51 protein-coding genes (2 of these 51 running past the window's edge) are annotated in these 56,460 nt (G+C 71.9%); 35 read left to right on the top strand and 16 right to left on the bottom strand.

Features of this window, described 5'->3' with window-relative positions; translation table 11 throughout:
* The 3 genes from ACZ7J0_RS18380 to ACZ7J0_RS18390 form a co-directional block, all read left to right on the top strand.
* Positions 1–581: the 3' portion of a PAC2 family protein gene (locus ACZ7J0_RS18380; RefSeq protein ID WP_470888529.1), read on the top strand. 358 nt of this gene lie to the left of the window's left edge; 581 of the gene's 939 nt are visible here — the last part of the coding sequence; its start codon lies off the left edge, out of view; it ends in the stop codon at positions 579–581.
* A 24-nt stretch (positions 582–605) separates the two neighbouring features.
* Positions 606–1,211 carry a dephospho-CoA kinase gene (gene coaE, locus ACZ7J0_RS18385; RefSeq protein ID WP_470888531.1) on the top strand — a complete coding sequence of 202 codons (606 nt, stop codon included), beginning with the start codon at positions 606–608 and terminating at the stop codon, positions 1,209–1,211.
* Between the two features lie 134 nt (positions 1,212–1,345).
* Positions 1,346–1,708: a tetratricopeptide repeat protein gene (locus tag ACZ7J0_RS18390; RefSeq protein ID WP_470888533.1), complete on the top strand. Its 363-nt coding sequence runs from the start codon at positions 1,346–1,348 to the stop codon at positions 1,706–1,708.
* Between the two features lie 13 nt (positions 1,709–1,721).
* On the opposite strand, the gene ACZ7J0_RS18395 is transcribed toward ACZ7J0_RS18390, so the two are convergent.
* Complete coding sequence (locus tag ACZ7J0_RS18395) at positions 1,722–1,991, bottom strand: DUF6343 family protein (protein ID WP_470888535.1); 270 nt, start codon at positions 1,989–1,991, stop codon at positions 1,722–1,724.
* 138 nt (positions 1,992–2,129) lie between these two features.
* Between ACZ7J0_RS18395 and ACZ7J0_RS18400 the strand changes: the two genes are divergently transcribed.
* A complete protein-coding gene (locus ACZ7J0_RS18400; protein WP_470888537.1) occupies positions 2,130–2,555 on the top strand; it encodes a DoxX family protein in 426 nt (141 codons plus the stop codon).
* A gap of 110 nt (positions 2,556–2,665) precedes the next feature.
* Here the strand turns inward: ACZ7J0_RS18400 and ACZ7J0_RS18405 are convergent, their stop codons facing one another.
* Entirely contained in the window at positions 2,666–3,028 is a 363-nt protein-coding gene (locus ACZ7J0_RS18405; RefSeq protein ID WP_470888539.1) for a hypothetical protein, read from the bottom strand.
* A 254-nt stretch (positions 3,029–3,282) separates the two neighbouring features.
* On the opposite strand from ACZ7J0_RS18405, the gene ACZ7J0_RS18410 reads away from it, so the two are divergent.
* From ACZ7J0_RS18410 to ACZ7J0_RS18420, 3 genes are all read left to right on the top strand, one after another.
* Positions 3,283–6,141 carry a DEAD/DEAH box helicase gene (locus tag ACZ7J0_RS18410; protein WP_470888541.1) on the top strand — a complete coding sequence of 953 codons (2,859 nt, stop codon included), beginning with the start codon at positions 3,283–3,285 and terminating at the stop codon, positions 6,139–6,141.
* Positions 6,138–7,457 (top strand): SWIM zinc finger family protein, encoded by a 1,320-nt coding sequence (locus ACZ7J0_RS18415; protein ID WP_470888543.1) that lies wholly within the window; start codon positions 6,138–6,140, stop codon positions 7,455–7,457. The genes ACZ7J0_RS18410 and ACZ7J0_RS18415 overlap by 4 nt, the downstream gene beginning before the upstream one ends.
* Positions 7,458–7,627: 170 nt before the next feature.
* Positions 7,628–8,386 (top strand): chaplin, encoded by a 759-nt coding sequence (locus ACZ7J0_RS18420; RefSeq protein WP_470888545.1) that lies wholly within the window; start codon positions 7,628–7,630, stop codon positions 8,384–8,386.
* A gap of 37 nt (positions 8,387–8,423) precedes the next feature.
* Here the strand turns inward: ACZ7J0_RS18420 and ACZ7J0_RS18425 are convergent, their stop codons facing one another.
* On the bottom strand, positions 8,424–9,080 hold the full coding sequence (locus ACZ7J0_RS18425; RefSeq protein WP_470888546.1) for a DUF2293 domain-containing protein: 657 nt from the start codon (positions 9,078–9,080) through the stop codon (positions 8,424–8,426).
* Position 9,081: 1 nt separating this feature from the next.
* Positions 9,082–9,543: a hypothetical protein gene (locus tag ACZ7J0_RS18430; RefSeq protein WP_470888548.1), complete on the bottom strand. Its 462-nt coding sequence runs from the start codon at positions 9,541–9,543 to the stop codon at positions 9,082–9,084.
* A gap of 169 nt (positions 9,544–9,712) precedes the next feature.
* Here ACZ7J0_RS18430 and ACZ7J0_RS18435 point away from each other — a divergent pair, with 169 nt between their 5' ends.
* Positions 9,713–10,180, top strand: coding sequence for a cupin domain-containing protein (locus ACZ7J0_RS18435; protein WP_470888550.1), 468 nt, complete (start codon positions 9,713–9,715; stop codon positions 10,178–10,180).
* Positions 10,181–10,253: 73 nt separating this feature from the next.
* Positions 10,254–10,898 (top strand): nucleoside/nucleotide kinase family protein, encoded by a 645-nt coding sequence (locus tag ACZ7J0_RS18440; protein WP_470888552.1) that lies wholly within the window; start codon positions 10,254–10,256, stop codon positions 10,896–10,898.
* 139 nt (positions 10,899–11,037) lie between these two features.
* Here the strand turns inward: ACZ7J0_RS18440 and ACZ7J0_RS18445 are convergent, their stop codons facing one another.
* From ACZ7J0_RS18445 to ACZ7J0_RS18460, 4 genes are all read right to left on the bottom strand, one after another.
* On the bottom strand, positions 11,038–11,928 hold the full coding sequence (locus tag ACZ7J0_RS18445; protein WP_470888857.1) for a carbohydrate kinase family protein: 891 nt from the start codon (positions 11,926–11,928) through the stop codon (positions 11,038–11,040).
* Between the two features lie 164 nt (positions 11,929–12,092).
* On the bottom strand, positions 12,093–13,001 hold the full coding sequence (locus tag ACZ7J0_RS18450; RefSeq protein WP_470888554.1) for a pseudouridine-5'-phosphate glycosidase: 909 nt from the start codon (positions 12,999–13,001) through the stop codon (positions 12,093–12,095).
* 79 nt (positions 13,002–13,080) lie between these two features.
* A complete protein-coding gene (locus ACZ7J0_RS18455) occupies positions 13,081–14,346 on the bottom strand; it encodes a TolB-like translocation protein (protein ID WP_470888556.1) in 1,266 nt (421 codons plus the stop codon).
* 46 nt (positions 14,347–14,392) lie between these two features.
* A complete protein-coding gene (locus ACZ7J0_RS18460; protein ID WP_470888558.1) occupies positions 14,393–15,256 on the bottom strand; it encodes a hypothetical protein in 864 nt (287 codons plus the stop codon).
* Positions 15,257–15,584: 328 nt separating this feature from the next.
* On the opposite strand from ACZ7J0_RS18460, the gene ACZ7J0_RS18465 reads away from it, so the two are divergent.
* From ACZ7J0_RS18465 to ACZ7J0_RS18480, 4 genes are all read left to right on the top strand, one after another.
* A complete protein-coding gene (locus tag ACZ7J0_RS18465) occupies positions 15,585–15,941 on the top strand; it encodes a cupin domain-containing protein (RefSeq protein WP_470888560.1) in 357 nt (118 codons plus the stop codon).
* Positions 15,942–16,202: 261 nt separating this feature from the next.
* A complete protein-coding gene (locus ACZ7J0_RS18470) occupies positions 16,203–17,537 on the top strand; it encodes a discoidin domain-containing protein (protein WP_470888562.1) in 1,335 nt (444 codons plus the stop codon).
* Positions 17,537–18,994, top strand: a complete 1,458-nt coding sequence (locus tag ACZ7J0_RS18475; RefSeq protein ID WP_470888564.1) for an MFS transporter — start codon at positions 17,537–17,539, stop codon at positions 18,992–18,994. The genes ACZ7J0_RS18470 and ACZ7J0_RS18475 overlap by 1 nt, the downstream gene beginning before the upstream one ends.
* Positions 18,991–19,980 carry a hypothetical protein gene (locus ACZ7J0_RS18480; RefSeq protein WP_470888566.1) on the top strand — a complete coding sequence of 330 codons (990 nt, stop codon included), beginning with the start codon at positions 18,991–18,993 and terminating at the stop codon, positions 19,978–19,980. The genes ACZ7J0_RS18475 and ACZ7J0_RS18480 overlap by 4 nt, the downstream gene beginning before the upstream one ends.
* Positions 19,981–20,136: 156 nt before the next feature.
* On the opposite strand, the gene ACZ7J0_RS18485 is transcribed toward ACZ7J0_RS18480, so the two are convergent.
* The 3 genes from ACZ7J0_RS18485 to ACZ7J0_RS18495 all read right to left on the bottom strand — a co-directional run bounded on the left by ACZ7J0_RS18485 (position 20,137) and on the right by ACZ7J0_RS18495 (position 23,210).
* The gene (locus tag ACZ7J0_RS18485; protein ID WP_470888568.1) at positions 20,137–21,468 is read right to left on the bottom strand and encodes an MFS transporter; all 1,332 of its coding nucleotides are present in this window, start codon (positions 21,466–21,468) and stop codon (positions 20,137–20,139) included.
* A 232-nt stretch (positions 21,469–21,700) separates the two neighbouring features.
* Positions 21,701–22,231 (bottom strand): methylated-DNA--[protein]-cysteine S-methyltransferase, encoded by a 531-nt coding sequence (locus ACZ7J0_RS18490; RefSeq protein WP_470888570.1) that lies wholly within the window; start codon positions 22,229–22,231, stop codon positions 21,701–21,703.
* A 58-nt stretch (positions 22,232–22,289) separates the two neighbouring features.
* Positions 22,290–23,210, bottom strand: a complete 921-nt coding sequence (locus ACZ7J0_RS18495) for a glycerophosphodiester phosphodiesterase (RefSeq protein WP_470888859.1) — start codon at positions 23,208–23,210, stop codon at positions 22,290–22,292.
* Positions 23,211–23,502: 292 nt separating this feature from the next.
* Here ACZ7J0_RS18495 and ACZ7J0_RS18500 point away from each other — a divergent pair, with 292 nt between their 5' ends.
* The 5 genes from ACZ7J0_RS18500 (at position 23,503) to ACZ7J0_RS18520 (ending at position 30,614) form a co-directional block, all read left to right on the top strand.
* A complete protein-coding gene (locus ACZ7J0_RS18500) occupies positions 23,503–24,405 on the top strand; it encodes an MHYT domain-containing protein (RefSeq protein ID WP_470888571.1) in 903 nt (300 codons plus the stop codon).
* A gap of 91 nt (positions 24,406–24,496) precedes the next feature.
* A complete protein-coding gene (gene uvrB, locus ACZ7J0_RS18505) occupies positions 24,497–26,626 on the top strand; it encodes an excinuclease ABC subunit UvrB (protein ID WP_470888573.1) in 2,130 nt (709 codons plus the stop codon).
* 140 nt (positions 26,627–26,766) lie between these two features.
* Complete coding sequence (locus ACZ7J0_RS18510) at positions 26,767–27,345, top strand: TerD family protein (protein WP_468711160.1); 579 nt, start codon at positions 26,767–26,769, stop codon at positions 27,343–27,345.
* A gap of 89 nt (positions 27,346–27,434) precedes the next feature.
* Positions 27,435–29,408 carry a TerD family protein gene (locus ACZ7J0_RS18515; protein ID WP_470888575.1) on the top strand — a complete coding sequence of 658 codons (1,974 nt, stop codon included), beginning with the start codon at positions 27,435–27,437 and terminating at the stop codon, positions 29,406–29,408.
* A gap of 216 nt (positions 29,409–29,624) precedes the next feature.
* Entirely contained in the window at positions 29,625–30,614 is a 990-nt protein-coding gene (locus ACZ7J0_RS18520; RefSeq protein WP_470888861.1) for a TerC/Alx family metal homeostasis membrane protein, read from the top strand.
* An 82-nt stretch (positions 30,615–30,696) separates the two neighbouring features.
* Here the strand turns inward: ACZ7J0_RS18520 and ACZ7J0_RS18525 are convergent, their stop codons facing one another.
* From ACZ7J0_RS18525 to ACZ7J0_RS18535, 3 genes are all read right to left on the bottom strand, one after another.
* Complete coding sequence (locus ACZ7J0_RS18525; protein WP_470888576.1) at positions 30,697–31,980, bottom strand: MFS transporter; 1,284 nt, start codon at positions 31,978–31,980, stop codon at positions 30,697–30,699.
* Positions 31,981–32,118: 138 nt separating this feature from the next.
* Positions 32,119–32,775, bottom strand: coding sequence for an MBL fold metallo-hydrolase (locus ACZ7J0_RS18530; RefSeq protein WP_470888578.1), 657 nt, complete (start codon positions 32,773–32,775; stop codon positions 32,119–32,121).
* A gap of 21 nt (positions 32,776–32,796) precedes the next feature.
* Positions 32,797–33,486: a maleylpyruvate isomerase family mycothiol-dependent enzyme gene (locus tag ACZ7J0_RS18535; RefSeq protein WP_470888863.1), complete on the bottom strand. Its 690-nt coding sequence runs from the start codon at positions 33,484–33,486 to the stop codon at positions 32,797–32,799.
* A gap of 219 nt (positions 33,487–33,705) precedes the next feature.
* Here ACZ7J0_RS18535 and uvrA point away from each other — a divergent pair, with 219 nt between their 5' ends.
* Positions 33,706–36,714, top strand: a complete 3,009-nt coding sequence (gene uvrA, locus ACZ7J0_RS18540) for an excinuclease ABC subunit UvrA (RefSeq protein ID WP_470888580.1) — start codon at positions 33,706–33,708, stop codon at positions 36,712–36,714.
* Between the two features lie 172 nt (positions 36,715–36,886).
* On the opposite strand, the gene ACZ7J0_RS18545 is transcribed toward uvrA, so the two are convergent.
* Positions 36,887–37,780: a carbohydrate kinase family protein gene (locus ACZ7J0_RS18545; protein ID WP_470888582.1), complete on the bottom strand. Its 894-nt coding sequence runs from the start codon at positions 37,778–37,780 to the stop codon at positions 36,887–36,889.
* A gap of 150 nt (positions 37,781–37,930) precedes the next feature.
* On the opposite strand from ACZ7J0_RS18545, the gene ACZ7J0_RS18550 reads away from it, so the two are divergent.
* Positions 37,931–38,359, top strand: coding sequence for a Rieske (2Fe-2S) protein (locus tag ACZ7J0_RS18550; RefSeq protein WP_470888584.1), 429 nt, complete (start codon positions 37,931–37,933; stop codon positions 38,357–38,359).
* 140 nt (positions 38,360–38,499) lie between these two features.
* On the opposite strand, the gene ACZ7J0_RS18555 is transcribed toward ACZ7J0_RS18550, so the two are convergent.
* The gene (locus ACZ7J0_RS18555; protein ID WP_470888586.1) at positions 38,500–39,426 is read right to left on the bottom strand and encodes a hypothetical protein; all 927 of its coding nucleotides are present in this window, start codon (positions 39,424–39,426) and stop codon (positions 38,500–38,502) included.
* A 227-nt stretch (positions 39,427–39,653) separates the two neighbouring features.
* Between ACZ7J0_RS18555 and ACZ7J0_RS18560 the strand changes: the two genes are divergently transcribed.
* From ACZ7J0_RS18560 to ACZ7J0_RS18630, 15 genes are all read left to right on the top strand, one after another.
* Positions 39,654–40,319: a papain-like cysteine protease family protein gene (locus ACZ7J0_RS18560; RefSeq protein ID WP_470888588.1), complete on the top strand. Its 666-nt coding sequence runs from the start codon at positions 39,654–39,656 to the stop codon at positions 40,317–40,319.
* 5 nt (positions 40,320–40,324) lie between these two features.
* Positions 40,325–41,077 carry a hypothetical protein gene (locus ACZ7J0_RS18565; protein WP_470888590.1) on the top strand — a complete coding sequence of 251 codons (753 nt, stop codon included), beginning with the start codon at positions 40,325–40,327 and terminating at the stop codon, positions 41,075–41,077.
* A gap of 224 nt (positions 41,078–41,301) precedes the next feature.
* Positions 41,302–43,344 carry an excinuclease ABC subunit UvrC gene (uvrC, locus tag ACZ7J0_RS18570; protein WP_470888592.1) on the top strand — a complete coding sequence of 681 codons (2,043 nt, stop codon included), beginning with the start codon at positions 41,302–41,304 and terminating at the stop codon, positions 43,342–43,344.
* Positions 43,341–44,279 carry an RNase adapter RapZ gene (gene rapZ, locus ACZ7J0_RS18575; protein WP_468711179.1) on the top strand — a complete coding sequence of 313 codons (939 nt, stop codon included), beginning with the start codon at positions 43,341–43,343 and terminating at the stop codon, positions 44,277–44,279. Before uvrC ends, rapZ begins: the two co-directional genes overlap by 4 nt.
* Positions 44,276–45,298: a gluconeogenesis factor YvcK family protein gene (locus ACZ7J0_RS18580; RefSeq protein WP_470888594.1), complete on the top strand. Its 1,023-nt coding sequence runs from the start codon at positions 44,276–44,278 to the stop codon at positions 45,296–45,298. Before rapZ ends, ACZ7J0_RS18580 begins: the two co-directional genes overlap by 4 nt.
* Complete coding sequence (whiA, locus tag ACZ7J0_RS18585; protein ID WP_468711181.1) at positions 45,289–46,278, top strand: DNA-binding protein WhiA; 990 nt, start codon at positions 45,289–45,291, stop codon at positions 46,276–46,278. The genes ACZ7J0_RS18580 and whiA overlap by 10 nt, the downstream gene beginning before the upstream one ends.
* 232 nt (positions 46,279–46,510) lie before the next feature.
* Positions 46,511–49,462 (top strand): M14 family metallopeptidase, encoded by a 2,952-nt coding sequence (locus ACZ7J0_RS18590; protein WP_470888596.1) that lies wholly within the window; start codon positions 46,511–46,513, stop codon positions 49,460–49,462.
* A gap of 198 nt (positions 49,463–49,660) precedes the next feature.
* A complete protein-coding gene (gap, locus tag ACZ7J0_RS18595) occupies positions 49,661–50,668 on the top strand; it encodes a type I glyceraldehyde-3-phosphate dehydrogenase (protein ID WP_469117982.1) in 1,008 nt (335 codons plus the stop codon).
* 112 nt (positions 50,669–50,780) lie between these two features.
* A complete protein-coding gene (locus ACZ7J0_RS18600) occupies positions 50,781–51,992 on the top strand; it encodes a phosphoglycerate kinase (protein WP_470888599.1) in 1,212 nt (403 codons plus the stop codon).
* 39 nt (positions 51,993–52,031) lie between these two features.
* Positions 52,032–52,787 carry a triose-phosphate isomerase gene (tpiA, locus tag ACZ7J0_RS18605; protein ID WP_470888865.1) on the top strand — a complete coding sequence of 252 codons (756 nt, stop codon included), beginning with the start codon at positions 52,032–52,034 and terminating at the stop codon, positions 52,785–52,787.
* A 145-nt stretch (positions 52,788–52,932) separates the two neighbouring features.
* Positions 52,933–53,163, top strand: coding sequence for a preprotein translocase subunit SecG (secG, locus tag ACZ7J0_RS18610; protein ID WP_468711331.1), 231 nt, complete (start codon positions 52,933–52,935; stop codon positions 53,161–53,163).
* Positions 53,164–53,273: 110 nt separating this feature from the next.
* Positions 53,274–53,609, top strand: a complete 336-nt coding sequence (locus tag ACZ7J0_RS18615) for an RNA polymerase-binding protein RbpA (protein ID WP_003976875.1) — start codon at positions 53,274–53,276, stop codon at positions 53,607–53,609.
* Between the two features lie 164 nt (positions 53,610–53,773).
* Positions 53,774–55,435, top strand: coding sequence for a glucose-6-phosphate isomerase (gene pgi, locus ACZ7J0_RS18620; protein WP_470888601.1), 1,662 nt, complete (start codon positions 53,774–53,776; stop codon positions 55,433–55,435).
* Positions 55,436–55,439: 4 nt separating this feature from the next.
* Positions 55,440–55,940, top strand: coding sequence for a PH domain-containing protein (locus ACZ7J0_RS18625; protein ID WP_470888603.1), 501 nt, complete (start codon positions 55,440–55,442; stop codon positions 55,938–55,940).
* Positions 55,937–56,460, top strand: partial view of a PH domain-containing protein gene (locus ACZ7J0_RS18630; protein WP_470888605.1) — the start only. 1,057 nt of this gene lie beyond the right edge of the window; the window shows 524 of its 1,581 coding nt (coding positions 1–524); its start codon is at positions 55,937–55,939; its stop codon lies off the right edge, out of view. Before ACZ7J0_RS18625 ends, ACZ7J0_RS18630 begins: the two co-directional genes overlap by 4 nt.

Genomic DNA, 56,460 nt, shown 5'->3' on the forward strand with positions numbered 1-56,460 from the left:
AGCGGTTCGCCGCCGCCGTCCGCCAGATCGTCGAGCGGCTCGGTGTGCGTCTCTCGGTGAACTTCCACGGCATTCCGATGGGCGTCCCGCACACCCGCCCTGTCGGCATCACCCCGCACGGCAACCGCACCGACCTGATGCCCGGTCACCGCAGCCCCTTCGACGAGGCCCAAGTACCCGGCAGCGCCGAGCAGTTGGTCGAGTACCGGCTGATGGAGTCGGGCCACGACGTCCTGGGCGTCGCCGCGCACGTGCCGCACTACGTCGCCCGCTCCTCCTACCCCGACGCCGCCCTGACCGCCCTGGAGGCGATCACCGCGGCAACCGGCCTGGTCCTGCCCGGCGTCGCGCACTCCCTGCGGACCGAGGCCCAGCGCACCCAGACCGAGATCGAGCGCCAGATCGGAGAGGGCGACGAGGAACTGGTGTCGCTGGTCCAGGGCCTTGAGCACCAGTACGACGCGATGGCCGGCGTGGAGACCCGGGGCAGCCTGGTCGCGGAGCCGGTGGACCTGCCGTCGGCGGACGAGATCGGCCGCGAATTCGAACGCTTCCTCGCGGAGCGCGAGGGCGAGGGGTGAGCGGCCTGGCGTAGGCTGCCGCGCATGCTGAAGGTGGGCCTGACCGGCGGTATCGGCGCCGGTAAGAGTGAAGTGTCACGGCTGCTCGTCTCGTACGGGGCCGTGCTGATCGACGCGGACCGGATCGCCCGCGAGGTCGTCGAGCCCGGGACTCCCGGGCTCGCGGCCGTCGTGGAGGCGTTCGGGCCAGGGATCCTGGCGGCGGACGGCACGCTGGACCGGCCGAAGCTCGGCTCGATCGTCTTCGCCGACTCGGAGCGCCTCGCCACGCTGAACGCCCTCGTCCACCCCCTCGTCGGGGCCCGCTCGGCCGAGCTGGAGAGCGCGGCGGGGCCGGACGACGTGGTGATCCATGACGTACCGCTCCTGACCGAGAACGGCCTGGCGCCGCTGTACGACCTTGTCGTGGTCGTGGACGCGTCGCCCGAGACCCAGCTCGACCGGCTCGTGAGGCTGCGGGGCATGACCGAGGCCGAGGCCCGGTCGCGCATGGAGGCCCAGGCGACACGTGAGCAGCGGCGCGCGATCGCCGATCTGCTCATCGACAACGACGGCCCGCTGGAGGCCCTGGAACCGCAGGTCGCCAAGGTCTGGTCGGAGCTGGTCGAACGGGCCGCGGCGGCCGGCTAGGACGAGTGGGGCCAGGACGCGTGCCCGGACCGCGGCCCCGGCCCGCGACGTCGGGGGAGGGGGCAGGCGCCGGGGGTAGGAATAGTGCCGGTGCGCCCGCTGTTGAACCGCCGGAGCCAGGGAAGGATGGAACCGTGTCCGAAAGGAATCCGGAGACCCACGTCATCGACTTCCGCGCGGCCGAGCATCTGCTCGCCGCCCGGGATCCGCGCGGAGCGGTCAAGCTGCTCGACTCGGTGATCGCCGCCCACCCCGAGAACACGGCAGCCCGCCTGCTGCGGGCCCGTGCCTTCTTCGCCGCCGCCCAACTACGGCCCGCGGAGCTCGAGTTCGAGCTGGTCCTGGAGCGCGAGCCGGACAACGCCTTCGCTCATTTCGCCCTGGCCCGCACCTTCCAGCGCTCCGGCCGCCCGGAGCAGGCCGTGCGTCACTTCCGTCTCGCGGCGGCTCTGGACCCGAAGCCGGAGTATCTGGAAGCGGCCCGCTTCGAGGGCTGACGGCAGGGGGCGGTCACCGGCCGTGGCCGCCCCGATCCGGCTCGTAGGGCGGGATGTCTGGGCCTGGCTGATAGTGCGGCCCCTGATGGATGTGGCGCACCACCACCGTCAGATCGATCAGCGTGACGAGGAGCAGAGCCCCGCAGGCCGCCGCCCATCCCGGCCGCCCGACGACCGCGAAGACGGCCGTGCCGAAGGCGGCCCACATCAGCCCCCACACACTCAGCCAGAACCGGAACCGCAGGGGACTGCGTGCGGTCGCGGGTTCACTGCCAGTACGCATGGCGCTCGCCTCTCCTCCTCCAGGGTGTACCCGAACCCCGTGAGGAAAGTTGCTCTCCGGGCGATGAGTTCCGAGCCTGCCACCCGTCTACCTCTTCGACAGCGCACGCGACATGAACGCCCAGCCGAGGAGAGCACGATGACCGTCCCCGCCACCCCCGCCGTCTCGCCCGCGGCCCTGTCCCGGCGCGCCGATCTGACCGTACGGACCCTGCAGATCGTCCTCGCCCTCTTCTTCGCGATCCCGAGCGCTTCGCCGAAGCTGGTCGGGCACTCCTCCGCGGCCGAGTCCTTCGACGCGATCGGGTTCGGCGACTGGTTCATGTACGCGGTCGGAGGTCTCGAACTGGCCGGCGCGATCGCGCTGGTGATCCCGGTGCTGGCGGGGGTCTCCGCGACGGCGCTCATCGGCCTGATGATCGGCGCGTTCATCACCCAGGTGACGGTGTTCGACGGGCAGTACGCCGTCACGCCCCTGGTCCTGATGATTCCGCTCGGTGTGATCGCCTGGACGCGGCGTCACCGCACGGCGGAGCTGATCGCCCGGGTACGCGAACGGGCGTGACCCGGACCCGACCCCCGTACCGGCCGACCGGCTGTTCTCAGCCGGTCGGCCGCAGCCGACCGGGGTCCGAGCGAAGGGCCGGGAAGAGGCGGCCGGTGACGCGTCCGGGATCAGTGGACGACGTTGTAGCTGAGCCAGGGCTTGGACCCCCGTACGATCGTGTCCATCGAGTTGGTCGGCACATACGCCGAGGACTTGCCGGTGCAGTCCGGGGTCCCGTACATCCGCATGTCGACGAGCGTCCGGTTCTCCACCTTGACGGCGCCGGACGGGCCGAGCCGATGGCAGCCCTTGACCGGAGGGCTGGTCACCGTGACCTCGCGCTCCTTCTCCGTCTCGTAGGTGATCGTGCCCACGGCGGACCGGCCGAGGCCGGAGCAGCCCGCGGCGGCGAGGGAGAGGAGCGCGGCCGCGGCGGCGATGCCGAGACGCCCTTGACCTCTGTGGCTGCTGTGGCTCCTGCGGTCGGACATGGCGAGTCCTCGTCTGTACGGAACGGAGAGGGCAAGGAGAAGCCCCTGGCCTGCCTCAGGCCACCATGCCGTGCGCGCGGTGAGGTGTCACCAGGGGATGGGCCGGGCGGAGTACGCAGCGGCCCGGCGGCGTGCCGGACGGCTGAGGGCGGTCGTGGGGCCCGTTGTCACACCCCACCCGTAAGGTCGTAGGTCCAGTCGGGATCACGTCCGGATCCCCGCACACGGCCCGAGCGTGGGGAGGTGACACGGCCATGGCGCGGACCGCGCCGCACATGTGTGCCGCCGTCTTCCTGCCCGCCTCCGTGCCGCGCGAGGGCCGGGTCGCCTTCTGGTCGCCCGACGGCGGCCCTCCGCCGGCCCTGTCCGAGCCGGCGGCTGCCGAGCGCGCCGGGCAGCCCGGCACTGCGGACGGGGATCCGGGTACCACCACCCTCACCGTCGTGCGCCGCCATGGCGCGGGGGCCCGCAGTCGTACGGTCCCCGCCCTGGTCCTTCCCCTCGCCGACGCCCTGCCCCTCCTCGTGGACGCCCGGCACCGGGCCGACGCGCACCCGGCGGCCGCCTGCTGGGGCGCGGCCGCTCTGCACGCCCTGCATCTGGCAGCGCGCGGCCGGCTGCTGCCGGGCCTGACCGCCGACGACGTCGACGCCTGGCGGGCGGGTCCCCTGGACGCCGACGACATCGCCCATATGAGGGCCGTCGCCGCCGCCATGCCCGTCGAGGCCCACGCCGCGCCCCTGCCCGGCCCGGGTCCGCTCCGGCTGCCGGAGCCGGAAGCGCTGGTGCGGGCTTTTCTCGACGCCGTCGCCGACACCCTGCCCCGCACGCCGGCCGCCGCGTACGCCGCCGGGGAACCGTTCGCCGCCCGCGAGCCGCAGCACCTGCCCCACGCGCGCGCCTGGGCGGCCGAAGCGGCGGCCGGGATGGACGCCGGGGTCCGGGTCTCGCTGCGCCTGGACCTGTCCGGGTACGAGCTCTTCGACACCAGCCACGAGGGCGGGGAGGAGCGGCAGGCGGCCGCGGCGCTCCTGCAGGTGCACAGCCTCGCCGATCCGACCCTCGTCATCGACGCGGCCGCGCTCTGGGCGGGCGGCGGCGACGAGCTGTTCGGGCCGCGCGCCCGGATCGACGCCGTCCTGGCCCTGCGCAGGGCGGCCCGCGTCTGGGCGCCGCTCGGCGGACTCCTCGAGCGGGACGTCCCCGATGTGCTGCCGCTGAGCGAGGACGAGCTCTACGAACTCCTCGGCCCGGCCGCGACCCGGCTCGCCGCCGCCGGAGTCACCGTCCACTGGCCCAGGGACCTGGTGCGCTCGCTCGGCGCCACCGCCGTCGTGCGCCCGGCGCCCGGGTCCGCCACCGACGGCACCGCCTTCTTCGACAGCGCCGAGCTGCTGCGCTTCAACTGGCAGCTGGCCCTCGACGGCGACCCCCTCACCGAGCGGGAGATGGACTCCCTCGCCGAGGCGCACCGGCCGATCGTGCGGCTGCGGGACCAGTGGGTGGTCGTCGACCCCGGACTCGTAAGGAAGGCACGCAAGCGCGAGCTGGGCCTCCTGGAGCCCGTGGACGCGCTGGCCGTGGCCCTCAGCGGCACGGCCGACGTGGACGGCGAGACCGTGCGGGCCGTACCGGTCGGAGCCCTCGCGACGCTCCGCGACCGGCTCACCGCCGGCCCCGGGACCGTGCCCCCGCCTCCCGGTCTGCACGCCACGCTCCGCGACTACCAGCTGCGCGGGCTCGCCTGGCTGGACCTGATGACCTCGCTCGGTCTCGGTGGCTGCCTCGCCGACGACATGGGCCTCGGCAAGACCGTCACGCTGATCGCCCTGCATCTGCGGCGGGCGCACACCGCGCCGACCCTTGTTGTGTGCCCCGCGTCGCTGCTCGGGAACTGGCAGCGGGAGATCACCCGCTTCGCGCCCGGCGTCCCGGTGCGGCGTTTCCACGGCACGGACCGGTCCTTGGACGGCGCCGACGGCGGCTTCGTCCTGACCACCTACGGCACGATGCGTACGAGCGCCGACCAACTGGCCTCGCAGCGGTGGGGGATGGTCGTCGCCGACGAGGCACAGCACGTCAAGAACCCGTTCTCCGCCACGGCCAAGGCGCTGCGCACGATCCCCTCTCCGGCGCGGGTCGCCCTCACCGGCACACCCGTCGAGAACAACCTCTCCGAGCTGTGGGCGCTCCTCGACTGGACCACGCCGGGACTCCTCGGCCCGCTCAAGACCTTCCGCGCCCGCCATGCCCGCGCCGCCGAGAACGGCGAGGACGAAGAGGCCCTGGAGCGGCTGTCACGGCTGGTCCGCCCGTTCCTGCTGCGGCGCAGGAAGTCCGACCCCGGCATCGTCCCCGAGCTGCCGCCCAAGACGGAGTCCGACCACCCCGTCCCGCTCACCCGCGAACAGGCCTCGCTCTACGAAGCGGTGGTGCGCGAGGCGATGGCGCACATCGAGAGCTCGGAGGGCATGGCGCGGCGCGGTCTCATCATGAAGCTGCTGACGTCGCTGAAGCAGATCTGCAACCACCCGGCACAGTTCCTGAAGGAGCCCGCCACGGGCGGGGTTCCCCGGCTCGCCGGACGCTCCGGGAAGCTGGCGCTTCTCGACGAGCTCCTCGACACCATCCTCACCGAGGACGGCTCCGTCCTGGTCTTCACCCAGTACGTCACGATGGCCCGGCTGCTCGCCGACCACCTCGCCGCCCGGGCGGTCCCGTCCCAACTCCTGCACGGAGGCACGCCGGTGCCCGAGCGGGAGCGGATGGTCGATCGCTTCCAGTCCGGCGAGGTCCCCGTCTTCATCCTCTCCCTGAAGGCCGCCGGCACCGGCCTCAACCTCACCCGCGCCGGGCACGTCGTGCACTTCGACCGCTGGTGGAACCCGGCCGTCGAGGACCAGGCGACGGACCGGGCCTACCGCATCGGCCAGACCCAGCCCGTCCAGGTCCACCGGCTGATCGCGGAAGGCACCGTCGAGGACCGCATCGCGGAGATGCTGCTGGCCAAGAAGGCGCTGGCGGACGCGGTGCTGGGCTCCGGCGAGGCCGCCCTGACCGAACTCACCGACAGGGAACTGGCGGACCTGGTGTCGCTGAGGAGGCCCTCATGACCCGCCCCGGACCCGGCCGTCCCGGGTTCTCGCCGTCCGGTCCCTCCCGGTCCGGGGCGTCCCGCTCCGGACCGTCGCGGCCCGACCCGCGCCACGACGACCTGCGCCGCACGTTCCCGCCGTTCGAGCCCAGGCAGTCCGCCGACGGCCGGTTCGCCTCCACCTGGTGGGGCAACGCGTGGGTGGAGGCCCTTGAGGACACCGCGCTCGACCCCGCGCGCCTCGCCCGAGGCCGGGCCTACGCGAGCCGGGGGCACGTCGACGCGATCACGGTGACACCGGGCCGGGTCGTCGCCTACGTCCACGGCAGCCGGCCCCGCCCTTACCGTACGGAGATCCGGCTCCGCACCCTCGGCGACGACCACTGGGAACGGTTCCTGGACGCGGCCGCCGCCCGGCCCGACCACATCGCCGCCCTCCTCGACAAGGACGTCCCGCACGCGCTGGCGGCCGTGGCGGACCTGCTGCCCACGGCGGGCGACCTGATCCCCGACTGCTCCTGCCCGGACGACGGCTATCCCTGCAAGCACGCCGCCGCCCTGTGCTACCAGTCGGCGCGGCTCCTGGACGAGGACCCGTTCGTCCTGTTCCTGATGCGGGGCCGCGGAGAGCAGGAGATCCTCGCCGACCTCACCCGCCGCAACGCCGCCCGCTCCGCCGCCGAAGCGTCGTCCGCGACCCCCCTGATCCCCACCGTCCCGGCCCGGGCCGCCCTGGCCGACCGCACCCTGCCTCCGCTGCCGCCCCCGCTCCCGGCCCCGGCCCATCCGGGCCGCCCGCCCGCGTACCCGCCGGGCCCTGGCGCCCCCGACCCGCTGTCCCTCGACCTCCTCGCCAGCGAGGCGGCGGCCCGCGCCCACACGTTCCTGACCACCGGCCAGGACATGGTCGCCACCCTCACGCCCTGGCAGGACGCCGTCCGTCTCGCGGCCGCGCACCCCGGCTCGGGCCTCACCGCGTCGACCCGTGCCCTCTACCGGGACCTCGCCACCGCCGTGGACCGTACGCCCACCGACCTGGCCCGCGCCGTCGCCGCCTGGCGCCAGGGAGGCCTGGCGGGCCTCGCCGCCCTCGAAGACATCTGGGACCCGCCCGCCGGGCCCTTCGACCGCGCCCGCCCCGCTCTCCTCGCCGCCGACCAGCCCTCGTTCCGTCCCTGGCACAACCGCCTCTCCACCCGTTCCCTGCAGCTCCGTTACGGTCGTGACGGACTCTGGTACGGCTACGAATCCGACCTCGACCGCGAGGACTGGTGGCCCCGCGGAACCCCGGACGCCGACCCGGTGGGCGCGCTCACCGCCCTCCTCGGAGGCTGAGAGGATCACTCCAGGCCAGAGGCGTATCGCCCACGCGGGAGTGGAACAGCTCGTTCGACGACGAGCGCCCGAACGGGTGAAAGGCGCGGGGGTCATAACCACGGTCCTCCCGGGGCGTTATTTCCGGTACGGGCGGATGCCCGTGGAAAAACTCCGGAAGGCAGGAAGCCATGAGGCAGATTCGCCGAAGTGGTCTGGCCACTCTGATGGTCACGGGCGGCGCACTCGCCCTGTCCGCGGGATATGCGACCGCCGACTCCCACGCGACGGGCGGAACGGTCGATTCGGGGGGCGTGGGCTCCGGCAACGCCGTGCAGCTGCCGGTGCACTCCCCGGTCAATGTCTGCGGGAACACGGTGAACGTCGTCGGGCTGCTCAACCCGGCCATCGGCAACCGATGTGAGAACGGCGGCGGCCACTCCCACAAGGACAAGCCCGGTACGCCGCACGGCGGCTACGGCGACAACAGCGGCCCCGGCAAGGGTTCCGGCAACGGCCCGGGCAAGGGCAACGGCAGCAGCAACCAGGGCGGCGGCTCGCACGCCGAAGCCGTGACGACGAACTCGTCCGGCATCCTGTCCGGGAACGGAATCCAGCTGCCGGTGGACTCCCCGGTCAACGTCAGCGGCAACTCGGTCAATATCGGCGGCGTGCTCAACCCGGTCATCGGCAACAGCTCGTCCAACGGGCCGGGTGAGTCCGTGACCCCGCCCAAGCCCGGCAAGCCCGCCCAGCCCGTCAAGCCGGGCAAGCCCGCGCCCGGCCAGGCCGTGAAGCCCGCCGCGCCGGCTCCCGGCCCGCAGAGCAGTTCGGCGTCCCTCGCCGAGACCGGTGCCGGCGTCGCCGGTATCGCCGTACCCGCGGGTGCCGCGATGCTCCTCGGTGGTGTGCTCCTCTACCGCCGCCGGGCGACCAGCGACCAGGGCTGACCGGAAGCCGACCGGCACGTGACCCTCGGGTCCGACCTCAGCGGGACCAGGCCCGGAGCACCGCCTCGATGACGGGCGCGACCCTCGTCCGGGCCTGGTGACGGGGGACACCACGCATCAACAGCGCGTCGTACTCGGTGTCCACGTGCCGCACGGACGCCCGCACCGCCGCCCTCACGGCCCCCGCGTCCAGTGCCCGGCCCGCCGCCGTACGGCCGACCCGGCCGCTGCCCCGCAGGGAGGCGTGCGCCGCGATCTCCCCGGCCCGGTCTGGCGGGCACCCGGGAAAACGCCGCAGGATCTCCGCGGTGAGCGCGGCCGTGAACCGTACGTCGTCCGCGGCCCGCAGGGCCGCATCGCGCTCCCGCCGCCGGGCCCGGGCCTCGGCATCGGCCAGACAGGCCGCCTCCGCCCGGGCCAGCGCCTCCTCCTGGACGAGCAGGCCCTGGCGTTCGTAGCGCGTACGGCGCCGGTTGTGACGCAGCACCACCGCCCACAGCGAACTGCCCTCGCGCGCCCGGCGGGTGAGGGCGGCTTCGCCCCGCGGCAGATAGACCAGATGCCCGAGATCGGCGCAGTCCAGGCAGTACGGGTGGTTGAACTCCAGCACGAGCATGGCCAGCGGCCCCGTGCGGCACTCGGCGCAGCTGCGGCGCTTGAGCGGCTGGATCACCACCAGCGGGTCGGCGGCCATCTCAGTGCACGCCCGGAGCCGCCGCCTCGATGAACTGGGCCAGAGCTTTCTTGGCCTGTTCCGAGCGGTACGCGCGGTCCGGCTCGCCGGAGGCGTCATGTATGCAGTTCGTCATCTCGAAGGCGTCGGCGGCCAGTTGGCGCGTCGTGCGGTCGTCGCAGACGAGCTGGACCTGGAGGAGCGCCTGCCGGGCCGCGGTGCGCTGCCGGTACGACTCGTGGCGGGACTCCTCGGCCGCCGGCGAGCCCGGCCCCTGCCGAAGTGCCCGGAACCAGCGGTCGTTCTGGCTGTGCCGGTAGTCGATGAGGGCCCCGGCGAAGGCGCTGTACGTGGAGATGCGCTCCTGTCGCAGCTGCTCCTCACGGGCCAGGGCCGCGGCGCGCTCGGCCGTACGGCTCTGAAAGAAATGGGTGAGGGCCGCACCGAGCAGGGTGCCGAGCACGGCTATCAGGGCCGCATCCATCGTGCGCTCTCCTCAAGGGCGTTGGCCGGTGACGACATGATCACTCCCTTCGATTCTGCCAGTGGACCCCGAGGTGTTTTGCTCTTCCGGAGCGCCGGAGTCGGGGCAGCGAGTAGCGTGTGGCCGTTTTTAGCCACCGTTCGAGCGGACACAGGGGATGGGGTACGCCATGGGGACACGTATCGGCATACGCAAGGCAATGGTCGTGGCGGGGTGCGTGGCGGCGGTCGGGATGGTCCCGTCGGCAGCGCTCGCCACGCCCGGCAGCGGGGTCACCGGAACCGTGCTGGCCAAGGGCACCTCGGACGGTCGCCTGAAGATCAAGGAACCCAAGGGCGACACCGATGTCGTCGTCCGGACCATCACCATCGCGCCGGGCGGCTCCACCGGCTGGCACCACCACCCCGGACAGCTCGTCGCCGTCGTCCAGTCGGGCACGCTCACCCGGACCCTGGACGACTGCTCGGTCGAGACGACGAACGCCGGTGAGGCCGTCATCGAACAGTCCGGACGCAGGCACCGGCACATCGGGCGCAACCTGGGCACCGAGCCCGTGGTGCTGTACGTGACCTACCTGCTCCCCAAGGGCGCGCCGTTGTCGGTGGACGAGGAAGCCCCGGAGTGCGCCAAGGGCTAGCCCCGCACCCGCTCCCCGCGCCGAGGCCAGGCGCCGGCCGACAGCGTGCGGTCTCGGATGGCAAGGTCTGATCATGCGATTCGAAGCGATCACCTGGGACCGGATGGCGGCCGGCGTCGCCGCCCACCTCGACGCGACGGCCCCCGCCGACGGCAGTGACTGGATCAAGGTCGGCTTCGACGGGGCGCCCGCCGCGCGGACGGGGGACGTGGCCGGGCGGGTCGCCGAGGAGCTGCGGCTGCGCGGCCGGGCCGTGCTGGTGGTCGGGACCGAGGGGTTTCTGCGGCCGGCGTCGCTGCGGTACGAGTACGGGAAGGAGGACCCCGACACGTACTACAGCGGCTGGTTCGACACCGGAGCGCTGTGGCGGGAGGTCTTCGGGCCGCTGGAGACGGGTGGCAGCGGACGTGTGCTGCCCGACCTGTGGGACCCGGTCTCCGACCGGGCCACCCGCAGCCCGTACGTCGAACTCCCGCCGGGTGGCGTGCTGTTGGTGCACGGCCCGTTTCTGCAGGGACACTGGTTCCCCTTCGACCTGACCGTGCATCTGCGGCTGTCACCGGGCGCCCTGGCGCGCCGTACCGAACACGCCTGGACGCTGCCCGCCTTCGAGAGGTACGAGAGCGAGGCCGCGCCGAGCGAGTCCGCCGACGTCGTCGTGCGCGCCGACGACCCGCTGCACCCGGCCTGGACGGGGATCGGGGCGAGTGGGGGGTGAGCGCGGGCGCGGTCGCGGGGAAGGGGCGGAGCCGGGCCGGGTGGGGCCGGCGGAGGTCGTCGCCCGGTCGAGGCCGTGGTCGATGGAGTCGCTGGGAACGGTCCGGTCGAGGTCGAGTCGAGGTCGTGGGCCGGTGGGGCTAGTGCGGGTCCGGAGGCCGGGGCGGGCGGCCTCCCGGTCGTGTCACCGCCTCGGCCCCCGCCCCGCAACCCTGGGAGGCGGCGGAGGGACCGTCCGCGCCGGCCAGCCGGGCGGCCAGGAACGCGCCCGTGAAGGCGTCCCCCGCCCCCGTCGTGTCCACGGCGCGCACGGCGGGCGCCGGGACCCGGGCGAGGATCTCGCCCTGCGCGGCGAGCAGCGCTCCCCGCGCTCCCAGGGTCACCGCCACCAGCGGGAACTGGCGGCTCAACTTGACCGCCGCGTCCACCGGTTCGTCCAGACCCGTCAGCAGGCACGCCTCGTCGGCGTTGGGGAACAGCACCTCCGCGCCCTGGGCCGCTGCCAGGAAGCGGTCCACGCCGAGGTCCGCCAGGAACCCGGTCGAGGCCGGATCGACGCTCACCGGGATCCCGGCCGCGCGGGCGTCCCGCAGCGCGAGCCGGGCCGTCTCCCGGCTCGTCGCCGCGAAGAAGAGATAGCCGGACAGATGCAGATGGGCCACCCCGTCCAGGAGGTCGGGGGCCCAGTCGGCGGGGGAGAGGCGGAGCGCTGCCCCGCTGTCGGTGAGGAAGGTGCGCTCGGCGGCCGCGTCGACCAGTGCGATCACGGTCGCCGTCGGGGCGTCGGGGTCGGTCACGAGCAGCGGCCGCACCCCTGCGGCGCGCAGCGCCCTGTCGTGCCAGGCGGCCGAGTCGCTGCCCGCTCGGGCGAGCAGCCGGACGTCCCCGTACCCCGAACGCACCGCCCAGCAGGCGGCGTTGGCGCCCGCGCCGCCCGGCAGCGTACGGATCTCGGCCGCCGTGTCCGTCGCCGGGGCGAGCGGGGCGCGGTGCCGGGCCACCACATCGGTGACGACGTCCCCGACTACCAGGAGAGCGCCCGGAGCCCCACCGGGAGCCCCCGTGGCCGCGCGCCGGTCCGTGTCCGCGCCCGTGCCCGCGTCCGAGCCCCGGTCCGTGCCCGTGCCCGCGCCCCGGTCCGTGTCCGATTCCGTACGTCCGTCGCGCCCGGTGCCCGCGCCTCGGCCGCCCTGGTTCACAGCGCCGCCGCGATCCGGGCCGCCAGCCGCACATTCCCCCGCACAGCAGCCAGATTGGCCTCCAGCGACGCCCCTTCGGTCTGCCGCATCATCTGGTCCAGCAGGAACGGCGTCACCGCCTGGCCGGTGATCCCCCGCTCATGACACTCGTCCAGCGCCCGCGCCAGCACCCGGTCGTGCAGCTCGGGGTCCAGCTGGTCCTCCACGGACACCGGATTGGCGACGATCAGCGCGGAGTACGGCTCACCGAGAGAGTCCTGGGCCCGCACGACCGCCGCCACCTCCTCCGGCGTGCGCAGCGTCCAGTCCACCCGCTCGCCCGACGAGGTCAGATAGAAGCCCGGGAAGTACTCCGTGCCGTACCCGACGACCGCCACGCCCAGGGTCTCCAGCCGCTGGAGCGTGGCCGGGACGTCGAGGATCGACTTGACCCCCGCGCAGACCACGGTGATGCCGACCTGGGCGAGCAGCCGCAGATCCGCCGACTCGTCCTGCGCCTCCGTCCAGCCCCGGTGCACCCCGCCGAGTCCGCCGGTCGCGAAGACCCGGATGCCGGCGGAGTCGGCGAGGAAGGCGGTGGCGGAGACGGTCGTGGCCCCGCTGGCGCCGGTCGCGACCGCGAGGGCGAGGTCCCGGTGCCCCAGCTTCCGCAGCCCGGGGTCCCCGGCGACCCGCTCCAACTGCTTCTTGTCCAGGCCGACATGGGCTTTTCCGTCGAGTACGGCGATGGTGGCCGGGACGGCGCCGCCGGATCGTACAAGACCTTCCAGCTCCTCCGCCACGGCCAGATTGCGCGGCCGGGGGAGGCCGTGAGCGATGATCGTCGACTCCAGCGCGACGACGGGCCGGCCGTCGTCGAGCGCCTCCCGTACCTCTTCGGACAGCACCACTGTGGTCTCAGGCATGTCCCATCCTTGGCGCGGCGGCGCCCCGCGCAAACATCGCTTCCGGCCGCGCGCCCCCGACCCGGTCCCGGCCGCGCTCTCAGTGGCAACCGGGCAGCTCCGGAAGCCGGTCCACGCGCGCGACGCGGATCACCGTGCGGGAGCTCGCCGCCTTGGCGTTCCCCTCGCTGTACGCGACGGCCAGTGTGCCGTCCCTGGCCTCGGCGTAGCCGTACCGAGGAGTGATCCGGGTGTACGACGCCGAACGGAGGTCGAGGGCGTACGAGGTCTCCGGAGTGCGCCAGGTGATCAGCCGGCCGCTGATCCGCAGCTGGTCGATGCCGTCGACGGCCGGGGACGCGGAGACGGCCGCGACCGGGCCGCCCTGCCCGGCCCGCCACACCATCAGACGGGGGCGTTCCTCGCCCGCGACCCACGCCCAGGTCGTCCCGTCGGAGACGACGGAACGGATGTCGCGCAGTGCGGCGATCGGGGCGGGGAGCAGCGGGCCGGGCAGAGGGGAGGCAGGGCCGGTGGGAGGCTGTCCGCTGGGCGGCGTGAGGTGCGGCGCGGGGAGCTCGACGGCCGTGAGCCGCGTCCCGGTGCCGGCCGACTCCCGCCAGACGAGCAGCCGTCCGGCCGCGAACGGCGTGTCCATCACGCCGGTGTGGACGGCGCGCGGGGTGCCGCCCGCCGCCGGGACCGCGAAGACCGTCGCCCTGCCGCTGCCCACCCCCTGCGCCCAGAAGACCGTCCCGCCGCGCAGTACCGGCTGCGGAAGCGGTCCGGGCAGGTCCGCACGGGCGATGCGGCGGGCCCGGCCGGTCGCCGCGTCCCAGACGTACAGGCTCCAGGGGCTGGTGAGGGTCCGCCCCTCCAGCACGGCGAACGCGGCGTGACGGCCGTCGAAGTCCGCACCGAGGAGTTGGTGTTCGGCGGGATCGATGAAGGTGAGCAGGGTGCGGAGGGTGGGGCCGTCGAGCGCCCGGCCGGGCACGCCGCCCGCGCGGGACGCGGGAGTCGCCCTGTCGGTCGGGCTCGCTCCGCCCGCCCCGTCGGTCAGGGCTTCGCTGACGAGGACCGCCCGCCGCTGACCGCCGGCGGTGAGCTGCACGGCGGTCCAACCGGGACCGGCATCCGCGAGCACGGCCCGCGCACCGCCCGGCGGCCGGAGTTCGCCGGCGCCGAGCGCGGCCCGCCATGTGCCGGGCAGCGGCACCTCACAGGCGCCCGACGGCGCGCCCGCCGGGGCCCCGGGCGAATGCGGAGCCGGAGCGTGCGTGGGGGCGGGCGGCGACGAGCACCCGGTCAGTACGACCCAGATGCTCGCCAGCACGCAGAGCCCCTGCACGCGGATCCCTTGCACGCGCAGTCCCTGCACGCGCACCCCCGGCGCGCGGGGCGTGAGGCGGCTACCAGACGTAGCCACGGCCGCCCATGATGGTGGTGAGCGTGTCCGACGAGATGTGCGCCGACCTGGGAACCGAGCCTGCCCAGGAGATGACGCTGGTGCTCACCCCGCCCACCGGATCCAGATAGTTGACCTGAGCGGCCGCCGTGTCGGTGTTGTAGCCGTCGATCGAGACCCAGTGGAAGATCTCGATGTTGGGGTGCCCGACCAGATGGGGCCCGCCCGGCACCTCCCACGCGTTGCCCGCGATGGCGTAGTCGTTGTCGGTGTTGTGCGTGATGTGCTGCTTGAAAGTGGCCTTGTCAGTGGCGGTGGGCGTGTAGGGCAGTGCCTTGGGTACGTAACCGGCGCCCGGAAGCCGGTAGTTGAGCGCGTCGGCCACCGGGTATCCCGTCGGGTTGGGGACGTTGATGTTGATCCCGTACCAGGCCGTGCCGTTGCCGGTGGTCTTGAGGAGCGTCGCGGCGTCCTGCTGCGAGCGTCCCGCGACCTCGTCATGGGCGGACTGGGTGATCACCAGGGTCGCCGGGCCGCACCAGTAGGAGGTCTTCTGCGACTGGTGCAGGCCGCCGGAGAGCTTGTACCCGGCGAGCGCGCCTCTGCCGCGCAGCCCGTCGTACGATCTCGCCGCCTCGGCCTGCTTGAGCGTGGCGGTTCTGCGCTGGTCCGGGGTGAGGCGCTGGGGGCCGAGGGTGTCGTGGGCCGCCTTGTAGCCGGCGCCCGGCGCGGTGTCCGAGGCGGGCGCCGTCGTGGCTGCCGTGCCGGCGGCCGTTGCCGGAAACGCGGGAGCGGCGGCGGTGGCGGTGGCGGTGGCGGTCAACAGTCCGGCGGCGATAAGGGCCGCACGGGGTAACAGGGCTGACATCGCACTCTCCTGTCCGGGACGAGGGTGACGGTGAGGGGTGACGGTGGGGGGGGAGGAGCGGAGGCGCTCAGCGCGAGTTTGACGGGTTCACGCCATTGATGTCAGGGGGCTCGCAGCAATCCCCCGGAGCACCATTGGGTGGACCAAAGACGCCGCCCCCGACCTGCGGCAACGCCGAATGGCGGGCCGTGCGCGTGCTCCGGTTTTCAGCGGCGGCCACGCGCCCCGGGCCCGTACGGGTGTGGTCCGTCCAGCCACGGCGTGGCGTGGTGTCCGGCAGCCGGTACTGGTCGCCGGGCGCCGCGCGGCCCCCGCTACAGTCCCGGCCATGACGACACATGATCAGCCCTCGTTCGCCGTTCACATCCCCGACGCCACTCTCGAGCCGGAGCCGCTGAACCCCGGGCAGATCATCTCGGGCGATCCCGTCGTGACCGGCAAGGTGCTGTGGGAGTCCGCAGACGGCAAGCAGGTCCGGGGCATCTGGCAGATCACTCCCGGCGTGGTGACCGACACCGAGGCGAACGAGCTCTTCGTGGTCGTCAGCGGGCGCGCCACGGTGGAGGTCGAGGGCGGGGACACGCTGGAGATCGGCCCCGGCGACGCGTGCGTCCTGCGCGAGGGCGACCGGACGACCTGGACCGTGCACGAGACGCTCCGCAAGGCGTACCACATCTCGCTCTAGCGCCGGCCCTTGCTCCCGACCCCTTTTCGGAGTCGGCGAGTTGGAGATCTGGTAGGAAACTTTCCTGTCCGCTAGCATCCGGGCGGCGGCTTGGCGCGGCGCCCGCCCCCCGTGGTCCATGAACGGGCGTGACGCGCTCAGCGAGAGCTCTGACCCGGCCGCCGAGCACTGTGGCCTGCCCTCTGTCCCCCCGGAGGGCGGGCACGGCGCCCTCCGCACGGAGTCCAGCTCTCGCCGTCCTCATGGCCAAGGAGCCCAGGTATGCGCCTGAACGCCTCCGCCCCACCCCGCCCCATGCGCACCACCACCCTCGCCCTCACCACCCTTCTCGTCCTCGTCGCCGGCCTGTTGCTGGCCGATCCCGACCGCGCCGACGCCGCCGACCCGCTCATCTCCCGCTCCAAGCCCGCCACCGCTTCCTCCGTCGAGGGCTCCGCCTTCGGCGCCGAGAAGGCCTTCGACGGCGACCCGACCACCCGTTGGGCGAGCGCCGAGGGCAAGGACCCGCAGTGGATCCGCGTCGACTTCGGCGCCGCCGCCACCGTCAGCCGGGTGCGCCTCTCCTGGGAGGCCGCCTACGCCAAGGCGTACCGGATCGAGGTGTCCGCCGACGGCGTCACCTGGACCAGGATCGTGGGAGAGACCGCGGGCAACGGCGGCGGCGACGACTGGACCGGGCTCAGCGGCAAGGGCCGCTACCTCCGCGTGTACGGGACCGCGCGCGGCACCTCGTACGGCTACTCGCTCCACGAGGTGGAGGTGTACGGCAGCCTCGACGACACCCCGCCACCCACCGGCGCGTTCACCGTCGTGGCCGCCGGGGACATCGCCGCCCAGTGCACCGCCTCCGACAGCTCCTGCGCCCACCCGAAGACCGCCGCGCAGGCGCAGCGGATCAACCCGAAGTTCTATCTGACGATGGGCGACAACCAGTACGACGACGCCCGCCTGTCCGACTACCGCGCGTACTACGACAAGACCTGGGGCGCGTTCAAGTCCAAGACGCGCCCGGTGCCCGGCAATCACGAGACCTACGACCCGGCGGGGCCCCTGGCCGGCTACAAGTCCTACTTCGGCGCCGTCGCCTATCCGCAGGGCAAGCCGTACTACAGCTACGACGAGGGCAACTGGCACTTCATCGCCCTCGACTCCAACGCCTTCGACCAGTCCGCGCAGATCCAGTGGCTGAAGGACGACCTCGCGCGCACCACCAAGGGCTGCGTCGCGGCCTACTTCCACCACCCGCTCTACTCCTCCGGCGGTCACGGCAACGACCCCGTGTCGAAGCCGGTGTGGAAGATCCTCTACGGCGCCGGGGCCGACCTGGTCCTGAACGGCCATGACCACCACTACGAACGGTTCGCACCCCAGGACCCGGACGGGCGGGCCACCGCCGACGGCATCGTCGAGATCGTCGGAGGTATGGGCGGAGCCGAGCCGTATCCCATCGAGCAGATCCAGCCCCACAGCCAGAAGCGGATCAGCGGTCCGTACGGAGTGCTGAAGCTCGACCTCACGGACACGACGTACACCTGGCAGTACGTCGGCACGGACGGCCAGGCCAAGGACGCCGGCCCGACCTACCGCTGCCACTGATGTATCTGGCGGCCACCGGTCGCCCGGAGGTGCCGCCCGCCCCCTCGGGGGTGCGGCGGCGCGTCTCCGGCACCGTTCTCGCACTCGGCGCGGTCAGCCTCGTCACCGACGTCTCCTCCGAGATGGTCACCGCGGTCCTGCCGCTCTACTTCGTCGTCGGGCTCGGCCTCTCTCCGCTGCAATTCGGCTTCCTCGACGGCCTCTTCAACGGCGCCACCGCCGTCGTGCGGCTCCTCGGCGGTCACCTCGCCGACCGCGGCGGCCGGCACAGGACCGTCGCGGGTCTCGGCTACCTCCTGTCGGCCTGCTCGCGGCTGGGACTGCTGGCCGCGGGGGGCGCCCCGGCCGGGATCGCGACGGCACTCGCGGTGGACCGCGTCGGCAAGGGCATCAGAACGGCTCCGCGCGACGCGCTCATCACCCTGAACAGCCCGCCGGACGGCCTGGGCCGGGCCTTCGGAGTGCACCGCGCCATGGACACGACGGGCGCGCTGCTCGGCCCGCTGGCGGCGTTCGCGCTGCTCTGGGCGACGGCGGACGCGTATGACGCGGTGTTCGTGGTGAGCTTCTGTACGGGGCTGCTTGGGGTTCTGTTGCTGTTCGTGCTCGTACCGGGGACACCCGGGGTACGGGCTCCGGGCGGGACGGACGTGTTGAGCGACGGCGCTGCGGGGGCGCCCGTGGCGGGTGCTTCGAGCTCGGCGGACGTATCGAGCGACGGCGGTGGGGAGGCGTCCGTGGTGCGGGGAGCTTCGAGCCAGGCGGACGTGTTGAGCGGCACCCGCCCGGCGGACGTGCCAGGGGGCGCCCGCCCGCCCGGCCGCCTCCTCGCGCCCCTCCGCTCCCGCGCCTTCCGCCGCGTCCTGTTCGCCACGGCGCTCCTCGGCACGGCCACCGTCTCGGACGCCTTCGTCTATCTGCTGCTCCAGCGGGAACTCGACCTGGACGCCGCCTGGTTCCCGCTCCTCCCGCTCGGCGCCGCCGCCGGGTACCTGGTGCTGGCGGTGCCGGCCGGCCGGCTCGCGGACCGGGTCGGCCGCAGAGTGCCGTTCCTGTACGGGCACGGGGCCCTGATCGCCGCGTACGCCCTGCTGCTGGCCCCCGTCGGCGGCGGCGCCCTGCTGGTCCTGGTCCTGGGGCTGCTGGGCGTCTTCTACGCGGCCACCGACGGGGTTCTGATGGCGCTGGCGGGACCACTCCTGCCGAAGGACCGTCGCGCGAGCGGTCTCGCGCTGCTCCAGACGGCGCAGGCCGTGTCCCGCCTGGTCGCGGCGACGGCCTTCGGCGCCGCGTGGACGGCCTGGGGTCCGGGGACGGCCCTGGCGTCCGCCTCGGCGGCCCTCACCGTCGGCCTCGCCGGCGCCTGGTGGCTGCTACCCGGCACAGCTCTCGCCCCCAAAACCGCCCTCGCCCCCGACGATCCCGCACACACCTCCTCGGAAAGGCCTTCGGCATGACAGCCCGGAACCTCACCCTGCGGGCCCGCGCGGGAGTCCTCGCCGTCGCCGTCGCCCTCCTCGCAGCTGGTGCCGTCGCCTACACCCTGCGGGCCGCCGACCGCGCCGGCGCCGGTGGGCGCGCGGCCGTGGCGGCCGACCCGGCGTTCATGATCGTCGGCCCCCGGCTGTACGTCCGCGACGGGCCGAGCGGCCGCCTCGCCCACCAGGGCCTGACCGAGCGGGGGGCGCGCCGCGCGCCCGGCGGCCCCCGCTGCGACCGCTTCTACGCGGCCGGCCCGACCGCGCTGTGCCTCCAGCGCCGGCCCGGCGTCCCGCCGCGCTCGTACGCCCTCGTCCTCGACCGGAAGCTGCGCGAGACCCGCCGGACCGCGGTGCCGGGGATCCCCAACCGCGCCCGGGTCTCGGCCTCCGGGCGGATGCTCTCCTGGACCACCTTCGCCACGGGCGACTCGTACGCCACGTCCGCCTTTTCCACCCGTACGTCAATCTTGGACCTGCGCACCGGATATCTGGTCAAGAACATGGAACAGATCCCGCTCACCCTCGACGGCCGTCGTCACTTCGCACCGGACATCAACTACTGGGGCGTCACCTTCGCCCGTGACGACAACCGCTTCTACGCGACCGTGTCGACCGCCGGCCGTACGTACCTCGTCGAGGGCGACATGAGGAAGTGGTCGGCGCGCGCCCTGCGCCAAAACGTCGAATGTCCCTCCCTCTCACCCGACAACACCCGTATCGCGTTCAAGAAGAAGGTCTCGGACGATCCGGCCGCTCCCTGGCGGCTGTACGTACTGGACCTGCGCACCATGAAGGAGCACCCGCTCGCCGAATCCCGCAGCGTCGACGATCAGGCCGCCTGGCTCGACGACCGCACGCTCGCGTACGGGGTCGACGGGGGAGTGTGGAGCGTCCCGGCGGACGGCTCCGGCACCCCGGGGCTCCGCGCGGCCGACGCCTCCTCACCGGCTCCGGTCGATTGACCGCGACGGGCGGAGCGTTCGCCGGCGGGCCGGGTCTTCGATGTGGACGGCGCCCGGCGGGTGGGCCGCGAGCTCCGATGTGGACGGCGCCCGGCGGGTGGGCCGCGAGCCCCGATGTGGACGGCGCCACGCGTCCGGGTCGCGCTCGCTCCCGGGCTATTGGCCGGGCGTTCCGGGGCCCGTCGCACCCCGGCGCAGCACCGCGCGCAGCGCGAGGGCCGACAGCGGCAGCAGGAGCGCCGCCGCGACCACGTTCAGCCAGCCGTAGCTCGCGCGGGCGACGATCAGCCCGGCCGCCGCGCCGCCGAGGCCCGCCGCCGTGTTGCTGATGAGGTCGGAGAGGCCTTGTACGGCGGCCCGGGCGGCCCCTGGCACCGAGTCCGTGAGCAGCGCCGAGCCGGAGACCAGCCCCGCCGACCAGCCGAGGCCGAGGAGGAAGAGGCCCACGGCGGTCTGGCCGTGCCCCGCGCCCGCCGTGCCGGCGAGCAACGCGGCGCAGGACAGCAGTCCCACCGCGAGACCGATGACCGCCGGTCGGCCGAGCCGGTCCGACAGCCAGCCCATCACAGGCGAGAACGCGTACATGCCGGCGATATGACCACTGATCACCAGGCCGATCAGCTGGATGCCGGCCCCGTGGTGGCTGAGCGCGACCGGGGTCATCGACATGATCGACACCATCGCCGTGTGCGACACGGCCACGGTGACCAGGGCGAGCCGGGCGCGCGGCGACTCCCGTACGGCACGCATGCCGGCCCGCAGCGAGCGCCCGGCCGTGGAGCCGTCGTCGGCGGGGCCGGCCAGAGAACGCGCGGTGAGCAGGGGGTCCGGTCGCAGGAGTACGGACACCATGACGGCGGACACGAGGAACACCCCGGCCGCCCAGAGGAACGGCCCGGCGGCCGGCGGGATGCCGAACCCCGCGACCGAACGGCCCGCCGGCCCCGCGATGTTCGGACCGAGGACCGCGCCGATCGTGGTGGCCCACACCACGGTCGAGATCGCCCGGGCGCGTCGCTCCGGCTCCGCGAGGTCCGCCGCCGCGAACCGCGCCTGCAGGTTCGCGGACGAGCCGGCACCGAACCCGGCCATGCCGACCAGCAGCAGCGGGAAATTGCCGAGGACCGCTCCCAGGACCACCACCACGGCCCCGAGCGCGCCCACCAGATAGGCGAGCACCAACCCCGGCCGCCGACCCCGGGCCGTCATCAGCGCGGCCAGCGGCATGGACAGCAGCGCCGTCCCGGCGACCGTGGCGGTCGGCGCGAGCCCCGACAGCGCCTCTGTCCCGCTGATCTCCTGCGCCAGGACGGTGGCGAGAGCGATTCCGGTGGCCACTCCCAGCCCGCCGAGGATCTGACTGGCGACGAGCACGGCCGTGATGCGCCGCCGGAGGGCGGGCAGCTCCTCCGCCGTGACGGACGGCGCCCCGGCCTTGGCCGTCGGTATCGGTGCGGAGGAATCGGGAGCGTCAGGGTGCGTAGTCACCGAGGCAGTGTGTCAGTCCTTACGCGGGCACGGAATGCCCTCCACCCGCGGCCCGAACCACTTCAGGTACGGGAGGCCGCCCGCGGGTGCGGTGTGCGGTGGACATGGGCGCGTCGTGGTCGCGGGGGCGCCTGCGGGGGCGGGTGCGCGTGCGCCCTGGACCGTGACCTGGCGGCGGCTGCGGCGCGGCGTCCCCGAAGCACCGACCCGGATCCACCGGTTCGGGCCGCGCCTAGAACAGCGGCTGCGGCAGCACCCCTTCCAGGGCCAGCAACTGCCGTTTCGTCTCCAGCCCGCCGCCGAAGCCCCCGAGCCCCCCGTCGCTCTCCACCACGCGGTGGCACGGCACCACGACCGGCAGCGGATTGGCTCCCATCGCCGCTCCCACGGCCTGCGCCGCCCGGGGCTGGCCCACCCGCTCGGCCAGCTCGCCGTACCCCACGACCGTGCCGTACGGCACGCCCGTCGCCAGCTCGCGCAGCACCTGCCGGTTGAAGCCGGTCGTCAGGGACCAGTCGAGCGGCAGCTCGAAGTCCCGCAGTTCCCCCGCGAAGTAGGCCTCGATCTGGCGTATGGGCTCGGCCGCGCGGCCCGCCGGGTTCTCGACGAGCTCGCCGCCCAGCTGCGCCGACAACCTCCCGAGTGCCTTGTCCCGGACCGTGGGGCGGGCGTGGAAGACCACGCTCACCAGACCCTCGTCCGTCGCGGCGAGGAGCAGCGGCCCGATGTCCGTGCCGAGGGTGGCCCACTCGATGCTCTTCATGCGGACCACCGTACGACCGGGCACTGACAGCACTCCCCTGCCCGCCCGGCCGGGGGCCTCAGCCGAGGGCGTCCCGCACCACGTCGGGGTTGTTGGTGATGATCCCGTCCACGCCGTAGTCGGCCACCCGCCGCGCGCCCTCCGCGTCGTTGACCGTCCACGTGCTGACCCGCAGCGGCAGACCGTGCGCCCCCTTGAGCCGGTGGACGGCCGCCACGTAGTCGCCGCCGATCGTGGTGTGCGAGGGGTTGATCTGGTCGGTGAACCGCGCGTAGGCGGGCAGCTCGCCGACCGGGGGCGTCCCGAGGAACCCGGTCGTGATGTCGGGCCGCTGCGCGTGCACCGCCTTGACGCTGTTCGCGCCGAAGCTCTGGATCACCAGCCGGTACCTGACGTGCGGCCGGTCCAGCCAGCCCCGCTCGCCGAGGACGCGCAGCGTGTCCCGTTCGATCCCCGGATACAGCTCGGGCTTCTTGATCTCCAGGAGAAGACTCTGGTCGTTGCGCTCGACCTGGTCCAGGTACCGCGCGAGCGTCGGCACCCGTGCCCCCGCCCACTTCTCGCCCAGCCAGCCGCCCGCGTCGAGCGTGGCGATCTCCGCGGCGGTGAAGTCCCTGACCTTCCACGGCGAACGTCCGGGGAAGCGTTGCTCCACATCGGTGGTCCTCGCCAGGCTGTCGTCGTGGATGACGACCAGGGTCCCGTCCTTGGTGCGCTGCACATCGTTCTCCACCCAGGCGAAACCCATCTCGGCGGCCAGGTCGATCGCCGCGAGCGTGTTCTCGGGTGCGTACGCCGAGGCGCCCCGGTGGGCGAGGACGAGCAGCCCGTCGTACGCGGCGGTCCCGGAACCGGCGCCGGGGGAGGTGGAGCTGGAAGCGGCGGGGGTGGGGGAAACCCCGCCGGGCGCGAACAGCGACGCGGCGCCCAGGAGCGCGGCGGCCGCGACGGCGGCGGAACGGAGGGCGGGGCGGACCAGGGGGAGGCGGAGCAGTGAGGAGGAGTGGGCGTCGGGGGAGCGGACGACGGTGGGGCGCAGGGACACGGGAACTCCTCGCGTCGTGTGGTCCCGGATTGCTCCGAGAGTGGCAGTACGTGACCAACACGTGACGGACAGAGGATGGCCACGACGGGAACGGCGGCGGCCCGGAGAGCCTCAGGGCGCAGTATCCCTGTCGACAAAACGACCCGCACGCGTTGGCTGGGGAGCCCACGCGCCATAATCTCGCCGGGGGACGACAGGGGAAACAGGGCGGCGAGGACGTGAGGCCATGCAGGGCACGGTGGACGGATTCAGCTACGGCCTGGTGACCCCCGTGGCCGCCTACCTCATGGCCTGTCTCGGCGGTGCGCTCGGCCTGCGCTGCACCATCAGGTCCCTCCGGACCCACGGCTCCTTCAAACCCGGCTGGCTGGCGCTGGGCGCCACGTCCATCGGCAGCGGCATCTGGACGATGCACTTCATCGCCATGATGGGCTTCACCGTCGAGGAGGCGCCCCTCACCTACGACCGGCCGATCACCTTCGCCAGCCTCGGCGTCGCGATCGTCATGGTCGGCATCGGCATCTTCATCGTCGGCTACCGGGGCGCGACCCCGCTGGCCCTGGTCACCGGCGGCACCATCACGGGTCTGGGGATCGCCACCATGCACTATCTGGGCATGGCTGGAATGCGGCTTCAGGGGCAGGTCGAGTACGACACCCTCACCGTCGCCATGTCCGTGGTCATCGCCGTCGTCGCGGCCACCTCGGCGCTCTGGGCCGCCGTCTCCGTCCACGGCTTCCTGGCGAGTCTGGGCGCCAGCCTGGTGATGGGCCTCGCGGTCAGCGGCATGCACTACACGGCCATGGCCGCGGTCAGCGTCCACCTGCACGGCGCCGCCCCCGGCGGCAGCGGCGACACCGCCGCCGGGCTCATCGCCCCGATGCTGGTCGGCCCCGCGGTCTTCCTGCTGGTCGCCGCCGTGGTCGTGATGGTCGATCCGCTGTTGGTGACGGGGGACCGGCGCAATTCCCCGCGCGCGGACCTCCGCCCCGGGGTCCCCGCGCAGCGCCGGCCCCAGGCGTACGGAGAGCCCGCCAACTGGTCGGCGTCCCGCTCCGCCGGCCGCTCCGGGGGCCCTGTCCGCGGCCGCGCCTCACGCCGCGCCGACCATCGCCCGCGCGACCACTGACGGACGCCTCCGGGGTGCCGCGCGGCCCGGAGGGGACGCCCGGACGGGCGATCGCCGCCCGACTGTCAGTGGGGGGTCGTACGGTGGTTGCATGCGGCCCGTTTCCAAGATCGAACGCACGGTGGCGCCTTTCGAGGTCGTCAGCCCCTACCAGCCCAGCGGCGACCAGCCGGCGGCCATCGCCGACCTGGAGCGACGCATCCGCGCGGGTGAGAAGGACGTCGTCCTGCTCGGCGCCACCGGCACCGGCAAGTCGGCGACCACCGCCTGGATGATCGAGAAGCTCCAGCGCCCCACCCTGGTGATGGCGCCGAACAAGACGCTGGCCGCCCAGCTGGCCAACGAGTTCCGTGAGCTCCTGCCGAACAACGCCGTCGAGTACTTCGTCTCGTACTACGACTACTACCAGCCCGAGGCGTACGTCCCTCAGTCGGACACCTACATCGAGAAGGACTCCTCGATCAACGAGGAGGTCGAGCGGCTGCGCCACTCGGCGACCAACTCCCTGCTGACCCGCCGGGACGTCGTCGTGGTCGCCTCCGTCTCCTGCATCTACGGCCTCGGCACGCCGCAGGAGTACGTGGACCGGATGGTCCCCCTCAAGGTCGGCGAGGAGATCGACCGCGACCAGCTGCTGCGCCGCTTCGTCGACATCCAGTACACCCGCAACGACGTGGCGTTCGCGCGCGGCACCTTCCGGGTCCGGGGTGACACCATCGAGATCTTCCCGGTCTACGAGGAGCTGGCTGTCCGGATCGAGATGTTCGGCGACGAGATCGAGGCGCTGTCCACGCTCCACCCGCTCACCGGCGAGGTGATCAGCGAGGACCGCGAGCTGTACGTCTTCCCCGCCAGCCACTACGTCGCCGGCCCCGAGCGCATGGAGAAGGCGGTCAACGGCATCGAGCGCGAGCTGGAGGAGCGCCTCGCCGAGCTCGACAAGCAGGGCAAGCTCCTGGAGTCCCAGCGGCTGCGCATGCGCACCACCTACGACATCGAGATGATGCGGCAGATCGGCTCCTGCTCCGGCATCGAGAACTATTCGATGCACTTCGACGACCGCGCGCCCGGCTCCGCCCCCAACACGCTCCTCGACTACTTCCCCGAGGACTTCCTCCTCGTCATCGACGAGTCGCACGTCACCGTCCCGCAGATCGGCGCGATGTACGAGGGCGACGCCTCCCGCAAGCGGACCCTCGTCGACCACGGCTTCCGCCTGCCGTCCGCCCTCGACAACAGGCCGCTGAAGTGGGAGGAGTTCCAGCAGCGGATCGGCCAGACGGTCTATCTCTCCGCCACCCCCGGACAGTACGAACTCTCCCGGGGCGACGGTTTCGTCGAGCAGATCATCCGGCCCACCGGTCTCGTGGACCCCCAGGTCGTCGTCAAGCCCACCGAGGGCCAGATCGACGATCTCGTGCACGAGATCCGGCTGCGCACCGAGAAGGACGAGCGGGTCCTGGTCACCACGCTCACCAAGAAGATGTCCGAGGACCTCACGGACTACTTCCTCGAACTGGGCATCCAGGTCCGTTACCTGCACAGCGACGTCGACACCCTGCGCCGCATCGAGCTGCTGCGCGAACTGCGCTCCGGAGAGTACGACGTCCTCGTCGGCATCAACCTGCTCCGCGAGGGCCTCGACCTGCCCGAGGTGTCCCTGGTCGCCATCCTCGACGCCGACAAGCAGGGCTTCCTGCGCTCCGGCACCTCCCTGATCCAGACCATCGGCCGCGCGGCGCGCAATGTCTCGGGCCAGGTCCACATGTACGCGGACACGGTCACCCCGGCGATGGAGAAGGCCATCGACGAGACCAACCGCCGCCGGGAGAAGCAGATCGCGTACAACACGGCCAACGGCATCGACCCGCAGCCGCTCCGCAAGAAGATCAACGACATCGTGGCGACCATCGCCCGCGAGGAGATCGACACCGAGGAGCTCCTCGGCACCGGCTACCGCCAGACGAAGGACGGCAAGGGAGCCAAGGCCCCCGTGCCGTCGCTGGGCGCGCACGCCACCAAGCGCGGCAGGGCCGCGAGCAAGGGCGAGATCGTCAGCGACCGCCCCGCCGCCGAACTGGCCGGAATCATCGAGGAGATGACCGACCGGATGCGTGCCGCGGCCGCCGAGCTGCAGTTCGAGGTCGCCGCGCGGCTGCGCGACGAGGTCGGCGAGCTGAAGAAAGAGCTGCGCCAGATGAGGGAGGCGGGGCTCGCCTGACGCCGTGAAGCCGGTGCTGTGTTGCAAGACCGACACAAAAACGGACGGTACCTGCTGCGGTGTCAGTGGCCCTGCGTAGGGTGCTGCCAACCGCATGCGGAGACACGCCCGCGGGGGATCGCAACGAGAGGGGACAGCGCGTGACGGTCAATATGACCAAGGGTCAGGCCATCAGCCTGGAGAAGCGGGGCGGAGGCACCCTTACCGCGGTACGGATGGGTCTCGGCTGGCAGGCGGCCCCGCGCCGCGGCCTGTTCGGCTCCCGCACCCGGGAGATCGACCTGGACGCGTCAGCGGTGCTGTTCGCCGACAAGCAGCCGGTGGACGTGGTCTTCTTCCGCCACCTCGTCAGTGATGACGGCTCGGTGCGCCACACCGGGGACAACCTGGTGGGCGGCGCGGGCCAGGGCGGCGACGACGAGGCGATCCTCGTCGACCTGCCCCGGGTCCCGGTCCACATCGACCAGATCGTCTTCACGGTGAACTCCTTCACCGGCCAGACGTTCCAGGAGGTGCAGAACGCCTTCTGCCGCATCGTCGACGAGACCAACGGCCAGGAGCTCGCGCGCTACACCCTGGACGGCGGCGGCCAGTACACCGCGCAGATCATGGCGAAGGTGCACCGCGACGGAGCCGGCTGGAAGATGACGGCCCTGGGCAACCCGGCCAACGGGCGCACCTTCCAGGACCTGATGCCGGCGATCCTGCCGCACCTGTAGGACGGCCCACGCCGTACACGCAGCTCCCGGAGGCGGCAGGCCGTCGGGAGCTGCGCTGCTCGACCGAACGAACGAGGGGGACAGAGGCGATGACGGCCGAGCTGGTCCGGGGGCAGAACCACCCCCTGCCGCACACCCGACTGGAGATCCGGGTCTCGGCGGGCCATCCGGTGGTCGCCGGTGCCACCCTCGGCGACGAGGACGGCACGGTGGTCGGCCCCGAATGGATCGCCCACCCCGGCTCACCGGCGCTGCCCGGGATCGAGGTCTCCCAGCAGGCCGCCGCCGACCACCGGCTCGCCCTGGACCTCGGCGCGCTGCCCGGGGGCGTCCACCGGGTGACCGTCCTGCTCGCCCTGCCCGTGGGTGTCGGCGGCCCGGTCCGCTTCGGCGACGTCGCCGCGCCCTTCGTGGCGGTCACCGGTCTCGACGGCGACGAGGTCGCCACGTACACGATCACCGGCCTGACCGCCGAGTCCGCCGTCGTCGCCATGGAGCTGTACCGCCGTCAGGGCGCCTGGAAGGTCCGCGCGGTCGGCCAGGGGTACGACGGCGGGCTCGCCGCGATGCTCCAGGACCAGGGCGTGGAGCGGTCCGCCGAGATCGCGACGAGCATCCTGGAGGCGGTCGCCCGGGGGATGGCGCGCTCGGTCTCGGCGCCCCCTCCCCGCGTCCCGGAGGCGGACCGGGTCCGCCACTCCGCGCCGGTCGCGGGCTCCGACCACCAGGGCGGACGGCCGGGTGGCACGACCGGGCAGCACACCCAGCCCCTGCCCACGCAGCCCGCCGACGCCGCCACGGTCCCCGCGGACGTCCCCCAGCCCGCCTCGGCACCAGGCGGCCCCGTCGACTACGCGCACCCGCGCCGCCAGGCCGCCGCGCCTCCGACGCCGCCGCCCACCGTGCCGCCCGCGCCCCCCGGGCAGCCGCCCGTGCCGGTCGCGGGCGACGCCACCGGCTGGTCCATGGACGAGCGGCTCTACAACCAGGTCTGGGGCATGTTCGAGGACCTGGCCCGCACCACGGCCGCGTACCGCAGCGCCCTCGACTTCGCCGAATCCCGGATGGACCAGGAGCTCGACCGCGTCCTGTCCGATCCGCGCAGCCGCATCGGCACCAGTGGGGACGAGGCCCGCTCCGCGGCCCGCGCCAAGCACGACGAGCTCACCGAGCGCGCCCGCGAGGCGCTGGACCGCGATCTCGCGCAGCTGGCCGCCGAGGCCGAGGTCGTCGAGCCCGCGCTCCCGGCCCCGTACGCCCGCTGGGACAACCCGGTCTGGCACGCCTACCGCGTTCCCATGGAGATCCCGATGGCGCTGCGTCTCGGCGATCTCCACCTCCCCGAGTGCCCGGACCTGCGAATCCCGATGCTCGTACGGCTCCCGCTGGAGCGCGGGCTGTGGGTCGACAGCGGACGCGGCCACTCGGAGGCGGCCGCCTTCATGGACGAGGCCCAGCTGCGCCGGCTCGCCATGGACACGGCCGTCTCCCATGCCGCCCGGCTGCTCGCGGTCTACCCGGCCGGCGAGTTCACCGTCCATGTCATCGACCCGGCCGGTTCCGCCGCCGCCTCGCTCGCTCCCCTCACCGACACCGGTGTGCTGGACGGCCCTCCGGCCTCCGGCGCGGCGGGCGTCGCGGCGGTGCTGGCCAAGCTGACCGAGCGGGTCGATCTGGTGCAGATGGCGATCCGCGCGGGAGCCGCCGACTCGCTGCCGCCCGGCCTGGACACCGCCGAGCAGCTGCTGATCGTCAACGACTTCCCGCACGGCTTCGACGACCGGTGCGTCACCCAGCTCCGCTATCTCGCCGACGAGGGCCCCGCCGTCGGCGTCCATCTGATGATGGTCGCCGACCGGGAGGACGCCTCCGCATACGGCCCGGTCCTCGACCCGCTCTGGCGCTCCCTGCTGCGCATCACCCCCGTCCCCGACGACCACCTCGCCGACCCCTGGGTGGGGCACGCCTGGACGTACGAGCCGGCGGTCCCCCCGCCGGGCAGTGAGGTCCTCCGCCAGGTTCTGGCCCAGGTCGCCGAGGCCCGTCGGGTATGGGGCCGCTGACCTGGTCATTTGAGCTCTCTTTACCCTCGTCTTTACCGTTTCTTGGTTCTTCCGGTAATGTGCTTGGTGCGGAGGGGAGTACTCCCGACTGCGGCGTTCCCGTCAATACGGACAGACGACATCGGTCTGATCCCGGGGCGCCGGCCCGGATCCCGGGTGGAAGAGACCTCCGGCAGCGACGACGCTGATCACGAGCCGTACGACGCCGGAGGCGCAGTGGACGTTTCAATGACCCTGTGGGTGCTGACCATTCTTGGTCTGTCCGCCCTGATAGCGATCGACTTCCTCATCGGGCGCAAGCCCCATGACGTGTCGATCAAGGAAGCCGGTACCTGGACGGTCGTCTGGATCGTCCTCGCCGCCCTCTTCGGCCTGGGCCTGCTGTTCTTCGGCGACAGCCAGGCGTCCGGCGAGTTCTTCGCCGGCTTCATCACCGAGAAGTCGCTCAGTGTCGACAACCTCTTCGTCTTCGTCCTGATCATGGCGAAGTTCTCGGTGCCGTCCCACCTCCAGCAGCGGGTGCTGCTGATCGGTGTGCTGATCGCACTCGTCCTGCGCGCCGTCTTCATCGCCGCCGGCGCCGCGATCATCGCCAGCTTCGCCTGGGTCTTCTACATCTTCGGCGCGTTCCTCATCTTCACCGCCTGGAAGCTCATCCAGGAGGCGCGCAGCGACGAGGGCGAGGAGGAGTTCGAGGAGAACCGTCTCCTCAAGTCCATCGAGAAGAAGTTCGGCGTCGCCGACAAGTACCACGGCACCAAGCTCTTCCTCCAGGTCAACGGCAAGCGGGTGCTGACGCCGCTGATGGTCGTCATGCTCGCGATCGGCACCACGGACGTGCTGTTCGCCCTGGACTCCATCCCGGCGATCTTCGGCCTCACGCAGGACCCGTACATCGTCTTCACCGCCAACGCCTTCGCCCTGATGGGTCTGCGCCAGCTGTACTTCCTCATCGGTGGTCTGCTGAAGAAGCTGGTCCACCTCAGCTACGGCCTGTCGGTGATCCTCGGCTTCATCGGAGTGAAGCTGGTCCTGCACGCCCTGCACGAGTCGGGGGTGCACGTCCCGGAGATCTCCATCCCCTTCTCGCTCGCCGTCATCTGCGGCGTCCTGGTCATCACGACGATCACGAGCCTCATCGCCTCCAAGAGGCAGGCGGAGCGCGAAGCCGCCGAGGAGGCCACCAAGGCGTCCGTCGACGCCTGACCGGCACGACACACAACGCACCGGGGCCGGTGCGGGCGGCACACCACCGCCCGCACCGGCCCCGGGGCCTTCACCGCCCGCCTCACACCGGCGCGGCCTCCCGGGGCTCGGCCTCGACCCGTACCGGCCGGGTCTCCGGCAGCAGCGCGAAACACCCGAGGCTCAGCAGCGCCACGACCGTCAGATAGGCAGCCACCCCCCACGGCGGCCCGCTGCCGCCCGAGGCCGCCGTCGCCACGATCGGGGTCAGCGCACCGCCCAGGACGCCCGCCAGGTTGTAGCCGACGGCCGCCCCGGTGCAGCGCACCCTCGGCTCGTACAGCTCCGGCACGTACGCCCCCACCACCGAGAACATGGTGATGAACGCGAGCATCGAGCCGAGGAAGCCGAGGAACATCAGCACCGGCTCGGCGGTGTGCAGCAGCGCCACCATCGGGAACATCCACAGCGCCGACGCCGCACACCCCGTCAGACACAAGGGCCGGCGCCCGTAGCGGTCGCCCAGCATCGCGACGAACGGCGTCACCGCGCCCTTGATCGCCACCGCTGCCATGACGCAGACCAGCATCACCGTGCGGCTCACCCCCAACTGCTCGGTGCCGTACGCCAGCGCCCACGTCGACACCGCGTAGAACACCGCGTAGCCGACCGCGAGCGCCCCGGCCGTCAGCAGCACCAGCCGCCAGTGGCCGCGCGCCACCTCCGCCAGCGGCGCGCTCGCCCGGCCGCCCGACGCGGCCAGCTCCGTGAACTGCGGCGTCTCCTTCAGCGACGACCGGAGCAGCAGCCCGCCCGCGGCCAGCAGCCCGGCCGCCCAGAACGGGACCCGCCAGCCCCACTCACGGAACTGGGCGTCCGTCAGCCCCGCCGACAGCGCCAGCATCACCCCGTTCGCGAGCAGAAACCCGACCGGGGGACCGATCTGCGGAAAGCTCGCCCACAGCGCCCGCCGCCGCTCCGGGGCGTGCTCGGCGGTGAGCAGGACGGCGCCGCCCCACTCGCCGCCGAGGCCGAGGCCCTGCAGGAACCGCAGCACCAGGAGCAGCACGGGCGCGCCGACGCCCAGCGTCGCGTACGAGGGGACAAAGCCCACCGCGACCGTGGCGACACCGGTCAGCAGCAGCGAGGCGAACATGACGGGGCGTCGCCCGTGGCGGTCACCGATGTGCCCGAAGAGGGCGGAACCGAGCGGACGCGCGACGAAACCGACGGCGAACGTGCCGAAGGCCGCCAGCGTCCCGGCGACCGGCGAGAACGTCGGAAAGAACAGCGGCCCCAGAACGAGGGCCGCGGCGGTGCCGTACACGAAGAAGTCGTAGAACTCGACGGCGGTCCCGGCGAGCGAGGCGGCAGCCAGTCGCCTCATGGACGGGGAGGAGGACGGGGACGAGGACGGGGATGGACACGGAGTGTGACTGTTGGGCATGTCGCGCCAACTACCCGTGCGGCCCAGCGGTTACGGGGGCGTACGGAAGCGCACGCCCCCACCGGCCGCGCCCCGGGGTCACCAGCCCCGTGCGTGCCACTCCGGCAGCTTCGGCCGCTCGTCACCGAGCGTCGTGTCCTTGCCGTGGCCCGGGTACACCCATGTCTCGTCCGGAAGCACCTCGAACAGCTTGGTCTCCACGTCGTGGATCAGGCTGGCGAACGCTTCGGGGTCCTTCCAGGTGTTGCCGACCCCGCCGGGGAAGAGGCAGTCACCGGTGAAGACATGGGGGTGGCCGTGCGGGTCGTCGTAGACCAGCGCGATCGAGCCGGGCGTGTGCCCCACCAGATGCCGTGCGGTGAGCTCGACCCGGCCGACCCGGATCGTGTCGCCGTCGGACACCAGGACGTCGGTGGGGACGGGGATGCCCTCGGCGTCGTACTCCCCGGCATGGGTCCGCGCCCCGGTCGCCGCCACGACCTCCGCCAGCGCCTGCCAGTGGTCACCGTGGCGGTGGGTGGTGACGACGGACGCGATGCCGTCGTCACCGATCAGCCGGAGCAGCGTCTGCGCCTCGTTGGCCGCGTCGATCAGCAGCTGTTCGCCGGTGGCCCGGCAGCGCAGCAGATAGGAGTTGTTGTCCATCGGGCCGACGGCGACCTTCGAGATCATCAGATCGGCCAGCTCGTGCACGTCCGCCGGCCCGCCGACCCTCACCGCACCGCTGTATGTCATGGGGGCAGCGTACTCAGCCGACTACAGAGGCGGCAGCGCGGGCAGCGTGCCGCCCGTGGCCTCCAGGTCCGAGCCGTCGCGGCGGCCGCACAGCCAGCCGAGGAGGGCGGGGGCCGAGCCCCGCACCCCGACCGTCGGACCCTCCGCGCCGCCGCCCGTGGTCCAGACGCGGCCGTCGTCGCTGGAGAGGCCGGTCGACGGCACGTCCTTGTGGTCACGGAAACGCTCGCAGAGGAAGTCGATCTCCCGTTCCACGAACTCCGCCGGCAGGTCCTCCAGCTCGTAGCCGACTCCCAGGTCGACATGGTGCAGCTCGACCTCGACGAGGCGGCGGAAGGGGACGCGGGCGGCCCGGTCGGTGACTCCGTTGCGGAGTTCGACGGTCCGGTCCCAGTCGGCCGGGACGCGGCCCTCGGCGTCGAAGCGGGCGGCGGTCTCACGTACGTCGTCGAGCTGGGCGTCGAGCGGCCTGGGCGCGTCGCGCTCGATGTCGGCGTCGCGCGTCGCGGCGTCGGCGTACATGGGAAGGCCGCGCAGAACGTTCACCAGGGCGTCGGCGTTGCGGGCGACGTGCGCCAGCACATGGCCGCGCGTCCAGCCCGGGAGCCGTGACGGCTCGCCCACCGAAGCGTTGTCCAGCTTGGCGGCTGCGCTGAGGAGCCGCTCGGTCGCTTCCCGTACAGAAGCCAGGTCATGCGCATGGTCGATCATGGCGCCGACGATAGCGCTGCCACTCATTCGGGTGAAGGTGGCAGAGCGCGGCCGTAAATCGAATGCGCGTGCTATACGCTCGGTAGAGGCATCAGGCATCCTTGGTTGTTGGACTTCATCCTCCGGCGGCCCCCATGGACCCGATACGGCTCACTCGAGCCCGTGCCGATCCAGGACGGGGCTGTGCCCCCGCTTCTCTCAAGAAAGGTGCGGACCGGCGTGGCCGACCGTCTCATCGTTCGTGGCGCTCGCGAGCACAATCTCAAGAACGTCTCGCTCGACCTCCCGCGTGACTCCCTCATCGTCTTCACCGGGCTCTCGGGGTCGGGCAAGTCCTCCCTCGCGTTCGACACGATCTTCGCCGAGGGGCAGCGCCGCTACGTGGAGTCGCTCTCCTCCTACGCCCGTCAGTTCCTCGGCCAGATGGACAAGCCGGACGTGGACTTCATCGAAGGCCTCTCGCCGGCGGTCTCCATCGACCAGAAGTCGACCTCGCGCAACCCGCGCTCCACGGTCGGCACCATCACCGAGGTCTACGACTACCTGCGCCTGCTCTTCGCGCGCATCGGCAAGCCGCACTGCCCCGAGTGCAACCGCCCCATCTCCCGCCAGTCGCCCCAGGCCATCGTCGACCGCGTTCTGGAGCTGCCCGAGGGCAGCCGGTTCCAGGTCCTCTCCCCGCTGGTGCGCGAGCGCAAGGGTGAGTTCGTCGATCTCTTCGCCGACCTCCAGACCAAGGGCTACAGCCGCGCGCGTGTCGACGGCCAGACCATCCAGCTCAGCGAGCCGCCCACGCTCAAGAAGCAGGAGAAGCACACCATCGAGGTGGTCGTCGACCGCCTCACCGTCAAGGACAGCGCCAAGCGCCGGCTCACCGACTCCGTCGAGACCGCGCTGGGTCTCTCCGGCGGCATGGTCGTCCTGGACTTCGTCGACCTCCCCGAGGACGACCCCGAGCGCGAGCGGATGTACTCGGAGCACCTGTACTGCCCGTACGACGACCTGTCCTTCGAGGAGCTGGAGCCGCGCTCCTTCTCCTTCAACTCGCCCTTCGGCGCCTGCCCCGACTGCACCGGCATCGGCACGCGCATGGAGGTCGACCCCGAGCTGATCGTCCCCGACGAGGACAAGTCGCTCGACGACGGCGCCATCCACCCCTGGTCCCACGGCCACACCAAGGAGTACTTCGGCCGGCTGATCGGCGGGCTCGCCCAGGCCCTCGGCTTCCGTACGGACATCCCGTTCGCCGGCCTGCCGCAGCGGGCCCGCAAGGCCCTGCTCTACGGCCACAAGACCCAGGTCGAGGTCCGTTACCGCAACCGGTACGGGCGCGAGCGCGCCTACACCACCCCCGCCTTCGAAGGCGCCGTCTCGTTCGTCAAGCGGCGGCACACGGAGGCCGAGAGCGACTCCAGCCGTGAGCGCTTCGAGGGGTACATGCGCGAGGTGCCCTGCCCCACCTGTGAGGGCACCCGCCTCAAGCCGATCGTCCTGGCGGTCACGGTGATGGACAAGTCCATCGCCGAGGTCTCCGCCATGTCCATCAGCGACTGCGCCGAGTTCCTCGGCCGCCTCACGCTGAACGCCCGCGACAAGAAGATCGCCGAGCGGGTCCTCAAGGAGGTCAACGAGCGACTGCGGTTCCTCGTCGACGTCGGCCTGGACTACCTCTCCCTCAACCGGGCCGCCGGCACGCTCTCCGGTGGCGAGGCCCAGCGCATCCGGCTCGCCACCCAGATCGGCTCCGGCCTGGTCGGCGTGCTGTACGTGCTGGACGAGCCGTCCATCGGCCTCCACCAGCGCGACAACCACCGGCTGATCGAGACCCTCGTCCGGCTCCGCGACATGGGCAACACGCTCATCGTCGTCGAGCACGACGAGGACACCATCAAGGTCGCCGACTGGGTGGTCGACATCGGCCCCGGCGCGGGCGAGCACGGCGGAAAGGTCGTGCACTCCGGGTCCCTGAAGGAGCTGCTGGCCAACAAGGAGTCGATGACCGGGCAGTACCTCTCGGGGAAGAGGTCCATCCCGACGCCCGACATCCGCAGGCCCATGGACCCCTCCCGCCGCCTCACCGTGCACGGTGCCCGTGAGAACAACCTGCGGGACATCGACGTGTCGTTCCCGCTCGGTGTGCTGACGGCCGTCACCGGTGTCTCCGGCTCGGGCAAGTCCACGCTGGTCAACGACATCCTCTACACCCACCTGGCCCGCGAGCTGAACGGCGCGAAGTCGGTGCCCGGCCGGCACACCCGGGTGGACGGTGACGACCTCGTCGACAAGGTCGTCCACGTCGACCAGTCGCCGATCGGCCGCACGCCCCGCTCCAACCCGGCGACGTACACCGGCGTCTTCGACCACGTCCGCAGGCTCTTCGCCGAGACGATGGAGGCGAAGGTCCGGGGCTACCTCCCGGGCCGGTTCTCCTTCAACGTCAAGGGCGGCCGCTGCGAGAACTGCTCCGGCGACGGCACCATCAAGATCGAGATGAACTTCCTGCCCGACGTGTACGTCCCGTGCGAGGTCTGCCACGGTGCGCGCTACAACCGGGAGACCCTGGAAGTCCACTACAAGGGCAAGTCCATCGCCGAGGTACTGGACATGCCGATCGAGGAGGCCCTGGACTTCTTCGAGGCCGTCCCGACCATCGCCCGTCACCTGAGGACGCTCCACGAGGTCGGTCTCGGCTATGTCCGCCTCGGCCAGTCCGCGCCGACCCTCTCGGGCGGCGAGGCGCAGCGCGTCAAGCTCGCCTCCGAGCTCCAGAAGCGTTCCACCGGCCGTACGGTCTACGTCCTGGACGAGCCGACCACGGGTCTGCACTTCGAGGACATCTCCAAGCTCATCAAGGTGCTGTCCAACCTGGTCGACAAGGGCAACACGGTGATCGTCATCGAGCACAACCTGGACGTCATCAAGACGGCGGACTGGGTCGTCGACATGGGCCCGGAGGGCGGCAGCGGCGGCGGTCTCGTCATCGCCGAGGGCACCCCCGAGGAGGTCGCGGGCGTCCCCGCGAGCCACACCGGCAAGTTCCTGCGGGACATCCTCGACGTGAACCGCATCAGCGACGCGGCCATCCCGGCGGCGCGGAGCCGGTCCAAGGCGGCCGCCAAGAAGACGGTCGCGGCGAAGGCGCCGGCGAAGAAGACGGCGACGGCGAAGACGGTCAAGACCGCGAACTCGACCCCGGTCAAGAAGACGGTCAAGGCCCGCAAGGCCTGAGCCCGCAAGGCCTCAGAGGCCAGGGCCCGCAAGGCCCGAGACGTCCTGTCGCGGGCCGCCCCGGAGCTTTCCGGGGCGGCCCGCGACGGCCGTTTCGGGGAAGCACGGGGGAGGCCCGGCGCCCGGGCCTTGTCTCTCGGATCCTGCTGGGTCGGTCCCCGAGAGGGGCGCCCTAGCTGCCCATCTCCGACGCGTACGGCGGCTCCGCCCCCGCGCGTGAGCAGGTGACCGCGGCCGCCCGCGCCGCGTACGACAGCAGGTCCCGCCAGGCCGGCGCGCCCAGGGCGCCGGCGTCACGCCCCGCCAGCCCGTGCAGCAGCGCCGCGTTCACCGTGTCGCCCGCGCCGATCGTGTCCACGACCCGCACCGGGGCCGCCGTCACCGTCACCGTCACGTGCCGGGTCACCACCGTCAGCCCCGCGGCGCCCCGCGTCAGCACCACCGCCGACGGGCCCCTGGTGAGCCATTCCTCGGGTGAGCCGCCCAGCCACCGCGCGTCCTCCTCGGACAGCTTCAGCAGTGACACGGACGGCAGCCAGCTCCTGAACCGCGCCCGATACGCCTCCGCGTCCGGGATGAGGCCCGGCCGGACATTGGGATCGAGCAGGGTGAAGACCCCGCGCTCGGACTCCCGCCGCAGCAGTGCCTCGTACGCGCTCGCTCCAGGCTCCAGCACCAGCGAGCACGTGCCGAACGCCATCGCCTCCACCCCCTGCGGGAGCCGCGCCGGCAGTGCGAAGAGCCGGTCGGCCGTGCCCTCGGCATAGAAGCCGTAGCCCGCCGAACCGTCCACGCCGACCGAGGCGACCGCCAGCGTCGTCGGCTCCGGGCCGCGCTGGACGAGGGAGGTCGTCACGCCCGCTGCCCGCAGACCGCCCATCAGCGCCTGTCCGAAGGCGTCGATGGAGACGCGCGAGCAGAAGGCCACCTCGGCGCCGAGGCGGCCGAGCGCCACCGCCGTGTTGTACGGGCCGCCGCCGAGCCTGGGCACCAGCGGCGGCAGGGGAGCGGCGGACGCCCCCTGCGGGACCAGATCGATCAAGGACTCACCGGCGACGACGATCACGAGCGTGAACGTAGCCCATCGCTCCGGGGCGGAACAGCCCCGCCCCGAGCGCCGCCGTCACCCGCCGGTATCGTCGACGAGGTCATCTCGAAGCGGCTGACACCTCGACGCCGCTGACACCCGACAACCGATCCGCACCGTGGAGCTCACATGTCCGGCCAGTCGCCCGCCCGCCGTACCGTGCTGAAAGGCGCAGCCCTCGCCGGAGCGGCCGGACTGGGCGTCGCCGCCTGCTCCACCGAGTCCAAACTGGGCCACGCCCAGACGCCCACGCCGAACGCGCCGGTGACCCTCGGCGCCCCGGACGAGGTTCCGGTCGGCGGCGCGAAGCTCTACGCCGAGCAGCGGGTGGTCGTGAGCTGCCCGGCGAAGGGCCAGTACAAGGCCTTCAGCGCCCAGTGCACGCACGCGGGCTGCCTCCTCGACAAGGTCGAGGGCACGGAGGGGAACTGCCCCTGCCACGGCAGCCGCTTCGACGTCACCACCGGCAAGGCGCTGCACGGCCCGGCGACCGTGCCGCTGCCCGAGGTCCCGGTCGTCGTCAAGGACGGCAAGCTGGTGGCCGGCCCCGACGCGTAGCCGCCGTCGCCCGGCGCCCGCAGACCCGCGGCCGGACGCCGCCCAGGCCTCACCGCCGGTGCCGGCCCGCAGACCCGCGGACCGGACGCCGCCCAGGCCTCACCGCCGGTACCGACCCTCAGCCCTTCACTCCCGAACCTTCAGTCCCAGGCCCAGTCGATCCCCAGGATCCCCGGCCGCACGCCCTGCTCCACCAGATGCACGGTCCGGTGCCGCCCGCTGAGCGTCAGGTCGGAGCGGGCGCCGCGCGGTGCCCCCGCCGACATCTGCGCGAAGCGCCGGCACCGCACCGGCAGCGCCGTCTCGTCGAACCTGACCTGCAGGACGTACTGGCCGCCCGCGAAGCTGAACCCGCGCACGTACTCCGTGCTCGCCCCGGCCGTCCCGTCCTCGAAGCCGTACGAGAAGAGATACGTCTCCCCGGCCCGCAGCCGGGCGTCGAAGAGCAGCTCCGCGACGACGACCCCGGTCTCGCCGTGTCGCCGGACCCGGCCTGTCCGGCAGTTCTCCACGGCCCGCACGTCCACCCTCGACGGATCACAGCCCGGATCCCCGTGGTGGATGGCGAGGTAGCGGTCGACGCCGTCCCGGTGGGCGCGCACCAGATGCTGCGATTCGCGTCCCACCAGCTCGCGCCGCGCCCCGATCCGTACCCGCTCGTGGTGGCCCACCGTGTGCAGCCCGCCGTCCACCGGCGACTCCAGCTCGGCGAGGAGCTGCTCGACGGCGCCCGACGCCTCCACCAGAGAGCGGTACGAACGGGTCGCCGGCCGCTCCACCTCGGGGCGCCCGCCCTCCCCGGTGAGCAGCCGGAGCAGCGAGTTCACGGGGAGCTGGAGCACCTCCTCCAAGGCGCGTACGGCCTTCAGGGACTCGGGTCGCTGGGGGCGGCGCGCGCCCTGCTGCCAGTAACTCAGGCTCGTCACCCCCACCTTGACGCCCCGGTGCGCGAGATGGTGCTGGACCCGCTGGAGGGGGAGCCCGCGCACCGCCAGCGCCGTGCGCAGCGCCAGATGGAACGGCCCGGTGTGCAGGACCTGCACAAGGTCGGCTTCGGTGTGCCCCATGGGGACTCCTCAGTGAACGTTCACGACGGGCCGGCGTGACGCTGCGCCGCTGAGGGTGGGGGTGCAGGTGGGCCGGGGGCAACTGTTCACACGGTGGTTGAACCGTTCACAGTGTGATGTCACCCAGCATTGAAGCGTGTTGACCTGCTCCCGACAACGCCTGATGCTCCTCACCAGCGTCCGGACGCGCTCCTCCACCCCCACCCCCCCGCTTCGGGAGGAACGCGATGCGCAAGAGAACAGACCGACCAGGAGGGCTTTCCCTCGCGGCGCTGCTCGCCGTGGCCCTCTTCACCCTGCCGACCGCCACGGCGACCGCCGCCACCTCAGGCTCCACCGCCGCCACCCACGGCGTCACCCCGTCCGCAGCCGGCACCGCCGCCGGCCCGGCGAGCGACGACCTGTCCGCCCTCGCCCAGAAGCGCCTTGACATCACCATGCAGGCCCAGCAGAAGACCAATTGGTGCTGGGCGGCCGCCGGAAACACCATCGCCACCTGGTTCGGCCGCGGTTACAGCCAGAACCAGTTCTGCAACGCCGCCTTCAACCGCCAGCAGGGCTCCGAGTGCCCCAACAACCAAGCCACCCTCGGCAATGTGCAGAACGGCCTCAGCTGGGCGGGCATCAGCCCCGGCTCGTACGTCACCGGCTGGCTGCGCTACTCGACCGTGCAGACCGAGATCAACAACAGCCGGCCCATCGAGACCCGGATCCAGTGGTCCGGCGGCGGCGGTCACATGCACGTGATCTACGGCTACGACGACGCCAACAGCTGGGTCTACTGGGGCGACCCGTGGCCCTCCAGCGACCGCTACAACTGGGCCTCCCACGCCTGGTACGTCGACAACAGCTCCTTCTCCTGGACCCACTCGCTCTACCGGATAGGGGCGTGAGCGTGATGACCGGACGTTCCGCAGCCGGCGCCGCCGCGGTCGCCGCCGTACTCCTCGGCCTCGCCGCTCCGGCCGCCGCCGCGGCCGCACCGCCGCCCGCCCCCACGCCCCGGGCCGCGGCCGCCTCGCCCGAGGCGCTGGACACCCTCTCCCGGTTCTTCGCCCGCGACGGTGCGGTGGCCAGGGCCGCCGCCCAGCCCCGCATCGAGGGCGCGACGGTCCCGGTGCGCTTCCTCTCCGCGGACTTCGTCGCGGGCAAGCCCGGTGCGCCCGTCGCCGAGCTGCAGTTCTACGCCGCCGCGGCCGTCTCGTCGGACGGACAGCGGGCGTCGGTCTGGACCGCCCGGCAGGGCGCCGGATGGCAGGTCGTGAACATCGCCACCGGCGACGACGAGACGCGCTACGCGGCGCTGGGCGCCCGCAGGCTCCCCGGCGGGACGGTCTTCCGCGAGCCGCAGATCGACGCCTGGTACGTCCACAAGGGAGTGAAGGTGCTCCCGCTGGACGAGGACGCCGTCCGCGCGGTGGGCGCCAACGGCACCACCCTCACCGCCTACCGGGCCCGGGTGACCAAGGCCTACGCCGACAAGCTCCCCGGCTCCGCGTACGCGAAGAAGGGAATGGCGGGCGGCTACGACCGGCCGGACTCCGACACCGCCCCGGCGGTCACCCTCGCCTCGGCCACCGCCGGCGCCGTCGTCGCCCTCGCCCTGATCGCCACCGCCGCCCGGCGCCGCCGCACCGCCTCGCCGAGCTGACCCGAGCCCGGGCGGGGCGCCCCCCACCCCACCGGGACCGTCCCGAGGGGCGCCCCTCCCGGCACTCCGCCGGCGCCCGGCACGGCGGGCCGCGACTCCCCTCGCGGCCCGCCGTGCCGGGCGGCCGCCCCCGCCCATTCCCGCCGCCCGCCCCCGCCCATCCCCGCTGCCGGCTCCCACCCATCCCCCCCGAGGTGTCAGCCCTCGCAAGTAGGGTGTGGGACATGGCAGACCCCTCCAGCTACCGCCCCAAGCCGGGACAGATCCCCGACTCGCCGGGGGTCTACAAATTCCGTGACGAGCACCGCCGGGTGATCTACGTCGGGAAGGCGAAGTCCCTGCGCCAGCGGCTCGCCAACTACTTCCAGGACCTGGCGGGCCTGCACCCGCGCACGCGCACCATGGTCACCACGGCCGCGTCCGTGGAGTGGACCGTGGTGTCCACCGAGGTCGAGGCGCTCCAGCTCGAGTACTCCTGGATCAAGGAGTTCGACCCCCGGTTCAACGTCAAGTACCGCGACGACAAGAGCTACCCCTACCTCGCGGTCACGCTGAACGAGGAGTTTCCCCGCGTCCAGGTCATGCGCGGCCACAAGAAGAAGGGCGTGCGCTACTTCGGGCCGTACGGCCACGCCTGGGCGATCCGCGAGACCGTCGACCTGATGCTGCGCGTCTTCCCCGTGCGTACGTGCTCCGCCGGGGTGTTCAAGAACGCCGCCCGCACCGGACGCCCCTGTCTCCTCGGCTACATCGGCAAGTGCTCGGCGCCCTGCGTCGGCCGGGTCAGCCCCGACGAGCACCGCGAACTGGCCGAGGAGTTCTGCGACTTCATGGCCGGCCGCACCGGCACATACATCCGCCGTCTGGAGAAGGACATGATGGCGGCCGCCGAGGAGATGGAGTACGAGCGGGCGGGCCGGCTCCGCGACGACATAGGGGCTCTCAAGAGGGCCATGGAGAAGAGCGCCGTCGTCCTCGCCGACGCCACCGACGCCGACCTGATCGCCGTCGCCGAGGACGAGCTCGAAGCCGCCGTGCAGATCTTCCACGTCCGCGGCGGCCGGGTGCGCGGCCAGCGCGGCTGGGTCACCGACAAGGTCGAGGCGGTCGACACGGCGGGCCTGGTCGAGCACGCCCTCCAGCAGCTGTACGGCGAGGAGAGCGGCGACGCGGTCCCCAAGGAGGTCCTGGTCCCGGCGCTCCCCGAGGACGCCGACGCCGTCACCCAGTGGCTCACCGGCCGCCGCGGCTCCCTCGTGTCCCTGCGCATCCCGCAGCGCGGCGACAAGAAGGACCTGATGGCGACCGTCGCGCGCAACGCGCAGCAGGCGCTCGTCCTGCACAAGACCAAGCGGGCCAGTGACCTCACCACCCGCTCCCGCGCCCTCGAGGAGATCGCGGACGCCCTCGCCCTGGACTCGGCGCCGCTGCGCATCGAGTGCTTCGACATCTCGCACCTCCAGGGCGAGGACGTCGTCGCGTCCATGGTCGTCTTCGAGGACGGGCTGCCCCGCAAGAGCGAGTACCGGCGCTTCCAGATCAAGGGCTTCGAGGGCCAGGACGACGTCCGCTCGATGCACGAGGTGCTCACCCGCCGCTTCAAGCGCTACATCGCCGAGAAGGAGAAGACCGGCGAATGGGGTCTCCCCGCCGAAGGCAGGGGACGGACGGCCGAGGACGGCGAGGAGCCCGGTGAGCTCTCCCTCGGCGGCGAGGTGCCGGCCGGACCGCTCGAGGACGACGGCAGGCCGAAGCGGTTCGCGTACCCGCCGCAGCTCGTCGTGGTCGACGGCGGACAGCCCCAGGTGGCCGCCGCCCAGCGCGCCTTGGACGAGCTCGGCATCGACGACATCGCCGTCTGCGGTCTCGCCAAGCGCCTGGAGGAGGTCTGGCTCCCGGGCGACGACGACCCGGTCGTCCTGCCCCGCTCCAGCGAGGGGCTGTATCTGCTCCAGCGGGTCCGTGACACGGCTCACGACTTCGCCATCCGCTACCAGCGCACCAAGCGCCACAAGCGCCTGCGGACGAGCCCCCTGGACGCGATCCCCGGCCTCGGCGACACCCGCAAGCGTGCGCTCATCAAGCATTTCGGCTCGGTGAAGCGCCTGCGACAGGCGACAATCGAGCAGATCTGTGAGGTCCCGGGCATGGGCCGCAAGACGGCCGAAGCCGTGGCCGTGGCTCTCGCACAGGCGGCCCCGGCCGCGCCCGCCGTGAATACGGCAACAGGAGAGATCATTGAAGACGACGGGGGCAGCACAGCATGACTGAGCACGACCGAGAAGACGGAGCAGGAGACGTGAGTACGGGCACGAAGGAGGCCGGTGGGGCCGCCGAGGCGGCCATCCCCGAGCTGGTGATCATCTCCGGTATGTCGGGCGCGGGCCGCAGCACCGCGGCGAAGTGCCTGGAGGACCTCGGCTGGTTCGTCGTCGACAACCTGCCCCCCGCGCTGATCCCCACCATGGTGGAGCTCGGCGCCCGCTCCCAGGGCAACGTCGCCCGGATCGCCGTCGTCGTGGACGTCCGCGGCCGGCGCTTCTTCGACAACCTCAGGGAGTCCCTCGCCGACCTCGAGTCCAAGCAGGTCACCCGGCGGATCGTCTTCCTGGAGTCGTCCGACGAGGCGCTGGTCAGGCGCTTCGAGTCGGTCCGCCGCCCGCACCCCCTGCAGGGCGACGGCCGGATCGTGGACGGCATCGCCGCCGAGCGCGACCTGCTGCGCGAGCTGCGCGGCGACGCCGACCTGGTGATCGACACCTCCAGCCTCAACGTCCACGAGCTGCGCGCCAAGATGGACGCCCAGTTCGCCGGCGACGAGGAGCCCGAGCTGCGGGCCACCGTCATGTCCTTCGGCTTCAAGTACGGCCTGCCCGTCGACGCGGACCTCGTCGTCGACATGCGGTTCCTGCCGAACCCCCACTGGGTCCCCGAGCTGCGCCCCTTCACCGGGCTCAACGAGGAGGTCTCGGCGTATGTCTTCAACCAGCCGGGCGCCAAGGAGTTCCTGGACCGCTACACCGAACTGCTCCAGCTGATCGCCGCGGGCTACCGCCGCGAGGGCAAGCGGTACGTGACGATCGCCGTCGGCTGCACGGGCGGCAAGCACCGCTCCGTCGCCACCTCCGAGAAGCTCGCCGCCCGGCTCGCGTCGGAAGGGGTCGAGACCGTCGTCGTCCACCGGGACATGGGGCGCGAGTGAAGCCGTACCGTCGGCGTACGAGCACCCTGTCGGTCCGTACGCTCCGCAGGCGCGGCGCCCAGCCCAAGGTCGTCGCGCTCGGCGGCGGCATGGGCCTGTCGGCCTCGCTCGCCGCCCTGCGCCGCATCACCGGCGACCTGACCGCCGTGGTCACGGTCGCCGACGACGGGGGCTCCAGCGGCCGGCTCCGGGAGGAGCTCGGCGTCCTGCCCCCCGGCGACCTGCGCAAGGCCCTCGCCGCGCTGTGCGGCGACGACGACTGGGGCCAGACCTGGGCCAGGGTCATCCAGCACCGCTTCCAGTCCCAGGGCGACCTGCACGAGCACGCGGTCGGCAATCTGCTGATCGTGGCCCTCTGGGAGCAGCTGGGCGACCACGTGCAGGCCCTGGACCTGGTCGGCAGGCTCCTCGGCGCGCACGGCCGGGTGCTGCCGATGTCCGCCGTGCCACTGGAGCTCCAGGCCCTGGTCAGGGGCCACGACCCGGCGCGCCCGGACGAGGTCGACACGGTCCGGGGACAGGCGACGGTCGCGCTCACCCCCGGTGAGGTGCAGTCCGTGCACCTGGTCCCGAACGACCCGCCCGCCGTGCCGGAGGCCGTCGCCGCGGTCCTCGACGCGGACTGGGTGGTGCTCGGCCCCGGCTCCTGGTTCTCCTCGGTGATCCCGCACCTCCTGGTGCCCGAGCTGCTCGACGCCCTCGTCGAGACGAAGGCCCGCCGGGTCCTGTCCCTGAACCTCGCGCCGCAGCCCGGAGAAACCGAGGGGTTCTCTCCGCAGCGTCATTTGGAGGTTTTGGGGCGACACGCCCCTAAACTCGCCCTGGACGTGGTGTTGGCCGACGAGGCCGCCGTGCCCGACCGGGAGTCCCTCATAGACGCCGCCAGGCGGCTCGGCGCCGCGGTCGAGCTGGCGCCGGTCGCCCGGTCCGACGGCTTCCCGAAGCACGACCCGGAGCTGTTGGCCGCCGCGTACGACCGTATTTTTCGGATGCATGGAAGGATCGGCCCATGGCGATGACGGCAGCGGTGAAGGACGAGATCTCCCGGCTCCCCGTCACCCGGACCTGCTGCAGAAAGGCGGAGGTCTCGTCGATCCTGCGGTTCGCGGGCGGGCTGCACCTGGTGAGCGGCCGCATCGTGATCGAGGCGGAGCTGGACACCGCGATGGCGGCCCGCCGCCTCAAGCGCGACATTCTGGAGATCTTCGGGCACAGCTCGGAGCTGATCGTGATGGCCCCCGGCGGCCTGCGGCGCGGCTCCCGCTTCGTGGTACGGGTGGTGGCGGGCGGTGACCAGCTGGCCCGGCAGACCGGACTGGTCGACGGCCGCGGCCGCCCGATCCGCGGGCTTCCCCCGCAGGTCGTGTCGGGTGCCACGTGCGACGCGGAGGCCGCGTGGCGCGGCGCGTTCCTGGCGCACGGCTCGCTGACCGAGCCGGGCCGCTCGTCCTCGCTGGAGGTCACCTGCCCCGGCCCGGAGGCGGCGCTCGCCCTCGTCGGCGCGGCCCGCAGGCTGTCGATCCCGGCGAAGGCCCGTGAGGTACGGGGCGTGGACCGCGTGGTCGTACGGGACGGGGACGCGATCGGCGCGCTGCTGACCCGGCTCGGTGCGCACGACTCGGTGCTGGCTTGGGAGGAGCGGCGGATGCGCCGCGAGGTCCGTGCCACCGCCAACCGCCTCGCCAACTTCGACGACGCCAACCTGCGCCGTTCGGCGCGGGCCGCGGTCGCCGCGGGCGCCCGGGTGCAGCGTGCCCTGGAGATCCTCGCGGACGAGGTGCCCGAGCACCTCGCGGCCGCGGGGCGGCTGCGGATGGAGCACAAGCAGGCGTCCCTGGAGGAGCTGGGCGCGCTCGCGGACCCGCCGCTGACGAAGGACGCGGTGGCCGGCCGTATCCGCCGCCTCCTCGCGATGGCCGACAAGCGGGCGCAGGACCTGGGGATCCCCGGCACCGAGTCCAACCTCACGGAGGAGCTGGACGACAGCCTGGTCGGCTGAGGCGGACGCCGACGCCGTAGAGGGGGCTCTCCGTGCCGGAGGGCCCCCTCTCCGCCAGGGTCTCCAGCCTGGAGAGCTCCTGTCCCGCAGCGCTCAACACGCCCCGTCGCGCTCCCACTTGACGTGTCGTCCACGGGGTCCTGACACCCTGTTCGCGGCCTTGACATGATCATGGACTGTCAAGAGCCTGGCGTCTGTCCACTCCCGTGGCACACAACAGCAAGGGGGGCTCATGAGACGCAGAGCGAGATCGATCCTCGCCGCGGCTTCACTGCTGATCGCCGGACTCGCGGCGGCACCCGCCGCCGGTGCCCAGCAGAGCAACGACGACGGGGGCGCCGACGCCCTCTCCGTATGGCGGGCGCAGGTCGGCAAGGAGCAGGTGCCGCTGCTGCTCGAGGCCGGGACCGACGGGCACGAGCTGAGCGAGCAGGTGCCCGCGAGCGGCACCGCCACCGTCGAGCTGTACCTGACCGACAAGCAGGCCGGGCAGCTGCGCGCCAAGGGGCTCCGCCTGTCCGAGCACTCCCTCTCCGCCCGGGCCGAGAAGCGCGTCGCCGCCGCCGGTGACGGTGTCTTCCGCCCGTACGGCGGCGAGAACGGCCTCAAGCGGGAGATCCTCGCGACCGCGCAGGCCAACCCCGGCCTCACCAAGGTCGTCAGCATCGGCAAGACCCTCAAGGGGCAGGACATCCTCGCGCTCAAGCTCAGCAAGGGCGCCAAGAAGTCCAGGGACGGCTCCAAGCCCGCCACGCTCTACATGTCCAACCAGCACGCCCGCGAGTGGATCACCCCCGAGATGACCCGCCGGCTGATGCACTACTACCTCGCCAACTACGGCAAGGACCAGCGCGTCACCCGCATCGTCGACTCCACCGAGCTGTGGTTCGTGCTCTCCGCCAACCCGGACGGCTACGACTACACCCACTCCCCGGACGGCGATCGCCAGTGGCGCAAGAACCTCCACGACAACAACGGCGACGGGAGGATCACGCCGGGGGACGGCGTCGACCTCAACCGTAACTTCGCCTACAAGTGGGGGTACGACAACGAGGGTTCGTCCCCCGACCCGGCCGACGAGACCTTCCGCGGCACGGGCCCGATGTCCGAGCCCGAGACGAAGGCCCTCGACGCCTTCCAGAAGCGCATCGGCTTCCAGTACGGCGTCAACTACCACTCCGCCGCCCAGCTCCTGCTGTACGGCGTGGGCTGGCAGGTCGCCACCGACACCCCCGACGACGTGGCGCTCAAGGCCCTGGCCGGCACCCCGCAGAAGTCCGCCGTCCCCGGCTACCGCCCGCAGGTCTCCTCCGAGCTCTACACCACCAACGGCGAGGCCGACGGCCACGCGGCCAACGTCAACGGGATGCAGATGTTCACCCCGGAGATGTCGACCTGCGCCACCGCGTCCCGGATCGACCCCGACGACGCCTGGAACCCGGCCGACTGCGAGTCCGTGTTCACCTTCCCGGACGACGAGAAGCTGATCCAGCAGGAGTTCGCCAAGAACATCCCCTTCGCCCTCGCCGTCGCGGAGTCCTCCGCCCACCCGGACCGGCCCGTCTCCACGACCGGCATCGAGGCCCCCGACTTCACGCCGGACGCCTTCACCACCTCCTACGCGCGTGGCGACCAGACGGTCTCCGTCACCGCCCGCAGGTCGCTGCGCGACAAGGAGCTCAAGTACCGCGTCAACGGTGGCCGGACGCACGACGAGGACCTCAAGGCCTGGAAGGGCGGCGAGACGTACGGCGGCGACGACAACCTGTACTTCGACGAGTACCGCGGCGAGATCGAGGGGGCCGGGCCCGGCGACAAGGTCGAGGTCTGGTTCACCGCGCGCACCCGTGACGGCCGACGCACCTCGTCGACGCCGTTCACCTACACGGTCGCCGAGCGGCCGCGCGCCGACACCCTGGTGCTCGCCGAGGAGGGCGGCACCGCCGCCGCCCTGCACACCGCCGCGTACACCAAGGCACTCGCCGACAACGGGCGCAAGGCCGCCGTCTGGGACACCGCGACACAGGGCGTCCCGCACCCTCTCGGCGTCCTGAGCCACTTCCGGACCGTCGTCTGGTACACCGGCGCCAACCGCCCCTCGGTCGGGAACACCCTCGCCGTGCGCGACTTCGTCAACGAGGGCGGCAAGCTGATCAACGCGGGTGAGCAGGCCGGTGGTCTGGTCGACCTCGGCGGCGCGCTCTCCAACGACTTCGCCCAGTACTACCTCGGTGCCTACAACCGGGCCGCGCTCAAGACCCCGCCGTCCTTCGCGGGGTCGGGCCCCTTCGCGGGCAGCACGGCCACCCTCGGCCCGGTGGCCGACAACCCGCTGGACAACGCCGGCGCGTACACGGTCACCTCCGACACCCTGAAGCCGGACCGGTTCCCGCAGTTCCGCAGCTCCTCCGCGGGCGACTACCCCGGCGTCCCCACGCCCTTCGAGCCGTACGAGGGGCAGTACTTCGGCGCCGCCCGCCACGCCGACGACGCCTGGATGCGGCTCAGCCGGACGGTCGATCTGACCGGCGTCGACGCTTCGGCGGAGCCGTCGCTGAGCTTCCAGGTCAGCTATGACACCGAGGAGGGCTACGACAACCTGGTTGTCGAGGCGCACACGGTCGGCCAGGAGGACTGGACGACCCTGCCCGACGCCAACGGCGGCACGTCCGCGACCCCGCCCGCCGACTGCTCCGAGGGCTACTACGTCCGCGGACACCCCTTCCTCGCGCACTACCTGACCGTCGGCGAGGACGACTGCGCGGCCACCGGCACGAGCGGCGCCTGGAACGCCTTCACCGGCGCGTCCAACGGCTGGCAGCAGGCCTCCATGGACCTGAGCGCCTATGCGGGCAAGAAGGTCGAGCTGTCGATCTCGTACATCTCCGACCCCGGCACCAGCGAGATGGGCGCCTTCGTCGACGGCACCAAGCTGGTCGTCGGCGGCACGGACCGGGACAGCGAGGGCTTCGAGACCTCGCTCGGCGCGTGGACCGTTCCCGGCCCGCCCGCCGGCAGCCCCGGGAACGCCGGAGACTGGGCCCGCTCGGCGGGGCTCTTCCACTCCCAGGCCGCCGTCACGACCCGCGACACGGTGCTCCTCGGCTTCGGTCTGGAGCACGTACCCGGCGCCGCGGACCGGAAGCGGCTCATCGGAAAAGCGCTTGCCACGCTGCGGCGATAACGCACAGTAGTCGGGCTGAGAGACCCCCGATGGCCCGTACCCGCTGGTAGGTACGGGCCATCGGCCATTCGGGGCGTGTATGGCTCCGCTTCGATGTCACTCATGGGCGTCGGGAGAGGTAGGGTCATAAGCGGTCGGGGACATCCCATACAACTCGCCGGCGTCGAAAACCGGCGTACCAACGAGGAGATCGGTTTCGTGACGATCCGCGTAGGCATCAACGGCTTTGGCCGCATCGGTCGTAACTACTTCCGCGCGCTGCTGGAGCAGGGTGCTGACATCGAGATCGTGGCTGTCAACGACCTGGGTGACACCGCCACGACGGCTCACCTTCTGAAGTACGACACCATTCTGGGTCGTCTCAAGGCCGAGGTCACCCACACCGCCGACACGATCACGGTCGACGGCCACACCATCAAGGTCCTCTCCGAGCGCAACCCGGCCGACATCCCCTGGGGTGAGCTGGGCGTCGACATCGTCGTCGAGTCGACCGGCATCTTCACCAAGAAGGCCGACGCCGAGAAGCACATCGCCGGTGGCGCCAAGAAGGTCCTCATCTCGGCTCCGGCCAAGGACGAGGACATCACCATCGTGATGGGCGTCAACCAGGACAAGTACGACGCGGCCAACCACCACGTCATCTCCAACGCCTCCTGCACCACCAACTGTGTGGCGCCGATGGCCAAGGTTCTCGACGAGAACTTCGGCATCGTCAAGGGCCTGATGACGACGGTCCACGCGTACACCAACGACCAGCGCATCCTCGACTTCCCGCACTCGGACCTGCGTCGCGCCCGCGCCGCCGCCGAGAACATCATCCCGACCACGACCGGTGCCGCGAAGGCCACCGCCCTGGTCCTGCCGAAGCTCAAGGGCAAGCTCGACGGCATCGCGATGCGCGTGCCGGTCCCGACCGGTTCGGCCACCGACCTGGTCGTCGAGCTGGAGCGCGAGGTCACCAAGGACGAGGTCAACGCCGCGTTCAAGAAGGCCTCCGAGGGCGAGCTCCAGGGCATCCTGGCGTACACCGAGGACCAGATCGTCTCCTCGGACATCGTCAGCGACCCGGCGTCCTGCACCTTCGACTCCTCCCTGACCATGGTTCAGGAAGGCAAGTCGGTCAAGATCCTCGGCTGGTACGACAACGAGTGGGGCTACTCCAACCGTCTCGTCGACCTCACCGCCTTCGTCGGCGGCCAGCTCTAGTCCACTTAGGGCAGGCACCTCGATGTGAGCCCAGGGCTCGGACAGCGCAATGACGCGCTGATCGAGCCCTGTCGCTTGTCTCGACCTTCTGATCTTCTAGGAGACCGTACAGATGAAGACGATCGACGAGCTTCTCGCCGAAGGCGTCGCCGGTAAGCGGGTATTCGTCCGCGCCGACCTCAATGTGCCGCTCGACGGCACCACGATCACCGACGACGGCCGCATCCGCGCCGTCCGGCCCACCGTCGCCAAGCTCGCCGAGGCCGGCGCGCGGGTGATCGTCGCCTCGCACCTCGGCCGCCCCAAGGGCGCGCCGGACCCGGCCTTCTCCCTCGCCCCGGCCGCCGCCCGGCTCGGCGAACTGCTGGGCGCCGACGTGGCGTTCGCGACCGACACGGTCGGCGAGTCCGCCAAGGCCGTCGTCGCGGGCCTCTCCGACGGTCAGGTGGCCGTCCTCGAGAACCTCCGCTTCAACGCCGGGGAGACGTCCAAGGACGACGCCGAGCGCGGCGCCTTCGCGGACAGCCTCGCCGAGCTGGCCGATGTGTACGTCGGCGACGGATTCGGCGCCGTGCACCGCAAGCACGCCTCGGTCTTCGACCTCCCGGCCCGGCTTCCGCACGCCGCCGGCTACCTCATCGCCACCGAGGTCGCCGTCCTGAAGAAGCTCACCGACGACGTCAAGCGTCCGTACGTGGTCGTCCTGGGTGGTGCCAAGGTCTCCGACAAGCTCGCCGTCATCGACGAGCTGCTCGGCAAGGCCGACCGCCTCCTCATCGGCGGCGGCATGGCGTACACCTTCCTCAAGGCCATGGGCTACGAGGTCGGCATCTCCCTCCTCCAGGAGGACCAGCTGCCGAAGGTCACCGAGTACATGGAGCGCGCCGAGAAGAACGGCGTCGAGCTCGTCCTCCCCGTGGACGTGCTGGTCTCCGCCGACTTCCCGGACCTGAAGACCAAGGCCCCCGCGGACTTCGACATCGTCGACGCGGACAAGATCCCGGCGACGAAGGAGGGCCTGGACATCGGCCCGAAGACGCGTGAGCTGTACGCGTCCAAGATCGCCGACGCCGAGACCGTCTTCTGGAACGGTCCGGTGGGTGTCTTCGAGCACCCCGACTACGCGGGCGGCACCACCGCCATCGCGCAGGCGCTCGTCGACAGCAGCGCGTACACCGTCGTCGGTGGCGGCGACTCGGCCGCGGCCGTGCGCACGCTCGGCTTCGATGAGAACGCTTTCGGACATATTTCGACCGGCGGTGGCGCCAGCCTCGAATACCTCGAAGGCAAGACGCTCCCCGGCCTCGCCGCACTGGAGGACTGAACAAAAGTGACTGTTTCTGCCCAGGGGCGCACCCCGCTGATGGCGGGCAACTGGAAGATGAACCTCAACCACCTCGAGGCCATCGCGCACGTCCAGAAGCTCGCCTTCGCGCTCGCCGACAAGGACTACGACGCCGTCGAGGTCGCCGTCCTGCCGCCCTTCACCGATCTGCGGTCCGTCCAGACCTTGGTCGACGGCGACAAGCTCAAGATCAAGTACGGCGCCCAGGACGTCTCGGAGCACGACTCCGGCGCGTACACCGGCGAGATCTCGGGCGCGATGCTCGCCAAGCTGAAGTGCACCTACGTGACCGTGGGCCACAGCGAGCGCCGTCAGTACCACGCCGAGACCGACGAGATCTGCAACGCCAAGGTCAAGGCCGCGTACAAGCACGGTCTGACCCCGATCCTCTGCGTCGGCGAGGGTCTGGACGTCCGCAAGGACGGCCGGCAGGTCCCGTACACCCTGAACCAGCTCGACGGCGGTCTGAAGGACATCCCGGCCGAGCAGGCCGAGTCCATCGTCATCGCCTACGAGCCGGTGTGGGCCATCGGCACCGGTGAGGTCGCGACCCCCGAGGACGCGCAGGAGGTCTGCGGAGCGATCCGTGGCCGTCTCGCCGAGCTGTACTCGCAGGAGCTGGCCGACAAGGTGCGCATCCAGTACGGCGGCTCGGTCAAGTCCGGCAACGTGGCCGCGATCATGGCGCAGCCCGACGTGGACGGCGCCCTGGTGGGCGGCGCCGCGCTGGACGCCGACGAGTTCGTCAAGATCGTCCGCTTCCGCGACCAGTGAGTATGCGGTAGGGCGGATCCGTCGTACCCTTGCGGGGGCCTGAGGCTCACAATGTCCATACGCGACTCTGTCGCGTGGTGAGCCCGGGCCCCCGCGTCCGTGAGAAGTCCGAGAGATTGCCAGGAAGTAGGGTCCAGCCGTGGTTATGGGGTTCTCGATCGCCCTGATCATCTTCAGCGCGCTGATGATGCTGCTGGTGCTGATGCACAAGGGGAAGGGTGGCGGCCTCTCCGACATGTTCGGTGGCGGAATGCAGTCGTCCGTCGGCGGCTCCTCGGTCGCCGAGCGCAACCTCGACCGCATCACCATCGTGGTCGGTCTGCTGTGGTTCGCGTGCATTGTCGTACTTGCTCTGTTGATGAAGCTGGACAGCTGAGCAGTGGTTGCCGCGTCCCTCGGTGGGGTGTAACTCCTATCACTGGACGCGCGTTGGGCCTTACGTAGACTGGGGCATCTTCGAGCACCATCACGCAGGGAGTTACGACCGTGGCAAGTGGCAACGCGATCCGGGGAAGCCGGGTCGGAGCGGGGCCGATGGGTGAGGCAGAGCGGGGCGAGTCCGCGCCGCGCCTCCGCATCTCCTTCTGGTGCTCGAACGGGCACGAGACGCAGCCGAGCTTCGCCAGCGACGCGCAGGTCCCGGAGACGTGGGACTGCCCGCGCTGTGGGTTCCCGGCCGGTCAGGACCGGGACAACCCGCCGGACCCGCCGCGCACCGAGCCGTACAAGACGCATCTCGCGTATGTGCGCGAGCGGCGCAGCGACGCGGACGGTGAGGCGATTCTCGCCGAGGCGCTCGCCAAACTGCGCGGCGAAATCTGAGAAGTGGACGAACGGGCCCCGCCCGCGAAGCGAATTCGCGGCCGGGGCCGTTCTCGTCGGCACCTCCTGACCTGTTCACGCTCGCCCTCGCATCGTGCGCTCCCCTGATCAATTAGGTTGGAGTGGCAGCGGGGCAAGCAGGCAGGTTAGAGAAGAAGTGGGCGATGTCCGAGATGACTACAGAAGGCCGTTCCAGGCTCAACCAGCTGCCCGAGTGGGCCGCACTCGGCAAGCACCGTGAACAGCTGGGGCAGACGCGTCTGCGGGAGCTGTTCGCCGCCGACGCGCAGCGCGGCACGCGGTACACGCTGCGGGTCGCCGATCTGTATCTCGACTATTCCAAGCACCTGGTGACCGACGAGACCCTCACGCTGCTGCGCGAGCTGGCCGCCGCCACGGGCGTGGCGGAGCTGCGGGACGCGATGTTCCGGGGCGAGAGGATCAACACCACCGAGAACCGCGCCGTCCTGCACACCGCGCTGCGCGCCCCGCGGAACGCGGTGATCGAGGTCGACGGGGAGAACGTCGTCCCCGCCGTGCACGCCGTCCTCGACAGGATGACGGCCTTCTCCGAGCGCGTCCGCTCCGGCGAGTGGACCGGCCATACCGGCAAGCCGATCAAGAACGTCGTCAACATCGGCATCGGCGGTTCCGACCTTGGTCCGGCCATGGCGTACGAGGCGCTGCGCGCCTACACCCGACGCGATCTGACGTTCCGCTTCGTCTCGAACGTCGACGGCGCCGATCTGCACGAGGCGGTCCGCGACCTCGACCCCGCCGAGACGCTCTTCATCGTCGCGTCCAAGACCTTCACCACCATCGAGACCATCACCAACGCCACGTCGGCCCGGGACTGGCTGCTCACCGGTCTGAAGGCCGGTCAGGAAGCCGTCGCCAAGCACTTCGTGGCCCTGTCGACGAATGCCGAGAAGGTCGAGGACTTCGGCATCGACACGGCGAACATGTTCGAGTTCTGGGACTGGGTCGGCGGCCGCTACTCCTACGACTCCGCCATCGGCCTCTCGCTGATGATCGCCATCGGGCCGGACCGCTACCGCGAGATGCTCGACGGCTTCCACCAGGTCGACGAGCACTTCCGGACAGCCGCCCCTGAGGAGAACGCGCCGCTGCTGCTCGGCCTCCTCGGCGTCTGGTACGGCGCGTTCTTCGACGCCCAGTCGCACGCCGTGCTGCCGTACTCGCACTACCTGTCCAAGTTCACCGCGTACCTCCAGCAGCTCGACATGGAGTCCAACGGCAAGTCCGTGGACCGCGACGGAAACCCCGTCGACTGGCAGACCGGACCGGTCGTCTGGGGTACGCCGGGCACCAACGGGCAGCACGCGTACTACCAGTTGATTCATCAGGGCACCAAGGTCATCCCGGCCGACTTCATCGGCTTCGCCAGGCCGGTCGCCGATCTCGAACCGGGTCTGGCCGCGCAGCACGACCTGCTGATGGCCAACTTCTTCGCCCAGACGCAGGCGCTCGCCTTCGGGAAGACTCCCGAGGAGGTGCGGGCGGAAGGAGTGGCCGAGGAGCTGGTGCCGCACAAGACGTTCCGCGGCAACCACCCCACGACCACGATCCTCGGTGGCGAACTGACGCCGTCCGTCCTCGGCCAGCTCGTCGCGCTGTACGAGCACAAGGTGTTCGTCCAGGGCGCCGTCTGGAACATCGACTCCTTCGACCAGTGGGGCGTCGAGCTCGGCAAGGTCCTCGCCAAGAGGCTCGAACCGGTGCTGACCGGGGCGGAGGGCGGCGAGCAGCTCGACGGCTCCACCGCCGCGCTGGTCGCCACCTACCGGGCGCTGCGGGGGAACTGAGGCGATGAGGGGGGAGAACACGGTGCGGCTGCGGCCGCCGAGCGAGGCGCCGAACGAACGGGTCGTCGGCTGGTGGGCCGCGCAGTGTCTGGTGACGACGGCGGTGCCGGTGGCCGTACTGGCCCTGCTCGCCGCGTTCCTGCCGGCCGCGCGGCCCTGGCTGCTGCTCGGCGCCGGAGTGTCGGCGGTCCTCGGGCTGGCGTGCGCCGTGTTCTTCCCCCGCTGGTGGTACCGCGTGCACCGGTGGGAGATCACCGACGACGCGGTCTACGTACGGACCGGGGCGTTCTGGCAGGAGTGGCGGATCGCGCCCATGTCCCGCATCCAGACCGTGGACACCGTGCGCGGTCCGCTGGAGCAGGCGTTCCGGCTGGCGACGGTGACCGTCACCACCGCCTCCGCCAAGGGCGCGATCAGGATCCAGGGCCTCGACCACGAGCTCGCCGCCGAGCTGGCCGAGCGGCTGACCCTGATCACGCGGGCGACGCCGGGCGACGCGACATGACGGCCGCCCCCGCATCCGGCGACGCGCGGGAGACGGTGCCGGTGGCACGGGCACGGACGGATACGGGGGTGGGCGGCCCGGAGGACGGCTGGCGTCGCCTCGACCGGCGCACCGTCCTCGTCACCGCCGCCGTCATGGCCGGTGTCGCGGGGGGCGGGGGACTGCCCACCGCTCTCGGCCTCGCGGGCGGGATGCCGCTGTGGCAGGCGTTCGCGTGGGTGCTGGCCGGCGCCGTCCTGCTGATCGCGGGCGGTACGGCCGCGGACTACGTGCGCTGGCACCGCACCCGCTACCGCATCGGCCCCGAGCGGGCCGAACTCCACACGGGTCTGCTGCTCGTCAAGCGCCGCTCACTGGCCCGTGAACGCATCCGCAGTGTCGATCTGACCGCCCACCCGCTGCTGCGGGTCCTCGGTCTGGTGAAGGTCCGGATAGGCACGGGCGAACACACCGGCGGCGAATCCACGCTGGAACTCGACCCGGTCACCAGGGCCGAGGGCGAGCGGCTGCGCCGCGAGCT

The sequence above is a fragment of the Streptomyces sp. NPDC038280 genome (assembly GCF_055600045.1).

Excerpts from the sequence above, each read along its gene's own strand:
- ACZ7J0_RS18565 (WP_470888590.1), top strand. The coding sequence starts at position 40,325 with ATGACCGGACGTTCCGCAGCCGGCGCCGCCGCGGTCGCCGCCGTACTC.
- ACZ7J0_RS18470 (WP_470888562.1), top strand. The coding sequence starts at position 16,203 with ATGCGCCTGAACGCCTCCGCCCCACCCCGCCCCATGCGCACCACCACC.
- ACZ7J0_RS18525 (WP_470888576.1), bottom strand. The coding sequence starts at position 31,980 with ATGAGGCGACTGGCTGCCGCCTCGCTCGCCGGGACCGCCGTCGAGTTC.
- rapZ (WP_468711179.1), top strand. The coding sequence starts at position 43,341 with ATGACTGAGCACGACCGAGAAGACGGAGCAGGAGACGTGAGTACGGGC.
- ACZ7J0_RS18450 (WP_470888554.1), bottom strand. The coding sequence starts at position 13,001 with ATGCCTGAGACCACAGTGGTGCTGTCCGAAGAGGTACGGGAGGCGCTC.
- ACZ7J0_RS18480 (WP_470888566.1), top strand. The coding sequence starts at position 18,991 with ATGACAGCCCGGAACCTCACCCTGCGGGCCCGCGCGGGAGTCCTCGCC.
- tpiA (WP_470888865.1), top strand. The coding sequence starts at position 52,032 with ATGGCGGGCAACTGGAAGATGAACCTCAACCACCTCGAGGCCATCGCG.
- ACZ7J0_RS18440 (WP_470888552.1), top strand. The coding sequence starts at position 10,254 with ATGCGATTCGAAGCGATCACCTGGGACCGGATGGCGGCCGGCGTCGCC.
- ACZ7J0_RS18435 (WP_470888550.1), top strand. The coding sequence starts at position 9,713 with ATGGGGACACGTATCGGCATACGCAAGGCAATGGTCGTGGCGGGGTGC.
- ACZ7J0_RS18490 (WP_470888570.1), bottom strand. The coding sequence starts at position 22,231 with ATGAAGAGCATCGAGTGGGCCACCCTCGGCACGGACATCGGGCCGCTG.
- ACZ7J0_RS18475 (WP_470888564.1), top strand. The coding sequence starts at position 17,537 with ATGTATCTGGCGGCCACCGGTCGCCCGGAGGTGCCGCCCGCCCCCTCG.
- ACZ7J0_RS18460 (WP_470888558.1), bottom strand. The coding sequence starts at position 15,256 with ATGTCAGCCCTGTTACCCCGTGCGGCCCTTATCGCCGCCGGACTGTTG.
- ACZ7J0_RS18515 (WP_470888575.1), top strand. The coding sequence starts at position 27,435 with ATGACGGCCGAGCTGGTCCGGGGGCAGAACCACCCCCTGCCGCACACC.
- pgi (WP_470888601.1), top strand. The coding sequence starts at position 53,774 with ATGTCCGAGATGACTACAGAAGGCCGTTCCAGGCTCAACCAGCTGCCC.
- ACZ7J0_RS18555 (WP_470888586.1), bottom strand. The coding sequence starts at position 39,426 with ATGGGGCACACCGAAGCCGACCTTGTGCAGGTCCTGCACACCGGGCCG.
- secG (WP_468711331.1), top strand. The coding sequence starts at position 52,933 with ATGGGGTTCTCGATCGCCCTGATCATCTTCAGCGCGCTGATGATGCTG.
- whiA (WP_468711181.1), top strand. The coding sequence starts at position 45,289 with ATGGCGATGACGGCAGCGGTGAAGGACGAGATCTCCCGGCTCCCCGTC.
- ACZ7J0_RS18600 (WP_470888599.1), top strand. The coding sequence starts at position 50,781 with ATGAAGACGATCGACGAGCTTCTCGCCGAAGGCGTCGCCGGTAAGCGG.
- ACZ7J0_RS18420 (WP_470888545.1), top strand. The coding sequence starts at position 7,628 with ATGAGGCAGATTCGCCGAAGTGGTCTGGCCACTCTGATGGTCACGGGC.
- ACZ7J0_RS18430 (WP_470888548.1), bottom strand. The coding sequence starts at position 9,543 with ATGGATGCGGCCCTGATAGCCGTGCTCGGCACCCTGCTCGGTGCGGCC.
- ACZ7J0_RS18625 (WP_470888603.1), top strand. The coding sequence starts at position 55,440 with ATGAGGGGGGAGAACACGGTGCGGCTGCGGCCGCCGAGCGAGGCGCCG.
- ACZ7J0_RS18535 (WP_470888863.1), bottom strand. The coding sequence starts at position 33,486 with ATGATCGACCATGCGCATGACCTGGCTTCTGTACGGGAAGCGACCGAG.
- ACZ7J0_RS18405 (WP_470888539.1), bottom strand. The coding sequence starts at position 3,028 with ATGTCCGACCGCAGGAGCCACAGCAGCCACAGAGGTCAAGGGCGTCTC.
- ACZ7J0_RS18530 (WP_470888578.1), bottom strand. The coding sequence starts at position 32,775 with ATGACATACAGCGGTGCGGTGAGGGTCGGCGGGCCGGCGGACGTGCAC.
- uvrC (WP_470888592.1), top strand. The coding sequence starts at position 41,302 with ATGGCAGACCCCTCCAGCTACCGCCCCAAGCCGGGACAGATCCCCGAC.
- ACZ7J0_RS18500 (WP_470888571.1), top strand. The coding sequence starts at position 23,503 with ATGCAGGGCACGGTGGACGGATTCAGCTACGGCCTGGTGACCCCCGTG.
- ACZ7J0_RS18590 (WP_470888596.1), top strand. The coding sequence starts at position 46,511 with ATGAGACGCAGAGCGAGATCGATCCTCGCCGCGGCTTCACTGCTGATC.
- ACZ7J0_RS18425 (WP_470888546.1), bottom strand. The coding sequence starts at position 9,080 with ATGGCCGCCGACCCGCTGGTGGTGATCCAGCCGCTCAAGCGCCGCAGC.
- coaE (WP_470888531.1), top strand. The coding sequence starts at position 606 with ATGCTGAAGGTGGGCCTGACCGGCGGTATCGGCGCCGGTAAGAGTGAA.
- ACZ7J0_RS18550 (WP_470888584.1), top strand. The coding sequence starts at position 37,931 with ATGTCCGGCCAGTCGCCCGCCCGCCGTACCGTGCTGAAAGGCGCAGCC.
- ACZ7J0_RS18400 (WP_470888537.1), top strand. The coding sequence starts at position 2,130 with ATGACCGTCCCCGCCACCCCCGCCGTCTCGCCCGCGGCCCTGTCCCGG.
- ACZ7J0_RS18560 (WP_470888588.1), top strand. The coding sequence starts at position 39,654 with ATGCGCAAGAGAACAGACCGACCAGGAGGGCTTTCCCTCGCGGCGCTG.
- ACZ7J0_RS18415 (WP_470888543.1), top strand. The coding sequence starts at position 6,138 with ATGACCCGCCCCGGACCCGGCCGTCCCGGGTTCTCGCCGTCCGGTCCC.
- uvrB (WP_470888573.1), top strand. The coding sequence starts at position 24,497 with ATGCGGCCCGTTTCCAAGATCGAACGCACGGTGGCGCCTTTCGAGGTC.
- ACZ7J0_RS18465 (WP_470888560.1), top strand. The coding sequence starts at position 15,585 with ATGACGACACATGATCAGCCCTCGTTCGCCGTTCACATCCCCGACGCC.
- ACZ7J0_RS18410 (WP_470888541.1), top strand. The coding sequence starts at position 3,283 with ATGGCGCGGACCGCGCCGCACATGTGTGCCGCCGTCTTCCTGCCCGCC.
- ACZ7J0_RS18395 (WP_470888535.1), bottom strand. The coding sequence starts at position 1,991 with ATGCGTACTGGCAGTGAACCCGCGACCGCACGCAGTCCCCTGCGGTTC.